This window comes from Paracidobacterium acidisoli (assembly GCF_003428625.2).
GTDB lineage: Bacteria > Acidobacteriota > Terriglobia > Terriglobales > Acidobacteriaceae > Paracidobacterium > Paracidobacterium acidisoli.
Genome location: NZ_QVQT02000003.1, coordinates 746688 through 804358, shown reverse-complemented (window position 1 = coordinate 804358; position 57671 = coordinate 746688). Strand labels below are relative to the sequence as shown.

General features: G+C 59.1%; 31 protein-coding genes (2 of these 31 cut by a window edge). 15 read left to right on the top strand and 16 right to left on the bottom strand.

The features are described from left to right. Nucleotides 1–527, top strand: partial view of a DUF4139 domain-containing protein gene (locus D0Y96_RS10930; RefSeq protein ID WP_350449037.1) — the final stretch only. Its footprint begins 970 nt before the window's first position; the window shows 527 of its 1497 coding nt (coding positions 971–1497); its start codon lies off the left edge, out of view; its stop codon occupies nucleotides 525–527. Nucleotides 528–705: 178 nt separating this feature from the next. Here D0Y96_RS10930 and D0Y96_RS10925 read toward each other — a convergent pair whose 3' ends face one another. Next, nucleotides 706–936 (bottom strand): hypothetical protein, encoded by a 231-nt coding sequence (locus D0Y96_RS10925; RefSeq protein WP_147325020.1) that lies wholly within the window; start codon nucleotides 934–936, stop codon nucleotides 706–708. Nucleotides 937–1675: 739 nt separating this feature from the next. Between D0Y96_RS10925 and D0Y96_RS10920 the strand changes: the two genes are divergently transcribed. Next, complete coding sequence (locus D0Y96_RS10920) at nucleotides 1676–5092, top strand: vitamin B12-dependent ribonucleotide reductase (protein WP_117299603.1); 3417 nt, start codon at nucleotides 1676–1678, stop codon at nucleotides 5090–5092. 227 nt (nucleotides 5093–5319) lie between these two features. On the opposite strand, the gene D0Y96_RS10915 is transcribed toward D0Y96_RS10920, so the two are convergent. The 3 genes from D0Y96_RS10915 to D0Y96_RS10905 all read right to left on the bottom strand — a co-directional run bounded on the left by D0Y96_RS10915 (nucleotide 5320) and on the right by D0Y96_RS10905 (nucleotide 11529). Beyond that, nucleotides 5320–5982, bottom strand: coding sequence for a DUF6629 family protein (locus D0Y96_RS10915; protein WP_117299601.1), 663 nt, complete (start codon nucleotides 5980–5982; stop codon nucleotides 5320–5322). A 267-nt stretch (nucleotides 5983–6249) separates the two neighbouring features. After that, entirely contained in the window at nucleotides 6250–9930 is a 3681-nt protein-coding gene (locus D0Y96_RS10910) for a TonB-dependent receptor (RefSeq protein WP_147325019.1), read from the bottom strand. A gap of 96 nt (nucleotides 9931–10026) precedes the next feature. Next, entirely contained in the window at nucleotides 10027–11529 is a 1503-nt protein-coding gene (locus D0Y96_RS10905; protein ID WP_117299596.1) for a hypothetical protein, read from the bottom strand. A 344-nt stretch (nucleotides 11530–11873) separates the two neighbouring features. Between D0Y96_RS10905 and D0Y96_RS10900 the strand changes: the two genes are divergently transcribed. Then, a complete protein-coding gene (locus tag D0Y96_RS10900; RefSeq protein ID WP_147325018.1) occupies nucleotides 11874–13166 on the top strand; it encodes a hypothetical protein in 1293 nt (430 codons plus the stop codon). Here the strand turns inward: D0Y96_RS10900 and D0Y96_RS10895 are convergent. The 3 genes from D0Y96_RS10895 to D0Y96_RS10885 all read right to left on the bottom strand — a co-directional run bounded on the left by D0Y96_RS10895 (nucleotide 13144) and on the right by D0Y96_RS10885 (nucleotide 17512). Next, nucleotides 13144–15588: a bifunctional YncE family protein/alkaline phosphatase family protein gene (locus tag D0Y96_RS10895; protein WP_158562350.1), complete on the bottom strand. Its 2445-nt coding sequence runs from the start codon at nucleotides 15586–15588 to the stop codon at nucleotides 13144–13146. The two genes, D0Y96_RS10900 and D0Y96_RS10895, sit on opposite strands and share 23 nt — an antisense overlap. 418 nt (nucleotides 15589–16006) lie before the next feature. Next, the gene (locus D0Y96_RS10890) at nucleotides 16007–16630 is read right to left on the bottom strand and encodes a hypothetical protein (RefSeq protein ID WP_252263652.1); all 624 of its coding nucleotides are present in this window, start codon (nucleotides 16628–16630) and stop codon (nucleotides 16007–16009) included. 96 nt (nucleotides 16631–16726) lie between these two features. Continuing rightward, nucleotides 16727–17512, bottom strand: a complete 786-nt coding sequence (locus D0Y96_RS10885; protein ID WP_117299587.1) for an SDR family NAD(P)-dependent oxidoreductase — start codon at nucleotides 17510–17512, stop codon at nucleotides 16727–16729. Nucleotides 17513–17714: 202 nt separating this feature from the next. On the opposite strand from D0Y96_RS10885, the gene D0Y96_RS10880 reads away from it, so the two are divergent. Next, nucleotides 17715–19202: a M28 family metallopeptidase gene (locus D0Y96_RS10880; RefSeq protein ID WP_117299585.1), complete on the top strand. Its 1488-nt coding sequence runs from the start codon at nucleotides 17715–17717 to the stop codon at nucleotides 19200–19202. Between the two features lie 23 nt (nucleotides 19203–19225). Here D0Y96_RS10880 and D0Y96_RS10875 read toward each other — a convergent pair whose 3' ends face one another. After that, nucleotides 19226–20041: a FadR/GntR family transcriptional regulator gene (locus tag D0Y96_RS10875; protein ID WP_117299582.1), complete on the bottom strand. Its 816-nt coding sequence runs from the start codon at nucleotides 20039–20041 to the stop codon at nucleotides 19226–19228. A 236-nt stretch (nucleotides 20042–20277) separates the two neighbouring features. On the opposite strand from D0Y96_RS10875, the gene D0Y96_RS10870 reads away from it, so the two are divergent. The 8 genes from D0Y96_RS10870 (at nucleotide 20278) to metH (ending at nucleotide 33873) form a co-directional block, all read left to right on the top strand. Then, nucleotides 20278–23556, top strand: coding sequence for an outer membrane beta-barrel protein (locus D0Y96_RS10870; RefSeq protein ID WP_252263651.1), 3279 nt, complete (start codon nucleotides 20278–20280; stop codon nucleotides 23554–23556). A 14-nt stretch (nucleotides 23557–23570) separates the two neighbouring features. Further along, nucleotides 23571–25298 carry a GH39 family glycosyl hydrolase gene (locus tag D0Y96_RS10865; RefSeq protein WP_350449036.1) on the top strand — a complete coding sequence of 576 codons (1728 nt, stop codon included), beginning with the start codon at nucleotides 23571–23573 and terminating at the stop codon, nucleotides 25296–25298. A 92-nt stretch (nucleotides 25299–25390) separates the two neighbouring features. Continuing rightward, nucleotides 25391–26644, top strand: a complete 1254-nt coding sequence (locus D0Y96_RS10860; protein WP_252263650.1) for an MFS transporter — start codon at nucleotides 25391–25393, stop codon at nucleotides 26642–26644. After that, nucleotides 26641–27813, top strand: coding sequence for an L-rhamnonate dehydratase (locus tag D0Y96_RS10855; protein ID WP_117299575.1), 1173 nt, complete (start codon nucleotides 26641–26643; stop codon nucleotides 27811–27813). Before D0Y96_RS10860 ends, D0Y96_RS10855 begins: the two co-directional genes overlap by 4 nt. 36 nt (nucleotides 27814–27849) lie before the next feature. Beyond that, on the top strand, nucleotides 27850–28848 hold the full coding sequence (araD1, locus tag D0Y96_RS10850) for an AraD1 family protein (RefSeq protein ID WP_117299573.1): 999 nt from the start codon (nucleotides 27850–27852) through the stop codon (nucleotides 28846–28848). A gap of 14 nt (nucleotides 28849–28862) precedes the next feature. After that, nucleotides 28863–29735: an NAD(P)-dependent oxidoreductase gene (locus D0Y96_RS10845; protein ID WP_117299570.1), complete on the top strand. Its 873-nt coding sequence runs from the start codon at nucleotides 28863–28865 to the stop codon at nucleotides 29733–29735. A 311-nt stretch (nucleotides 29736–30046) separates the two neighbouring features. Then, complete coding sequence (locus D0Y96_RS10840) at nucleotides 30047–31162, top strand: homocysteine S-methyltransferase family protein (RefSeq protein WP_117299568.1); 1116 nt, start codon at nucleotides 30047–30049, stop codon at nucleotides 31160–31162. After that, on the top strand, nucleotides 31159–33873 hold the full coding sequence (metH, locus tag D0Y96_RS10835; RefSeq protein WP_117299566.1) for a methionine synthase: 2715 nt from the start codon (nucleotides 31159–31161) through the stop codon (nucleotides 33871–33873). The genes D0Y96_RS10840 and metH overlap by 4 nt, the downstream gene beginning before the upstream one ends. Nucleotides 33874–33973: 100 nt before the next feature. Here metH and D0Y96_RS10830 read toward each other — a convergent pair whose 3' ends face one another. The 4 genes from D0Y96_RS10830 to D0Y96_RS10820 form a co-directional block, all read right to left on the bottom strand. Beyond that, nucleotides 33974–37549, bottom strand: coding sequence for a beta-sandwich domain-containing protein (locus tag D0Y96_RS10830; RefSeq protein WP_117299563.1), 3576 nt, complete (start codon nucleotides 37547–37549; stop codon nucleotides 33974–33976). Between the two features lie 107 nt (nucleotides 37550–37656). Beyond that, on the bottom strand, nucleotides 37657–39111 hold the full coding sequence (locus D0Y96_RS10825) for a multicopper oxidase family protein (RefSeq protein WP_350449035.1): 1455 nt from the start codon (nucleotides 39109–39111) through the stop codon (nucleotides 37657–37659). Continuing rightward, the gene (locus D0Y96_RS20415; RefSeq protein ID WP_252263709.1) at nucleotides 39080–39889 is read right to left on the bottom strand and encodes a metallophosphoesterase; all 810 of its coding nucleotides are present in this window, start codon (nucleotides 39887–39889) and stop codon (nucleotides 39080–39082) included. The genes D0Y96_RS10825 and D0Y96_RS20415 overlap by 32 nt, the downstream gene beginning before the upstream one ends. 664 nt (nucleotides 39890–40553) lie before the next feature. Next, on the bottom strand, nucleotides 40554–43958 hold the full coding sequence (locus D0Y96_RS10820) for a carboxypeptidase-like regulatory domain-containing protein (protein ID WP_350449034.1): 3405 nt from the start codon (nucleotides 43956–43958) through the stop codon (nucleotides 40554–40556). Nucleotides 43959–44372: 414 nt separating this feature from the next. Between D0Y96_RS10820 and D0Y96_RS10815 the strand changes: the two genes are divergently transcribed. Next, nucleotides 44373–45539 carry a hypothetical protein gene (locus tag D0Y96_RS10815; protein WP_147325016.1) on the top strand — a complete coding sequence of 389 codons (1167 nt, stop codon included), beginning with the start codon at nucleotides 44373–44375 and terminating at the stop codon, nucleotides 45537–45539. A gap of 196 nt (nucleotides 45540–45735) precedes the next feature. Here the strand turns inward: D0Y96_RS10815 and D0Y96_RS10810 are convergent, their stop codons facing one another. The 3 genes from D0Y96_RS10810 to D0Y96_RS10800 form a co-directional block, all read right to left on the bottom strand. After that, entirely contained in the window at nucleotides 45736–47619 is a 1884-nt protein-coding gene (locus tag D0Y96_RS10810; RefSeq protein ID WP_158562349.1) for a tetratricopeptide repeat protein, read from the bottom strand. Nucleotides 47620–47778: 159 nt separating this feature from the next. Further along, the gene (locus tag D0Y96_RS10805; protein ID WP_117299550.1) at nucleotides 47779–50106 is read right to left on the bottom strand and encodes a glycoside hydrolase family 31 protein; all 2328 of its coding nucleotides are present in this window, start codon (nucleotides 50104–50106) and stop codon (nucleotides 47779–47781) included. A gap of 161 nt (nucleotides 50107–50267) precedes the next feature. Beyond that, nucleotides 50268–53816, bottom strand: coding sequence for a TonB-dependent receptor (locus D0Y96_RS10800; RefSeq protein WP_117299548.1), 3549 nt, complete (start codon nucleotides 53814–53816; stop codon nucleotides 50268–50270). Between the two features lie 261 nt (nucleotides 53817–54077). On the opposite strand from D0Y96_RS10800, the gene D0Y96_RS10795 reads away from it, so the two are divergent. After that, nucleotides 54078–55514, top strand: a complete 1437-nt coding sequence (locus D0Y96_RS10795; protein ID WP_147325015.1) for a hypothetical protein — start codon at nucleotides 54078–54080, stop codon at nucleotides 55512–55514. Nucleotides 55515–55685: 171 nt separating this feature from the next. On the opposite strand, the gene D0Y96_RS10790 is transcribed toward D0Y96_RS10795, so the two are convergent. Then, on the bottom strand, nucleotides 55686–57380 hold the full coding sequence (locus tag D0Y96_RS10790; protein ID WP_117299835.1) for a DUF5597 domain-containing protein: 1695 nt from the start codon (nucleotides 57378–57380) through the stop codon (nucleotides 55686–55688). 225 nt (nucleotides 57381–57605) lie between these two features. Here D0Y96_RS10790 and D0Y96_RS10785 point away from each other — a divergent pair, with 225 nt between their 5' ends. Beyond that, nucleotides 57606–57671, top strand: the 5' portion of a protein-coding gene (locus D0Y96_RS10785; RefSeq protein ID WP_350449033.1) for an acyl carrier protein. Its footprint extends 174 nt past the window's final position; 66 of the gene's 240 nt are visible here — the first part of the coding sequence; its start codon is at nucleotides 57606–57608; the stop codon falls past the right edge of the window.

Here is a 57671-nt window from a genome sequence, read left to right as displayed (position 1 = left end):
ACGACGGCAGCGGCACCTTCTACCCGGGCTTTCGCAACGAGCAGGCCGACTTCGGCGCGCAGGCCGGCAACACTCAGGTCCGCATCGTGCAGGCGATCAAAAACAGCAAAGCCAACCACCTGGGCATCCCGCTGCCCGCCGGACGGATCCGTGTCTACCGCCGCGACACCGACGGCCAGATGGAGTTCGTCGGCGAGAGCACCATCTCCCACACCCCCTCCGACGAAACCGTGCAGATCTCCACCGGCAACGCCTTCGATCTGAAGGGCGAGCGCAAACAGACCGACTTCCACATCGACGCCCGCGCCGGCACCATCGACGAGAGCTTCGAGATCACACTCAAAAACCAGAAGGAGCAGCCGGTCACCATCAACGTCGTCGAGCACCTCTACCGCTGGAACAACTGGCAGATCACGCAAAAGTCGGGTGACTTTACAAAGCGCGACAGCGATACCATCGTCTTCCCCGTCACCGTGCCGTCGAAAGGCCAGTCCACGCTCACCTACACCGTCCACTACACGTGGTAAGTTCCGTCTGCGTAAGCCCTGTCTGCGGCGTTATACCCGTTTTCAGGGCTTCGCCGGCTTCGACAGTCCGGACATAACGGATTCGGCCCATGTACCGGGCGAAAACCCGGCAAATGGGCCGAAAACAGGAAGCAGCTTCAGTTTTGAGATCTTTTCCGGTCGCCGGACGAATACAGCCCTACGCGGCGGGAATGGCCAGAACCGGCTCGATAGGCACCGGCCGCGCCACAGGCCCCATGGTTACATCCACATAGCGTCCCCGCGCCACTTCGGAAAACACGCTGTTTGCCGTGTCCTCGGTGCGGGTCGAATCGATGTGGAGCCTGCGCACCGCATGGATCACGATGGTGGATAACAGAAAGCGATTTTTTACCTGAAGACCGGCGGAATACACCAGTTCTGACCGCATAGTTGCCTCGTTTCATTCCGGTTAGGATAGATCGGTCCAAGCCAGGACTCATCTTCGAGGCGGCCGAGAGAGCGGAAGGGACGGATGACCGGTACGGCTATCCCTTCCTCACTTCAAGCATACGCGGTTTCTCCGGAATCTCCCAGGAATCCCGACAGGAGAACCCGGCTCGGGCAGACACGCTGCGCACGACCGGCCGCCGCCCGGCGGAAGGACCGGTTCTCCACCGTTTCCACACCTCTCCACAGCCGTTGCACCACCCCTGCGCCTTGCGGCTCCAAAGACCGCGGGCGTAAGCTCCGGCAAGTGATCTTTTCCGGCCCTTTTTCCACTCTCACACCCCACCCAGGCTGAAATCCGCTGCCCGCGCCGCTTCCCCGATTTCTCCACAGGTAAATGTTCGAGATCAGGTCACGAAGGTACCTGTTTGCATTTAAAATACTAGATGTTGTGGTTCCTGCTTGACACACACTATTAACAGAGCTACCTTCCCCTCTGCGGTCTTTGAAATCTGCCGAGGATTCCGGCCGGTCGACCTGCATTTTTTGGTCCACGGAAGGTCAGCACGGTAAGCCAGCGGTTTTCAGGAACTTAAAAGAACGCTCTCCAATTCGCTTTCACTTCCGGGGCGACTTTGCCCTGTTTCGGCCCTTTTGAGCGCCGGACCCAGAACACGATCTGCCTCACCGCCTCAGGACGGGGAGGCATCCAAAATTTATCTCTCCAGAGAGGAGTCATCATGGCCGAGGCCACCAGAAAAGCTGTTCGTACCGCCTCCCCGCTCGGCACCGTCGCCAACGACGCCGGCCATTCCCCCTCCGGTGCTGTCGCGCCGGAAGCCCTGAGCACGAAATCCCCCGCGCACTCTGCGTTGCGCTTTCCCCGGTATTTCTCCAAATCCACCATCTCGCCCTACGACGAAGTGCAGTGGGAGCATCGCATCGCCGCCATCACCGACGCCGGCGGCAAAACCATCTTCGAGCAGAAAGACGTCGAAATTCCCGTTGACTGGTCGATGACCGCGACCAACATCGTCGCCAGCAAGTACCTCCACGGCCCGCTCAACACCCCCGAGCGCGAGTCCGGTGTGCGCGCCCTCGTCGGCCGCGTCGCCGAGACCATCCGCGACTGGGGCCTCAACGGCGGCTACTTCGCCACGCCCGAAGACGCAGCCATCTTCCACGACGAGCTCGTCCACCTGCTCGTCACCCAGAAGGTCGCCTTCAACTCGCCCGTCTGGTTCAACGTCGGCTGCGACCGCCTCGAGCCAAAATCCGACGCGCAGAACTGGCACTGGAACCCGCACACCTGCGGCGTCGAGTTCTCAGTGACCGGCTACCGCACGCCGCAGTGCTCCGCCTGCTTCATCAACGCCGTCGATGACTCGCTCGACTCCATCCTGACCCTCGCCAAGACCGAAGGCATGCTCTTCAAGTGGGGCTCGGGCACGGGCACCAATCTGTCCTCGATCCGCGGTTCTATGGAGCAATTGTCCGGCGGCGGCACCGCCTCCGGCCCGCTCAGCTTCATGCGCGGCTTCGACGCCTTCGCCGGCGTCATCAAGTCCGGCGGCAAGACCCGTCGCGCAGCCAAGATGGTCATCCTCAACGTCGATCATCCCGACATCGTCGACTTCATCGAGTGCAAGGCGAAGGAAGAGGCCAAGGCCTGGGCGCTGATGCGCGAAGGCTACGACGGCTCCTCGGGCCCCGACAGCGAGGCCTACAGCTCCATCTTCTTCCAGAACGCCAACAACTCCGTCCGCGTGACCGACGAGTTCATGCGCGCCGTCGAAAAGGATGCCGAGTTCACCACCCACACCGTCAAGGACCACAACATCGTTAAGACGTACAGGGCCCGCGACATCATGAAGAAGATCGCCGAGGCCACCTGGCAGTGCGGCGATCCCGGCATGCAGTACGACACCACCATCAACCGGTGGCACACGTCGAAGAACACGGCCCGCATCAACGCGTCCAACCCATGCTCCGAGTACATGTTCCTCGACAACTCGGCCTGCAACCTGGCCAGCTTCAACCTGCTCAAATTCGTAACACCGGCAGGCACATTTGATATCCAGGCCTACCGCAACGCCATCGACATCATGATCACGGCGATGGATATCCTCGTCGACAACTCCGGTTACCCGACCGAAGCGATCGCGAAAAACTCGCATGACTACCGGCCGCTCGGCCTCGGCTACGCCAATCTCGGCGCGCTGCTGATGGCCTTCGGCCTGCCCTACGACTCCGACGCCGGCCGCGACTTCGCCGCTACCCTCACCGCCATCATGTGCGGCGAGGCGTATCTGCAGTCCTCGCGCGTCGCCGAAAAGTGCCCGCCGCTCGCCTCCGCCACTCCGCTCACCGCATCGGTCGAGCACGAAGGCGGCGCCTGCCCCGGCTTCTACGTCAACCGCGAGCCCTTCCTCGACGTCATCCGCATGCACCGCGCCGAGGTCAACCACATCGGCAAGTCGAAGAACAGCGCCGAGCCCTTCGTCGTGCCCCAGCTCGATGAATTGATCGCAGCCAGCCGCGACTGCTGGGACCAGGCCCTCGCCCACGGCGAGAAGCATGGTTACCGCAACTCGCAGGTGACGGTGCTTGCACCCACCGGCACCATCGGCTTCATGATGGACTGCGACACCACCGGCATCGAGCCCGATCTCGCCCTCGTCAAGTACAAGAAGCTGGTCGGCGGCGGCATGATCAAGATCGTCAACAACACCGTGCCCGGCGCGCTCTTCAAGCTCGGCTACAACAACGATCAGGTCGACGCCATCGTCAGCTACATCGACGCCACCGGCACCATCGAAGGCGCGCCCGGTATCAAAGCCGAGCACCTCGCCGTCTTCGACTGCTCCTTCAAGCCGTCGAAGGGCACGCGCTCCATCCACTACATGGGTCACGTCAAGATGATGGCCGCCACACAGCCCTTCCTGTCGGGCGCCATCTCGAAGACCGTCAACCTGCCGCACGACTGCTCTCTCGACGACATCGCCGAGGCCTATCTCGAAAGCTGGCGTCTCGGCCTCAAGGCCGTCGCCGTCTATCGCGATGGCAGCAAGGGCGCGCAGCCGCTCAACGTCTCCGACGGCAACAAGGCGAAGGAGATCACGCGCGAGAATCCGGTACTCGACCAGGCCGCCGACCGCGTCCTCGCCGCTTTGTCCAGCGGAAAGCCCGCGACCGAAGCCGACCTCAAAGCCCTCGAAGCCAAAATCTCCGAGAAGATCGAGGTCACCGCAAAGTCGGTCGTCGACGCCGCCGGCGCCTTCACCGCCGCTCTGGCCAGCCTGGTCACAGGCACGCGAAGCGGTTCGCCGTCCGCGCAGGACCAGGACCTCAACGCGCCTCCCCGCACAGTAAGACACCGTCTGCCCGAAGAGCGCGCCTCGCTGACGCACAAATTCGGCATCGCCGGACACGAAGGCTACATCACCGTCGGCCTCTACCCCAACGGACAGCCCGGCGAAATCTTCATCAAGATGGCCAAGGAGGGCTCGACCGTCTCCGGCCTCATGGACAGCTTCGCGACCGCCACCTCGCTGGCTCTCCAGCATGGAGTTCCGCTCAAGGTCCTGTGCGAGAAGTTCGCGCACAGCCGCTTCGAGCCCTCCGGCTGGACCGGCAACGAGCAGATCGGCTTCGCCAAGTCGATCATGGATTACATCTTCCGCTGGCTCCAGCTCCGCTTCCTCTCCGGCCACCAGCTCTCGCTCTTCGCCGGCCTGACCGGCGGCGCAGCGTCTGCTGCGTCCCCGTCTGCAACCCTGGGAGCTTCTTCCGCAGCCTCCTCTTCGTTTGCCCTCCCGAGCGAAGCGGAGCGCAGTGAAGCGCAGCGGCCAGCTCAGTGGAAAGACCTGCAGTTCTCTCCCGAGCAGCATTCGTCCACTCGCGGGATGGGCGCAACCTCAGCTCCGCAGTCCGGAATCCTCCCTGAAGTCGGCGCCGGAAGCAGTTCGCTGACGGCGAATTCCTCATCCCTCATGCCTTCCGTGGAAGACCGCGGCATCTACCACGCCGCCGACGCCATGCGCGACATGTACGACATGGGCGACGCCCCCAGCTGCCACACCTGCGGAGCCATCATGGTCCGCAACGGAAGCTGCTACCGCTGCATGTCCTGCGGCAGCACCTCCGGCTGCAGCTAGACAAACAAACCTGCCTCCGGCGGCGGACTCGCCGTCCGAGGCATAGCGAGCCGGGTCTGAGGAGAAAGACTTCCTCAGCCCGGCTCGATTCATTTGCAGAAAGGCAATGAGTCTCCGGGCGAGGTGATCTGTTCGGGCTCTGCATACATAAAGCCTCGCAACGCGAGGCCCGGTAGAAGCCCCGGGCTTTAGCCCGGGGAATAATACGGCTTGAAAAGCTTGCCCCCCTACATCACCTCCGCATACCGGAAGGGCCGATCCTCGATGCTCTTCCAGAAGTACACCAGCACAATCAGGCTCGCCGCTGCCGCGTAGGCGCACCATACCGACGTGAACGCGTACCGCTTGATCGCCATCACCGCCAGCAGAATCGCCAGATTCGCCGCGCCGAAGACGACCATCATTTTGATCTTTGAGAAGAACAACGGGCCGCAGGTGGCGATCACATACAGCACGCCCAGCGCCGTGTAGTTCGTCCCCGCATTGCCGTAGACGATGCTGTTCCCGCGCACATACACCTCGAGCGGATACGCAATCAGCGCCCACAGCGTATACAGCGCCGTCCCCGTGCCGATTGCGAGAAACGGCACCATCCGCCGCCGGCTCGCCGCATCCGGCTCGAAGAGCAGCACACTCAGCGGCAGCAGAAACGGCAGCAGCCCCTGCGCATACAGCATGAACGCCGCTCCCATATTGTGCGTGACCGCAGGAGACAGAACCCCGTCCAGCCCCAGCCATACAAACCCCTCGATGAACTGATGTACCGCGAAGAGCGTCGGCAGCGCCGCAAACAGCAGCTCGCGCCGGTGCCGCACCTTCGTCAGCGTAACGACGCCTATCGCTCCCAGAACCCCGCTGCCCACAAAGTTCGCCGCCGCTGAAAAGCACATCGCTCGCCGCCTCCTCGCGCTCCGGCCGCACCCTCCGGACGCTCTGCTCTTTGGTTTATCCAGCCAGTGAATCTGACAGGAACAGATGCAGTTTCAACCTGAGGAGACTATACGGGACAGCCGCCGTTCTTCCCGCCGCAAAGTGCCGCCACGCATACCCGCTGACATCTCCGCCCGCTGCCGCGGCCACAGCTGAAAAGCACAACCGGCGACCCCTTCGGATCGCCGGTCGCGGCAGACACCTGGCAGAGCGCCAGGACTAAATGCCTATTCCTGGTGACCGTTTCCGAAGAGATACTTGACCGCGAACTGAAATTCGCGAGCATCGCTCGGGCTGTCGCGCGTATTGGTGATGGACGCAAACGCCGACGACGACGGATTCAGTGTCCCCGGCTGCCCGAAATTCGGCGTGTTGGTCAGGTTGAATGCCTCGCCGCGCACCTCCAGCTCATGCGTGCCCGGCAGATGAAAGATCTTCTGGACTCCCAGGTCCCCGCGATGGAATGCCGGACCGAACGCCTGCGCAGGCGCGCCGCCCAGAGGAGAGAGATCGCTCTGCCCCACCATCGTGGCCGGCGCAGGATTCGAGAACGCAGCCGCATTGAACCAGTGCTGCAGCGTGTGCGCCCCCTGGAAGATGGCTCCCTTGTTGACCAGCGCATAGCATCCTGAAGCCGTATCGGTTGTGACGCTGCAGCTGATGGTGACGGGCTGCCCGCTCTGATAGGTAAAGATGCCCTGCAGGTTCCAGCCGCCCGCAACCGCATCGACCACCGCGCCATGGTTCAGCCACCGGCGTCCCTTTCCAAAGGGCAGCTGCCATCCTCCGCCCATATGGATCACGTTCGCCGATTCGAAGTCCATGTTTCCGTACTCGCCTTTCATCCCAAAGCCTGGAACGAACGGCGCGCGATAACCGAGCGAGCTGAACAGGTTCGAATCCGATCCGTAGCCGAGAAACTTGCTCCACGTGTAATCGGCAATCAGGTTCACACCCTGCCCCAGCAGCTTTTCATACTTCACCTGCAGAGAGTTGTAGTTATTCGATCCCTCATTCCACGTGTAATACCCTGCAGTCGGCAGTCCAGGGTAAGGAAGATAGGTCGCAAGCGTAGTGCCCGCCGGAAGCACCGGAGGCAGCAGCACGCTGGGCCGGTTGCTCTCGATGTTGCTCTCGACATGCCGCGACTGCGTGCCCACATAGCCGATTTCAAAGTACTGGCGATTGGTAAGCTGATACTGCAGCGTCAGGTTCATATCCTGCGCATCAGGAACCCGCGCATAATACTGCAGTCCGCGCGGAGAAATCTGCGAGCCCACCACCACGGAGGGATTGAGCGGTACGGCGGCCATGCCCTTGTCGATTCCACCGATCGAGCCGTCGTTGCTCAGGCCGGCAGCCGTTGTCGGAGTAACATTGACCGCGAAGGCGAAGGGATAGTTATTGCCGATGTTATATCCATCGCCGCGCGCATAAATACCCGCATAGAAGATCCCATAACCTGCGCGTAACACGGCGCGCTGCGTCAGCTGCAGAGAAAGTCCGATGCGCGGTCCAAAGTTCCACGGGCTCAGATGCCGCAGCCCATGGTTGCCTGTATAAGTCAGAGCGATATTCTGCGCAGCCAGCAGATTTACAAAGCTGGGCGAAAGAGGAATATTCTTCGCGCGGTCGTCGATCAGGAACTGCGACTGCCCGTTCTTCGATGCGAACGACGGCACAAAATTCGATCCGCGTCCGGCATGGTCTGAATATGCAGCGAAATACTCATAGCGAAGACCGAGGTCGAGGGTAAGGCGCGGCAGTATCTTCCACGTGTCGGTGAAGTATGTGCCGAAGTACGGCCAGCGGAAGTCTTCCTGCGAAAGCGGAGAAGCCTGTATCTGGTTCGCTCCACCGACAAAGTTATAGGTAAAGCATCCAGGTCCCGGAGGCCCCTGCGTATTGCTCAGCACTGCGCAGTTCGCAACCGTGGAGTTTTCCGGCTCGATCACAAACTGCGCCGGTCCGGTGCTGGCCGCATTGCCGTTCGGCTGATCAGTGAAGTTACCTCCGAAGACAAACTCGCCGTGCGGAAACTGCCCGCTGTTGATCGCGTCTTTGATGCGCTCGAACTCGCCGCCGAAACGCATCGAGTGCTTGCCTTTCACCAGAGAGACGCTGTCGTTGTACTGCGACTCGGAGCCGATCTCATCCAGCGGAACATTGTTATGCGAGCCAAGCTCGGCGTAGCCGGTGATTTTGATCTGCGCCAGCCCGCCGTTGGGCGCAGCATCCGGAATCCCCGGAATTCCATACTGCTGGTTTAAGCCGGCCTGCGTGCCGAAGGGCTGCACACGGTCCATGTGAATGCGGTTATAGCCCACACGAAACTCGTTCACCAGGTTCGGCGAAAAGATGTGCGTTTCCCCCACGGCAAAGTCTTCGATGTTGGTGTTCTGCGTGCCCACCGTTGCCGAGTTACCGCAGTTCGCCGGTGCAGCGCATGGCGGAGGAATCGTATAAGGCTGCAGCGCATAGCTGCCGCGGGCGAAGAGCTGATCTTTCGACGAGAAGTTCTGATCGACGCGTACGTCGAAGGCGTCCGAATTCTGCAGCAGCAGCGGAGCATCGGCGTAGTTGTTCGTAATGCCGGCTCCGGTGTTCGGCGCGGGAAAGAGCGAAAGCAGCTTCGTGGCCACCGGAGAGATCCGGCCCGCCGGAATGATGTTTCCCGCAAACGGGTCGCGCACATAACCGGTTGAGGTCGCGGCCTTGCCCGTCACCGGGTCCACCGTGCCCGAGCTCAGATAGCGCGTGCTCGCCGGATCGAAGATCGTTCCCACCGGCGTGGTGCGGCCCAGAATATCGGTTTGCGTTCCTTTCTGAAAGGAGATCAGCTCGCTGAAGTTCGTAAATCCCGAGGAGCGTTGCAGCGCGGTCGGCACCGTCGACGTGTACGCCTCTCCCTGCTTCAGGCGAATGCCCTCATAGTCCATGAAGAAAAATGTCTTGTCGTGAACAATAGGACCGCCGAGGCTGAAGCCATACTGGTTGCGGTTGTAGGCCGGGCGCGGCTGGCGTGCGGCATTCAGAAAGTAATCGTTCGAGTCGAAAAACGAGTTGCGGTTGTACTCCCACAGATCGCCGTAAAAACGGTTCTGGCCGGAGCGCGTCACCGCGTTTACCACCGCTCCGCCGGAGCGGCCATACTCGGCGCTGTAATTCGCGGTCTCTACCTTGAACTCCTCCAGCGCATCCGGTGGCGGCTTGATCGCGTAAGAGGTGCCGTTTCCCCAGTCGGCCGTATCGTTGTTATCCGATATGCCGTCGAGCATGTAGTTATTGAAGGTCGTGATCAGACCGTTTGCTGTAAACGTGCCGCTCTCGACCTCGCCGTGGCCGCTGTCATACACCGTCGTCGTGGTGCCCGGCGCAAGCTGGGCCAGCAGCGTGTAGTTACGGCCGTTCAAAGGCAGCGAGTTAATCTCCTCCGTGCCCACAATCTGGCTGACCGACGCATTTTCGGTCTGCAGAGTGCTCTGCCCCGTCGTCACTTCGACGGTGCTGCTGGTCGAGGCAAGCTGCATCTGAAAGCTCAGCACCACCTGCTGCTGAATCGCCACCGTCACGTGCTCGTGAATCTGCTTCCGGAAGCCGTTCGCCGTAACGGTCACGACGTAGTCGCCGATCCTTACCGTCGGAAAGTTATAGGTCCCGTTTTGTTTGCTCGGCTGCGCGTCCGTATAGCCCGTTGCCTCGTTTCGTATCTCGACCCGGGCGCCGGGAACGACCGCGCTCTGCTGATCGGTGACGGTGCCGGAGACAGATCCCGTATCGATCTGCGCCCGCAGCGCCGGCGGGTTGGCGAATAACAGCAGCAGCAGCACCGCTGCGGCCAGCATCGGCTTTCTGACAAGATCTTTGCGCCATATCCGGGTAAGCCATGCATCACGGAAGCAATTCATTCTTTTCTCCTGAAAGTCTTTCAGTTTCTCTTTCGCGGTGTTGAAGGCGCGTTGCAACGGTTGCTTCGCGCCCGTACCTGCCCCTGGGGAAGCTTTTTATTTGTGCTGTACGAAACCGGCTTGTGAAACGGGCAACAATGCGACGCCATCCAGTACGTTCTCCGGTGGAGCGTCGCCTGCAATGACAAAGCGCGCGTATACGGCCGTCGCCGGCGCTGTGATCTGCTCCGCATTCGCGGAACCCTGTGCTGCCGCAACGGGAACGGGCGCGTCATCGGTCCGCTTCCAGTGCTGCGCCATCCACTCCAGAGTCACGGTCTGCGCTGCAGAGCCCTTTGCCGTCACGTACACGTGATACATATTTCCGTGCGCGACCGGAATGTTGTCGGAGCGCCAGCAGTGGCAGCCATCGTCATGCCGCCAGTGGTCCGGCGCCGAAGGCGTGACCCATCGCAGCGAAAAGTCCGCATTGGGCACCACGTTGCCCGCAGGGGAGGCAGCCCGCAGATGCCACTCGAAGCTCGCGCGTTCGTTCGCGCGCAGAACGATGGCAGAAGGAAACAGCGTCTGCGAGCCCGGCCGTTCGATGGCCACGCGATACGTTCCCGGCGGCAGATTCCTGAGCAGCAGCGTGCCCGCATACTGGTCGGGCAGCGAATAGTTCAGCGAGCTGAGCGTGCTGAAGTCGGTGCCGAGAAGAACGATCTTCGCCGGAAGCAAAGGATGCTCCGCCAGCGCCGGAGCCGTAACCCTCGCCGTCAGGGAAGCGCCGCTCTGGCCATCGGCCTGCTCCGCCGACAGCACCAGCAGTGTATGCAGCACATCGGCCGCGACCCGCGCAGTCTCCTCGGCGCAGTCCAGGGCCAGCGGCTCCACATGCGGCCGGTCATCGGCCTGCGCATACGGAACCATATGCCTCGCGATCACCGCGTTGCGCGCAATCAGGCCATCCATACGCTTCCGCAGCCCTTCGACGGCTTCGGCGTCGGTCCTTCCCAGCAGTTGCGGATGATAGCCGCGCAGATCGATATGGCTCGCGTCGAGCCAGTTCTCCATCTTCGTGTGGTTGGGCCCGCTCAGGCCGATCGTGTGCGGCGGCGACCCGGAATCGGTAACGAAGTGCAGAAGGCTTCCCACCCAGCGAACTGCATTCGCCTGGTCTTCGGTCCGCAGCGCCTGCAGGTTGCGCAGAAAATACGGACCATAGGTTTCGTGAACCTGCGGCATCATGTGCTGAAAGAAGTGCGGCGCTCCCGGAAAGAGCAGGTAATCGTTGCCGAAATACTCCGAGCTGGTCTGCGGAAAATCTTCCGTGGTCACGTGCCAGTTTTCCTGGACCGTAATCAGGGAGTTCATCCAGTCGCCCATCTCCACCGTGTCGCGCAGGTGCCGTGCCTCGCCGCCGAGCCGCAGCGATATCTCATCGCTGGCCGGCAGAGCCGTAAGCGCGGCATCCGTAATGTACTGGTGCGGCAGTCCTCCCCACGCGAACAGACGCTGCACCGCGGCGAGACCCACCAGCGCTGTTCCCAGAAACAAACCGAGCGCGCGGAGCCGGTTCTCTGTGCGCTGCTTCCGTTTTTCTTTCTTTCCGTACATCGCAGTCCTTCGGTGATCGCAAATCCAGCATCCGGATAACGGCTTCGGCCGCTGGCTTCAGACACTGGCCTCAGCATGGTCCGAACCCTGAAACAACGGCAGGCTTGACGCGGTTCGTAACGGTTACGCGGGCTCTCATCTCTTTGCTTCTGAAGGGCTTGCTTTCAGCTCACGAAATGGGCTCTCCTCTTTGGTGATTCATCGCTCGTTCATGAATTCATCTGCCCTTTACAGAACCCGGCGATCCTGAAAGCAGCATCGGCCATCGGCCATCGGACGCGGCCGTCCGCGCCGCAGCTGAAGACAATGCAGCGGTGCATGAGTACATGGAGAGGACAGACAGCGTGACGGCTGCAACCGAGCAGCAGAGAACGAAAATCAAAGCGGAGATGGGCCGGATACTGGAAAGCTCAGCCTTCCGGTCAAGCCCGCGGTGCCGGCAGTTTCTTCAGTTTGTGGTTGAAAACGCGCTCGAAGGCCGCCACGAATCGCTGAAGGAAAGGATCATCGGCGTTGAGGTCTTCGGCCGCAAGCCGAGCTACCTGACCGAAGCCGATTCCGTGGTCCGTGTTCGCGCCACCGAGGTCCGCAAGCGTCTCTCCCAGTACTATGCGGTTGAGCCGCATACGGGCGAATGCCGCATCGAGATTCCCTCCGGCTCCTACGTGCCGCAGTTCCGCATGGTCGATACCACCGCTCCCGCCGAGCCCGCAGATCCGGCGCAGGCACTCGCGGATCAGCCCCCGCAGCCGTTGCTGCATCCCCCTCCGCGGGTTGCCGGATGGCTCGCTGCCGTGGTTTTGCTCACCGGCGTGGTAACCATTCTGCTCTTCGCGGCCTTCCGTTCTCCTGAAAAACGCCCCGTTGAGGCCGCCGCCGATCATGACGAGAAGCAGCTCGAGCGCTTCTGGGGCCCGGCCATCGCGGATTCAAAGTCGGTGCTGATCTGCATCGGCAGCCCCATGACATATACCTACACCCATGCCTGGCACAAAGAGGATGCGAAGCAGAGCGGCATCGATCCCGGCGTGGCGCTGGCATGGAAGATCGAGCCGCAGAAGGGCCAAACCCCTGGCGGCGCCATCGTTACCGTTAAAAACCAATACGTCGGCGCCGGAGACGCCAATCTCGCTGTCCTGCTCAGTGCTCTCTTCAGCCGCTTCGGCAAAGCCACCGAGTTCCGTCTCTCCGATGAAACCTCTTACGGAGAAATCTCCGACGCACCGACCGTCCTGATCGGAGGATTCTCCAATCGCTGGACCATCTCCAGCACCAATAAGCTTCCCTTCGTCTTTGCCGAGCACAACTCGATACGCGAAATCGACGAGCAGGAAGGACAGCATCGCAGATGGGCGCTGCCTCAGCTTCACTCCGACGGAAAAACGAATGAGGACTTCGCCATCGTCTCCCGGCTCCCTGACTCCGAGACCGGAAAATTCCTCATCATCGCAGCCGGCATCTCCGGCTTCGGAAGCCGCGCCGCCGGCTACTTTCTCACCCGTCCCGAGCTGCTCGCGAAGGCCCTCGATCAGGCGCCCGCCGACTGGCCGAAGAAGAATATGCAGTTCGTGCTGAAGACCAAAATCGTCGACGATGCGCCCACAGCGCCCGAGATCATTGCCTGGAAGGTGTGGTAGCGTGCTTCTGCCCGCTTTGCTGCCGCATCTGCTGCAGCGTCAGCGCGGCATTCAGACGCCGCGAGGGCGGCTCCGACCCGGCTCCGCGCACGCTCTTCCATAAGATCTCGTTCAGCTCGCCGTCATCGGCCTGATCGGCGGCATCCAGCGGCATACGCATCGACTCGGCCGCGCCATACGACTGAAGCGTATTCTTCTCTTCGATCGGGATGCGCGCAGGCACCGCCGAAAAAGGCGTCATATCCGGAGCCGCCTGGAAGCTCGCCCACATCGGCACCGCGGACGCATCGTACTGCGTCATCGGCGGCAGCCCCAGCAGCAGCTCCATCGTGCGCACCACGCTCGCCGACGAATACATCGTGTGATCCACAAAATGCCTCCGTATATAAGGACTGAGCACAAAAGCCGTCGTGCGATGACAATCGATGTGATCGGGACCATTCTGCGCATCGTCCTCGATCACGAACACGGCCGTGCTCTTCCAGTAGATGCTGTGCGAGATATCGTCCAGCATCTTCGCCAGCATCAGATCGTTCTCCGCCACCATCGCGCGCGGCGTCTGGGCTCCGGGGCGCGTCCCCACCGTGTGATCGCCGGGCAGCGAGATCACTTCGAAGGCCGGCAGCGAGCGCTCTTCGACAAACTGCATAAATTCGCGATGCCAGATGCCGTACCGCTCCGTGTCCGACACCGTCGCGATCACATCCGACCCGCGATAATCCGGATTGATATGCCCCTGCAATGACGGGGTAAAGGGACGCACCTTGCCCGGCGCCGCGCCCAGCACGCGGGCGAACTCGCCGTAGCTGCGGTAGCTGATGCCTTTTTTCGCGCACTGGTCCCACAGAAAGCCGCTCGCGGGGTAGTCGTCATCGTCATCGTGATATTCCATGCGATGGCCGCCGCGGCCGGAATAGGTGCTCGGCCACAGCTTTTCGACATACTCCGGCGCAATCGCGCTGTCCGTCCAGAAGTGCCCCGTCGCGCTCACCTCGGCGTTATGGTACAGGTTGTCGAACAGCGTGAACTGGCGCGCCATCGCGTGCTGATTCGGCGTCACCTGCTCGCCGAAAATCGCGTACGAGGCCTCGCCATTGCCCTCCTTCATATCGCCCAGTACCTGATCGTACGTGCGGTTCTCTTTAATGATGTAGATCACATGCTGAATCGGCCCTCTGCGCCCCAAAGCAAAGGGCGCCGCCGCCGATGCCTGCGGTGTCGTAAACGGACTGTTCCGCAGTACCTGCTGTGTATAGACCGGCAGGTGCTTCAGCTCTCGAAAGGGAATGACCGACACCGTGCCCTGCAGCACCAGCCCCACGTAGCCTTTGTTGATGTGATCCGAGCTGTTCAGCACAAACTTCGAACCGTTCTCGAACGAGTGGGCTCCCTTTGCATTGGCAACCACCAGCCTCTGCTCGCTGCCCGTGCCCAGCACCGTCAGCGACGAAGGAAACCAACCCACCGGAAGAAATCCCGGCACCGCCGCATGACGCCTCCGCGTCACGTCAACCACGGCGACGGAGTTATTGTTGGCGCAGGCCACAAACAGCGTGCGCCCATTCGCCGACAGCGCCACTCCATCCGGCGTGCTCCCCGCCAGCGGCGTGCGGTTCAGCGAGACATCGATCTCTTCCTCCGCCTGCTGCGTCTCCGTGTTGACCATCGAAACCAGATTGCGGTCTCCGTCCGTCACAAAGACCCGCATCCTGTCCGGAGAAATCACCATGTCTCCGGGCTTTTCCTGAACCTTCACCGTGGCGACCGGCTTTGCGCTCGACGCATCCAGCACCGAGAGCGTGTTCTCGCCCCAGTTCGAGACGTAGACGTGCCCGTGCAGCGAATCGACCACGCAGGTATAGGGCTTCTTTCCCGTCGGCCCTTCAGCAACGACCTTCCTCTGCGCCGTATCCACAATCAGTAATTTGTTCGCCAGATTGCCCGCCACATACAGCAGCCTGTCTCCCTCTCCCAGGACGATTCCAGCCGGAAACGTGCCGGCGGGCAAAGCGATCGCGCCCTCTTCCTTCAGCTGCCGGTTCGTGAGATCGAAGATCAGAATGCTGTCGCCCGCGCCGGAAGAAGCGTACAGGCGGCTTCCGGCCGCATTCACCGCAAGCCCCATCCATCCTTCGTGAATGGGCACACGCTGCACCACGCGGGCCGTCGCACTGTCGATCAGAGAGAGAAAGTGCTCGCCGTATCCATTGCTCATCATCACCACCAGATGCGTATGCGGAATGGCGATCACATGCAGAGGAAACCCTCCCGTGGCCACCTGCGCGCCGGCCGGAGAAAGACTCCACCCATTCGGCAGAAGCGTTTCGCTCCCCGAAACAGGCCCCGGCTGCCGCGGAGCGGTTGCGTGATTCTCCTGTGCGCCCGCCGCCGATGCAGTGGATGCGATAAGAAACAAAGCCACAACCATTCGGTAAGTACAGGCTCTCGCCATCATCCTGAGCATGAAGTGCGTCTCCGTCCTCGTCTTTCATCCCAGCATCTTCTACCTCCCACAAAGAAAGGCAGGTTTCGCGCCGCTCTTAACGGTTACGCAGCGAAAAAAAAGTTGGCATATCGTTTTGCCGCGATCGCTACAATAAAAGCAGAGAACAAAAAAGCCCGTCCGCCGCGGACGGGCTTTTCCCTTGAAAGGAGAGCGATGACCGCTGACCATGGAGCGAATAAGACGAGCGAATAAGACCATGCCGCAGAACGAAGCGGACGGCCTTCATGCCCTCCTGCTTTAAAATCAGCAGGATAGCCGGGAATAACCGAAGTAATCCTCGGCTAAAAAGCAGAAAATAAACGACTTGTGGAGCCCACCCCTCAATAAATAAACACTACTGTACTAATCCCGATGAGGAAGCCCCGGCCGAAGGCTGCGCCTGGCTCACCTGCCATCCGTTCTCCGACTTCACCAGCGTGGCCGACCCCGTCTGCTGCCCCGAGGTATCGGAGGCAATCTTCGGAAACGCCGTCTTCGTCTCCGCCGACGCCGCCCAGTCCGGCGCGCTCGTCACCGCATAGTGGAAGCTCACCGTGAACTGGGTCGCATCCGGATTGTCCATCGGCGAGTAGCTGTCGATCGAAGTCACCGACCGCGTGCCGAAGCAGAAGTTGCCGTAACCCGGCTGCGACGGATCGGCCGTCCACGTCGAGCGGCCCTTGTCCGTCAGGTCGTAATCGTTCACCTGCTTCGAGCCGATCAGAAAGCGCTTCTTCTCCTGCGGCGTGCGCTGCAGCAAACCCGCATCGGTCAGCGCATCGAAGCCTTTGGTCTGCTCGTCGTTCGACTTGTCCGCCTGTACCGGAAACTTCACCGCGTCCGGCCACACGCAGTCCTGTTTTCCGCTGTAGTAGCTGTTCATCGTTGTTTTGAAAGCGCCCGTGTCCACCTGGTTCTTATGGCATCCAGCCATCGCCAGCATGGCGCCGCACACCGCAAAGCCCACTGCATATCGCATCTGCATCCCTTCCCTCCTCAGGGAAAGTAGGATGCCGATTCGCTGGACTTCATCGTGACCTTTTTCGCCGTCACGCCTTAACGTCTTTTGACGCAGTCAATTGCGCTTCCGCAGCCGCAGTGTCTCCCAGCTACCGTCCGCAGTCCATCCGCCGTCCACCGCAAGACACTGCCCGTTCACAAAGCCGCTCTCTGCTCCATCGGCAAGAAAGGCGATGGCCCGCGCAATATCGTCGGTTGAAGCAAAGCGCGCCATCGGCACACGTCCCACAATATCGGCATCGCTGTAGCTTCCGCCCGCCTGGTCCGCCACGTCCATCTCCGTCTTCACCCAGCCCGGACAGACCGCATTCACGCGCACCCCGCGGCCTCCCCACTCTGCCGCCAGCGTGCGCGTCAGCCCGATCAGTCCATGCTTCGACGCGTTATAGGCTGCCCGGTCCGAGATCCCCAGCAGCCCCGCGACCGACGCCACATTCACAATCGATCCGCTGCCCGCCGCCAGCATCTTTCCACCAAAGGCCTTCGCCAGCAGAAACGGCGCCACCAGATTCACCTCCAGCACGCGGCGGTAATCGACCGCCTCCGTCTGCTCCGCCGGAGTAATCAGGCTCACCCCGGCATTGTTTACCAGCACATCGGCGCGCCCGTACCGCTCAAAGACCCGCTCCACAAACCGCTCCACCGCAGCCTCATCGGTAATATCGCCGGCATACGCAAACGCCTCGCCTCCCGCGGCGGCGATGGCCTGTATCGTCTCCGCCGGCTCACGCAGATCCATAATGGCAACGCGGCAGCCTCGCTCCGCCAGCAGCTCCGCCGTCCTGCGGCCAATCCCCTGCGCTCCGCCCGTCACCACCGCCACGCCTGTATCTCTGCTCATCTTCGCTCGACGCTCCCTTCTCGTATCGTCGCAAACTCCGGCACATCCGCCAAACCTTCGTGCACGCGGCATGGGCGTAAGAAACCGCCCGGCGTGCCACCCGCGTGTGCTATACCACCATGCAGACGCATCCTTCTCCATTGCAGCCGGAGATATCGCACATGCGGCAACACCTTCCTCGCCGCACCGATCAGGAGAGACCATGCTGAAGCCCTTCCTCGGAGCCGTTGTCACCGGACTCATACTTGCCACCGGCACATGCCCCGCTCCCTCGCAGTCCGTCGATTTCCGCGCAACGGGAGCGCCGCTTCCTGCCGCGCCCGCCGACCCGCAGATCGTCTCGGCGCTGCGATCCATCTCGCAGGAGAGAATTCACCAGAACATCGAGAAGCTCGTCAGCTTCCGAACACGCAACACGCTCTCCAGCATGGTCTCCGATCTGCCTCCCGGTACCGGCATCAACACCGCTGCCGAATGGATACGCTCTCAGTTCGAGGAGTACTCGAAAGAATGCGGCGGATGCCTCGAAGTCAAAGAAGACGTCTTTATGCAGCCGCCGCCAAAGGTCGGCTTCGAGGGCACCACTCCGCGCATCAGCACGCCCACCCGGCTGACAAACGTCTACGCCATCCTCAAGGGCACCGATCCCGCGCAGGCCGCGCGCATGTACCTGATCACCGGCCACTACGACACCCGCGCCAGTGACGTGATGGACCCGCGGCTCTTTGCTCCCGGCGCTAATGACGATTCCAGCGGCACCGCCGTCAGCCTGGAATCCGCGCGCGTCCTCAGCCGGCACAAATTTCCCGCCACCCTGGTCTTCGTCGCCGTTGCCGGCGAGGAACAGGGCCTGTATGGCAGCGCGCATCTCGCTGCTCTGGCGAAGCAGAACGGATGGCAGCTCGAAGGCGTTCTGAACAACGACATTGTCGGAGGCAACACCACTCCCGGCGATACGCTGCAGAGCAAAACCCGCGTTCGCATCTTCTCCGAAGGCATCTCCTCCGTTGTCTCCGATCAGGAGCTGCACCGCCTTCTCTCGCTCGGCGCCGACAGCGACTCGCCATCGCGTGAGCTTGCCCGCGAAGTCCTCGATGCCGGCCGCACATATCTGCCTGCCTCCGCCTCATCCGCCACGCTGAAGCCGATCATGATCCTGCGGCTCGACCGCTACCTGCGCGGCGGCGATCATCGCTCCTTCAACGAAGCGGGCTTTCCCGCCGTGCGTGTGACCGAATGGCGCGAGGACTTCCACCACCAGCACCAGACCGTGCGCACGGAAAATGGCGTCCAGTACGGCGATCTCATCCAGTACGACGATTTCAGCTACATCGCCAAAGTCGCGCGGCTGAATACCGCCACGCTGGCAACCCTGGCCAGCGCACCCGGCACGCCCCAGGATGTGCGTATGTCGACGCACAACCTCGACAACGATTCCGTCATTCTCTGGCAGCCACCCGACGGCGCGCCCGCGGATACGTGGTACCAGATCGTATGGCGCGAAACCGATGCATCGGACTGGCAATATGCCGGCAAAGCCTCGCCTTATCACGAGGCCGTCACCGGCAGTGATCACACCGTGACCGTTCCCGTCTCCAAAGACAATGTCATCTTCGGCGTCCGCTCCTGCGACACCAAAGGCCACTGCAGCCCGGCGGTTATGCCGGTGCCCGATTCGCAGCGCCGCTGATTCCAGACGGCACAGATCTCTTATCAGGATTTTCCGGTACGCCCGGCGCGGCCTGTGCCTGTGGCGGCTCGCTTCTTCGTCCCCGTCGTGCGCGTCACCGAGCTGATCCGCCTGCGCAGCCGCTCGTCCGCGTGCGCCTGACTGGCCTGCATCAGCAACGCCCGCGCATCGATAAGATGATCCCGCATGTGCCGCGCCGCTTCCGCCCCGTTGCCGCGCGCAATGGCTTCGTAGATCGCCTGGTGAAAGGCCAGAGTGTGATCGCGGTCCACCATCTGCGAGGTCAGCATCATCATGTTCATCATCGAGCGATGAATCACCTGAAAAAGCCGGCTGAACAGGCGATTGCCGGCGCACTGATGAATCGTGCGATGAAAGAGAAGATCGGCCTCGATGATCCGGAACTGATCGGTTCCTGCCGCTTCAATCTCGGCAATGGTCTGCCGCATGATCAGCAGAAGCTCCGGCGTAGCCTGCTCCGCGGCCTTCGCCGCCAGCGCCGGCTCCACCATGAATCGCGCTTCGATCAGCTCTTTGGATGAAGTCTCATCCAGCAAAAAGAGAAACTCCATCGGCTCGGCGAGCACCGAGGATGCGTCGCTGCTCAGATACGTGCCGTCGCCCACCCGCTGCGTGACCACGCCCATCATGCTGAGTACCTTCATCACCGGACGCAGCGATGTGCGGCTCACGCCGAAGTGCAGCGACAATTCCCGTTCAGACGGCAGCTTGTATCCGGGCGTCAGTGTTCCTTCGCTGATGAGCTGCTTGAATCGCAGAATCAGCCAGTCGGTTAAATCGCTCTTGTCCGCATCAGCTTTCGGAGCTTTCGGCGCCATGGTAAACAGTCCTGATAATTTTCACTGTAGCTGATTTTTTATTCCTGTTTCACAAAATCGATAAAGGAAAGGCGCAAACGACGGCTTGACAGTAATTCTTTATTGGTACTACCATTCGCACCGCCTGGGATGATGCACTTTATGGCTCACCAGTGAGGCGGAAATGGAGTTATATGTCTGAGACTCTTCGAATACGGGCATGCAGGACCCTTATCGCGTGTGCGTTACTTCTCCCGATGACGGCCGCAGTCGCCCAGGTCCAGTCAGGACGCGTCGTCGGCACCATCTACGATCCAAACAAAGCGGTGATCCCCGCCGCGGCCATCACCGTTACCAACACCTCGACCAACGTTACGCAAAAAGCCGTCTCCGGCAGCCAGGGCGATTATGTCGTGACCCCTGTAAATCCCGGCACCTATAACATTTCGGTCAAAGCCAACGGCTTTGAAACCATGGTAAGGACCGGCATCGAGATTCAGGTAGGACAGATCGCGCGCGAGGACTTCAACATGCAGATCGGCGCATCCAGCTCCACCGTCGAAGTCACCGGAGCGCCGCCGCTGCTGAATACCGATACCGCAACCGTCGGCCAGGTCGTCACCAATACGCAGATCGTGAATCTGCCCCTCAACGGGCGCGGCTTCTTCCAGCTCGCCCAGCTCACTCCCGGAGCGGCGCTTCTCCCGGCAACCGGAAATTCCGTTCCCATTCGACCGGAGTCCATTGATGGTAATACCATTAGCGGTATACGAGGGTCGGCATTGTCCTTCCTTCTGGATGGAGTGGATATCAGCGAGCAGCACCAGGGCGGCACATTTATCCAGACATCGATCGACGCGCTGCAGGAGTTCAGCGTGCAGCAGAACCCCTATTCGGCGGAATTCAATCGCGGAGGCGGCTTCTTCAACGCAACCACCAAATCCGGCACGAACCACATCCACGGCGATCTCTTCGAGTTCCTCCGCAACGACGCGCTCGACGCGAGAAATTTCTTCGCTCTGAATCGCGAGCCTCTGAAGCGCAATCAGTTCGGCGGCACTCTGGGAGGACCGCTGTCCATTCCGCATCTTTACAGCGGCAAAAACCGGACCTTCTTTTTTGGCAGCTACGAGGGACAACGTTTACGCCAGGGCCTTGTCGAAAACTCCGTCGTTCCCACCGCCGCCCAGCGGAATGGTGATTTCAGCGCTCCCGGCCTGAATAAAATCTTCGATCCAACGACCACCACCTCCGGCACGAACCCCACACGTGCGCAGTTCGAGTACAACGGAACCCCTAATATCATTCCGCCCGATGAACTCTCCACACAGGCGCAGTTCCTCAACAAATACATCCCTCTGCCCAACACAAACTCCGGAACGTTTTCCTATAACCCCACGCAGTCCATCGATCTCGATCAGTTCACATTGCGCTTCGACGATCAGATCAACGCCTCGAACCGCCTCTTCCTGCGCTGGAGCTTCGACAACAATCGCGAGTCCGATCCGAACTCCTCGCCTCTGCTCGGCACCGCGCCACTGCATTCGCAGGGAGAAGACATCGCCGTCGGCCTGACGACCAATATCGGCACCAACATGGTTTCGGAGGTCCGCGCCCACTACCTCTTCAGCAGAATTCGCCTAAACGCATTTCTGCAGGGGCAGGACATCAACAACGAAGCCGGTGTGGCTGGCTTTGAAGATACTCTGCGCCCGGGCACCGGAGGCAGCTTCCCCGACTACTCCTGGAGCGGCTACGGCGGCATCAGCGGCTCGGCCTTCGATCAGCGCCCCAAGGGACAAAACCGCAAAGTATGGGAACCGACCTGGAACCTGACCATCATCCGCGGAAAGAACACCATAAAGTTCGGCGCCCTGGTTCGCTATTACCAGTGGCTGGGCTACGACAGCGAGCAGTATGTCGGCGTATGGACGATGAGCGGCATCAACACGCAAAATCCCGCTTCGCCAACCGGAACCGGCGATGCCTTTGCCGACTGGATGCTTGGCTATCCCGCCAACGTGCAGCGCGCCTATCCGGCAAACTTCTTCGGCGGCCAGAATGCGTATTACCAGTTCTTCGGGCAGGACGATTTCCGGCTCTCCAGCCGTCTGACTCTCAACCTTGGACTGCGTTATGAATACACGCCGTGGCTCTCGCCCTACAAAAATCAGATGGGAACCTTTGATCCTTCGCAGGCGAAGCCCATCATCGTCAGCGGCCACGGAGACACCGTCGATCTCACCTCGCAGTATGCCGCGCCCGTTGCCTATCAGCATTTCGGGCAATACATTCAGACGTCTCACCAGGCGGGCATTCCCTATAACATCACCGCGACCGACAGAACGCAGTTCGCGCCCCGTATCGGATTCTCCTGGCAGCCCCTCGGAGACAACACCGTCTTTCGCGGAGGCTATGGAATCTTCTACGAGCCGGAAAACGGAAATCGCGATAACTACAACATCCTTCCCTACAAACTGGCTGAGACAGCTTTCAACACGGCGAACGCCGTTCCCAACCGCACCCTGGCGGACTTTTTCCTCGGCGCGCCGCTGGGCACATCCACCACGCAGCCGACGATTGCTTCGAGTCCGGTTCATTTAAAGATGGGCTACGACCAGCACTGGAGCTTCGACGTACAGCAACAGCTGACGAAGACCATGGTGGCGGACATCGGCTATGTCGGCAATCACGGAGTACATCTTCAGGGCTCGCAGGATCTGAACGATCCTCCTGCAGGCCCCGGCGCCGTTGCATCGCGCCGTCCGTATCCCATCTTCGGCGGCATTACGCTCTTCAGCTCCGAGATCGGCACCACCTACAACTCGCTCCAGGCAAAAATCGACGAGCGCCTGCACAACGGCCTGACCTTCCTGGCTGCATACACCTGGTCGAAGTTCATGCAGAGCAATCCGTCGCCGGCTCTGGGCGGTAATAACGGATATGAGAAGTCGATCGCTCAGTTCAATATCCCGCAGAACTTCGCATTCAGCATGAGCTATGAGCTCCCCTTCGGTAAAAACAAGCAGTTCATGAACCATCCAGGCCGACTGATGGACGCTGCCCTGGGCGGCTGGCAGGTGCAGAACATTACGGTTCTGCGCAGCGGGCTTCCGTTTACGCCCATCATCTCCCGCGACGTAGCAAATACCGGTGTCGGCAGCCAGCGCCCCATTCAGATCGGAAGCGGCAAAGCCCAGCACCCCACCCTTTCCAAATGGTTTAATCAGAGCGCCTTCGAAGTGCCTGCTCAATACACCTATGGCACATCAAAGGCATTCATCCTCGAAGGCGATATGTACCGCCAGTATGATGTCTCCGTCTTCAAGTCCTTCCAGATAACCGAAGGCACGAACATGCAGTTTCGCGCTGAGTTCTTCAACCTTCCCAACGTGACCAGCTTCAATCCTCCGTCGTTCTCGGCAAACTCCACAGCGGCTCCTTCCGCAACCATCGATACAGCCTCCGGAGCCAAAATATTAAGCACCTCCACCAACCCGCGGCAGATTCAGTTTGCCCTGAAATACTACTTCTGAATGACGGAGAGATTGTGAACACTCTATCCAGAATCATCGCGCTCGTTTGCTCCCTGTTCGCGGCGGCCGGCTGCCTCGCTCAGGCTCCCGTCACGGTCAACGTAAACCTGAATCAGAAATCAGGACCATATACGTCCCTCTACAGCTGGTTCGGTTACGACGAGTCGGACTACACCATGGCTCCGCACGGAGAGGCGTTGCTGCATCAGCTGCACGATCTCAGCCCCGTCCCGGTCTACATCCGCGCGCACTTCCTGCTGGCCAGCGGCGACGGAAAGCCGGTACTCAAATTCAGCTCGTCCAATGTGTATACCGAAGATGCCGGCGGCAATCCGGTCTACAGCTGGACCATCCTCGATAAAATCTTCGACACCTATGCCGCCGCTCACGTGCGCCCTTTGGTAGAGCTGGGATTCATGCCCGAAGCGCTCTCCAGCCATCCGGAGCCGTACCACATCGGCTGGCCGCTGAAGCCGGGTGAAACAGAGGGCTGGTCGTATCCGCCGAAAGACTATAAGAAGTGGGAAGAGCTCACCCGCCAGGTGGCAGCCCATATGGTCAAGCGGTACGGCGCCGAAACCGTCTCCACCTGGTACTGGGAAATATGGAACGAGCCGAATGGTAAGTATTACTGGAAAGGCACAGAGGCCGAATACAACAAGCTCTACGACTATGCCGTCGCCGGTGTACAGGCGGCTCTTCCCGGAGCTCATGTGGGCGGTCCCGCCACAACCGGCCCCGGCCCCGAAGGCAACGCGTCGGAATATCTTCGTTCTTTTCTCGAACACTGCGCCAAAGACAAAAGCGCAGCCACCGGCGGAACCATTCCGCTTGATTTCATCTCGTTTCACATCAAGGGCCGTCCCAGCGTAATCAGCAATCACGTGCAGATGGGCCTCGACCGCGAAATGATGAACGCCGCCGATGGATTCGCCATCGTCAATTCCTTCCCGCGGCTCGCCAAATTGCCCATCATTCTCACCGAAGCCGATCCGGAAGGCTGCGCGGCATGCTCGGCAAAACTGTATCCGCCGAATAACTATCGCAACGGCCCGCTCTATCCCTGCTACACCGCAGCGGCAATGAAAGGTCTCTTCGAGCTGAAGGACCGCTACCACGTCAACCTCATCGGCATGCTGACCTGGGCCTTTGAGTTTGAGGACAAGCCCTACTTCGAAGGCTATCGAACGCTGGCGACCAACGGGGTCGACAAGCCGGTGCTGAACTTCTTCCGCATGGCCGGGCTCATGAGCGGCTCAAGGGTCGAGGCCACCAGCAGCGGAGCCTTACCGCTCGACACCATTCTGAAATCGGGCGTGAAGCAGCAGCCGGACATCGATACCCTTGCCACAACCGATTCGAGCCATGCAGCCGTGATGTTATGGAACTATCAGGATGAGGATATTCCCGCGCCCGGCGCCACCGTCGCAGTCTCCATCAGGGGACTGCCCGCCACCGCGCATCGCGTGCTTCTCCAGCACTATCGCATCGACAACGATCACAGCAATGCCTACACCGTCTGGAAGGCGATGGGCTCACCGCAGAATCCCACCGACGAGCAATACGCAAAGCTGCAGGCAGCGGGCCAGCTTGAGCTGCTCAGCTCTCCGCAGTGGATCACTCCGGACCACGGAGAGATCAAACTCAGCGTAGAGCTTCCGCGTCAGGCCGTCTCTCTGTTACGCATAACATGGCCCGACAACCATGACACGCACCATACGGAAAGCAGCGCCGCCGAATAGACAGAACGATGCGCCTCCCGCGGCATTTCCCAAAGTGTCGCGGGCAAAGCATCGTTGTGAATGCTGAAAAACCCTTCCAGGAGAGAGACACTTTGCGCAGGATATCCAGGCCGTGGTTCTTCGTTGCGCTGGTCACGGCTGCGATCGGTATCAGCTACTTCGACCGTCAGGCGCTTCCTGTCGCAATCGCCGCCATTCAGCGGAATATTCCGGTCTCCAACGCTCAGTTCGCCCTGCTGCAGTCGGCCTTCCTGGCGACCTATGCTCTTCTCTACGCCGGCGGCGGAAAGCTCCTGGACGCGATCGGCACCAGGAAGGGATTCGCTCTCAGCATGGCCTGGTGGTCGCTGGCCTGCGCGCTGCATGGCTTCGCGCAGGGGCTGACCATGCTCATCGCCGCGCGTCTGCTGCTCGGCATGGGAGAAGGCGCGGGCTTTCCCGCGGCAACACGCGTCATCGCCGAATGGCTTCCTGCAACCCAGCGAGCCACGGCCATGGGACTCATCAACGCCGGCACCGCATTCGGCTCCGTGCTGGCGCCGCCTTTGATCGGTCTCATTCTGCTCACCGGAAACTGGCGCTATGTCTTCTTCTTCGCCGGCACCATAGGTATGGCATGGGCCATAAGCTGGTGGACGCTCTACAGAGGACCGCAGGAGGCAGGCGTCGAAAGCCAGTCTTCTGTTATGAGTCAGGTATCCATCCCCTGGCTGCGCCTGCTTTCTTCGCGCAAAGTACTCGGCATGGTCACGGCCAAATTCCTCAGCGACTCCGCCTGGTACTTCTGCCTCTTCTGGCTGCCCAAATATCTCTATGACGCCCGCGGCTTCGATATCAAAAGTGTCAGCTATTATGCCTGGATTCCCTACGCGGCATCCGGTATCGGAAGCTTCCTGGGCGGCTGGTTTTCGAGCCGGCTCCTCCGCTCCGGCCGCTCTCTCAATTTTTCGAGAAAGCTGGCGCTTGGTCTCAGCGCCGGGCTGATGCCCGCAGTCATTTTCGTGCCCCATGTGCCTGTAAGCTTCGCGCTTCTGCTCTTCAGCATTGCATTCTTCGGTCAGCAATCCTGGTCGGGCCTCATCATGACCCTGCCTACAGATATCTTCCCTGTCAGCTCCGTCGGCTCGGTGGCCGGGCTGATCGGCTTCGGAGGAGCGCTGGGCGGGGCGATCTTCAATCTCTGCGCGGGGCAGTTGCTCACCTACGGCGCCGGTTACGGAACCATCTTCGCCATCGTGGGCAGTCTTCACGCTGTAGCATTCATCATTCTTCTTCTTACCTCCGGCGTTTTGCGCGCGCCGGAAACGAATACATCTCAAGGACAAGGAAACCTGGTTTCATTATGAAGATACGAGAGGTTCGCACACGCGTCGTTCAATGGTCGGGGGAAACCACGCCGCTGCCGCCGCATTTCTGCACCAATCCCATGGATCTGCTGTCGCTGACGAAGACCACCATGAAGACCTTTACCTTTCATGGCTGGCTGGTCGTCGAAGTCGTCTCCGACGACGGCCTGGTCGGGATCGGCAATGCGGCACTCGCTCCCGTGGTGACCAAACAGCTCATCGACCATTATCTGAAGCCGCTGCTCATCGGGCAAAATCCATGGGACGTCGAATTTCTCTGGCAGCACATGTACCGTCACACCATGGCCTTTGGCCGCAAAGGCATCGGCATGACCGCTATCAGCGCCGTGGACATCGCGCTGTGGGATCTTCTCGGCAAAGCCGCGAAGCAGCCGGTCTATCGTCTTCTCGGCGGCAGAACCAAACCGCGCATTCCAGTCTATGCGAGCCGTCTCTACTCGGTCGGTCTCGAACAGCTCGCCTCCGAAGCCAAAGCCTATAAAGATCAGGGCTACCGCGCCATGAAGCTGCGCTTCGGATGGGGCCCCGTCGATGGCGCAGAGGGCATGCAGCGCAATGTCGATCTGGTGCGCACGGTCCGCAACACCGTGGGGAATGAGATCGACGTGATGGCCGATGCCTACATGGGCTGGACGCTCGACTATGCGAAGCGCATGCTTCCGCTGCTCGAGCCCTTCCATCTGCGCTGGCTCGAAGAACCGGTCATTCCCGACGATACCTGCGGATATGCCGAGCTGAAGGCCGCCGGCCGCATCCCGATCGCCGGAGGAGAGCACGAGTTCACCATCTACGGCTTCCGGAACCTGCTCGAAACCCACGCTCTCGACTACATTCAGTTCGACACCAATCGCGTCGGCGGCATCAGCCAGGCAAGAAAAATCTCCGCCATGGCTGAGGCCTTTTCCGTTCCGGTGATCCCGCACGCCGGCCAGATGCACAACTACCACATTGTGATGGCGAGCATTAACTCGCCGATGGCCGAGTTCTTCCCGCCCGTGGATGTGGAAGTGGGCAACGAGCTTTTCTGGTACATCTTCGACGGCGAGCCCCGACCGAAAGACGGCTTCATCGATCTCCCCGAAGACGTGCCCGGCCTCGGCCTGACGATCAATGAAGAACGCCTCAAAGAATTTCAGGTCATCGAGTAATCGAATGCCACCCAGACGAACACAGGAGAACGCACGATGCGACTCGTACAACTGAAAACCGGTGGAATCCGCCGCGTCGCGCTGGTGGAGGAGCCGAAGCTGCGCCTCATTCACGGCTTCGATTCGGTCTTTGCTCTTGCCCAGGCTGCAATCGCAGACGGCGGCAGGCTTACCGATCTGGTGAAGGAGCATCTCACCGGAGAACATCTCGACTATGACCCCATCTACAACGGCGAGAGCGAATGGAAGCTGCTTCCGCCCGTCGATCATCCGGAAGAGCCTTCACGATGCCTGGTCTCCGGCACAGGGTTGACGCATCTCGGCAGCGCGCGAGACCGGCAGTCGATGCACCTCGCCCAAAAAGAACAGGAAACCGACAGCATGAAGATGTTCCGCTGGGGAGTCGAGGCCGGCCGCCCCGTCCAAGGTTCCATCGGCATCGCCCCGGAGTGGTTCTACAAGGGCAACGGCCTCATCGTGCAGGCCTCGAACGATCCTCTGCTCGTGCCGCCGTATGCCGAGGATGGCGGCGAAGAGGCCGAAGTTGCAATCGTCTGCCTGATTGGCGCCGACGGTCAGCCGTACCGCATCGGTATGGTCACCGGCAATGAGTTCTCCGATCATCTCTTCGAAAAGAGAAACTACCTCAATCTGGCCGGCTCCAAGCTCCGCACCTGCTCCATCGGTCCGGAGCTCACCATCGACCCGTCATTCGACACCGTTCCCGGTACGGTGACGATCCGGCGCGGCAGCCACGTTTTGTGGTCGCAGCCCATCGCCACCGGCGAGCAGGAGATGTGTCACAGCCTGCGCAACCTCGAGCATCACCACTTCAAATTCGCGCAGCATCGCAACCCCGGCGACGTGCACATTCACTTCCTCGGCGCTCACTCGCTCAGCTTCGGTCATGGAGTCGCCCTGCAGGACGGAGACATCATGGAAGTCGTGTTTGAACACTTCGGACGCCCGCTTCGCAATCCTGTAAAGACAATGAAGGATGCAAACACATCCATCGAAGTGCGGCCTCTGATTTAATCTGCGGAGAAGATATGGAACAGACACATGTGGCAATTCTGGGACTGGGGCTGATGGGCGGCGGCATGGCTGGAAACCTGCTCGCGGCCGGATACCCCCTCACCGTGTACAACCGGACGCCGGAGAAGGCTCAGCCGCTGGCTGCAAAGGGAGCGCGCGTGGCAAAGACTCCCGCCGAAGCCGCGGCCGGCGCGCAGGTCATCATCAGTATGGTCTCCGACGACAACGTCTCGCGGGAGATCTGGCTGGGCAGGGACGGCGCGCTCGCGGCCGCTGCTGCAGGAACAATACTTATTGAGTGCAGCACGCTGACTCCCGCCTGGATCGACGAGCTCGATGCCTCCGCGCGCCGGCGCTCACTCGATCTCATCGACGCGCCCGTGACCGGAAGTAAGCCGCAGGCCGCCTCCGGTCAGCTTCTCTTTCTGGCCGGCGGGTCGGCCTCCGCGATCCATCGCGTCACGCCGCTGCTTCAGACAATGGGCCGCGGTGTCCTGCATCTCGGCCCCATCGGAAGCGGCGCCCGCATGAAGCTGATCAACAACTTTCTCTGCGGCGTCCAGGCGGCCTCGCTGGCCGAAGCCATTGGCCTGATCGAGCGCAGCGGTCTGAATGCGGACCAGGCCCTCCAGGTGCTTACCGAAGGCGCTCCAGGCAGCCCGCTCGTTAAAACCCTCAGCGCCCGCATGATGGCCCGCGATTATCAGCCGAACTTTGCCGCCCGGCTCATGGCAAAAGACCTTACTTATGCCATTAGCCTCGGAAAGGCCTGTTCGCTCGAGCTGTCCACAGCCGGCAGCGCGCTCCGCGATTACAGCGCTGCCATCGATGCAGGGCACGGCGACGAGGATATCTCCGCCGTCGTCGAAACCTTTCGCAAATCCTGACCACCCCTCCCCGTTCCCACCTCTCCGCAATCGCAGGAAGCCGTTTCGGCGGCTTCCTGTGGCGTGGCGCGCTCGATCCGCCGGGCTCTCTTCTGCCGACCCTCCCGGCCTCTCTCGAAAGCCCCCAAATCCGGATGAGATAATCAGATAAGGATGGTCAGCGGCCCGAATGACGCAGAAAGTCTCTGCGCCCATCCTGGTCCCATCCGAAACTTTCTCCACATCCCCTGCATCTGTGTGGAGTTGCACATCACGATCCATAAAATACCTGCTCTTGCCAACTTTGCCGCATGCACGGCCATCGGGGAGATATGACGACACCTCACCAGCACCCTCTTCAGAAAATCCTTGAGCAGCGAATCGCCATCATCGATGGCGCGATGGGGACGACGATCCGCACCTACGGCATGAAAGAGGCCGACATCCGCGGAGACCGCTTCAGGAACTCGAAGAAAGACCTGCTGAACAACGGCGACCTCTTCTCTCTCACGCAGCCTGAGATGATCGGCGACATTCATCGCCGCTTTCTCGAAGCCGGAGCCGACATCATCGAAACCAACACCTTCGGCGCAACCAGCATTTCGCAGAGCGAGTTCTTCGTCGACGATCCACGCGAGCACGGCGGACGCAAAGACCCGGCGTTCTATCAGAAGATCATCGATGATCCGTCTCTCGCAGATCTGGCCTGGGAGATCAATGAGCAGTCGTCGCGTCAGTGCCGCGAATGGGCCGACCGCGTAGCAAACGACACAGGACGCCAGCGCTTCGTGGCGGGAGCCATCGGACCGCTGACCGTCTCTCTCTCGAACTCGCCCGATGCCGACGATCCAGGCTTCCGCGTGGTCACCTTCGATCAGGTCAGGATCGCCTACGCGCAGCAGGTGCGCGCTCTCATCGCCGGCGGCTCCGATCTGCTTCTGGTCGAGACCATCTTCGATTCACTGAATGCGAAGGCCGCGCTCGTCGCCATCCGCGAGGTATTTGACGAGGATGGAAAGGAGCTCCCGGTCATGATCTCCGCAGCCGTCGGACGCGGCGGTGAGACCATGATCTCGGCACAAACCGTGGAAGCCTTCTGGACCGCCGTCGAGCATGCGAAGCCTCTGTCGGTCGGACTCAACTGCTCTCTCGGTCCCGATCTGATGTATCCCTTCCTCGAAGAGCTCGCGGAAAAGGCCGACGTCGCGATCTCCGCATACCCCAATGCCGGCCTGCCAAACCCGCTCTCTCCAACGGGATTCGATCTCGAGCCGGCCGACATGGCGCGGTATCTGGATGACTTTGCGCGCGGCGGACTTATCAATATCGCCGGCGGCTGCTGCGGCAATACGCCCGAGCACATCGCGGCGATCGCCAAAGCGCTCGAAGGCCGTCACCCGCGGGAGTTCGGCGCAGCACTGGCCCACCACAGCGAGAGCCACGCATGAGCACAGTGACCGAGACAAAGCCTCTTCGTCTGTCGGGTTCGCAGCCATTCACTCAGCAGCCCGGTGTCTTCATCATGATCGGCGAGCGCACCAATGTCGCCGGCTCGCCGAAGTTCGCAAAGCTGATCCGCGACGGTAAATACGAAGAAGCCGTCAGCATCGCCCGGCAGCAGGTCGAGAACGGCGCAAACGTCATCGATATCTGCATGGACGAAGGCATGATCGACGGCGTCGCCGCCATGTCGCGCTTCCTGCAACTGCTGGCCAGTGAGCCCGAAGTCGCCAAAGTCCCCTTCATGGTGGACTCCTCTAAATGGGAGGTCATCCAGGCCGGGCTCAAGTGCCTGCAGGGCAAAGGCATCGTCAACTCCATTTCGCTCAAGGAAGGCGAAGAGAAATTCCGCAGCAGCGCCGCCACCGTCCTTAAATATGGTGCGGCCGTTGTCGTGATGGCCTTCGATGAGCAGGGACAGGCCGCTACCTATGAAGATCGAACCCGTATCTGTGAGCGCGCCTACCGGATTCTGGTCGATGAGGTGGGCTTCCCCGCCGAAGACATCATCTTCGATCCCAACATCCTCACCGTTGCCACCGGCATGGAGGAGCACAACAACTACGCCGTCGACTTCATTCACGCCACCCGCTGGATCAAGGCGAATCTGCCGCATGCAAAGGTAAGCGGCGGCGTCTCGAATATCTCGTTCAGCTTTCGCGGCAACAACAAAGTGCGCGAGGCCATGCACTCCGCCTTTCTCTATCACGCCATCTCCGCCGGGCTGGACATGGGCATCGTCAATGCCGGCCAGCTTGAGATCTATGAGGAGATTGAGCCCGAGCTGAAAGTGATGGTCGAGGATGTGCTGCTCAATCGCCGTCCCGACGCAACCGAGCGCCTGGTTGATTTCGGCGAAGCCCTGAAGGCCGCTGGCGCAGGCACAACGGCAAGCGAGAAGAAAGCCGAAGAATGGCGCAACGGCACCGTTGAAGAGCGTATCTCGCACGCTCTGGTCAGGGGCATTGACGCCTGGATTGATATCGACACGGAAGAAGCCCGCGTTAAACTCGGCCGCCCGCTCGCCGTCATTGAAGGCCCGCTGATGGATGGCATGGGCGTCGTCGGCGATCTCTTCGGCGCCGGCAAGATGTTTCTTCCCCAGGTCGTGAAATCCGCCCGCGTGATGAAAAAAGCAGTGGCCTGGCTCACGCCCTTTATGGAAGCCGAAAAAGCGGCGATGGCCGCCGCCGGACTGGAGATCAGGACGCAGGGCAAAATCGTGCTCGCCACCGTGAAGGGTGATGTTCACGACATCGGGAAAAATATCGTCGGCGTCGTCCTGGCCTGCAATAACTACGAGGTCATCGACATGGGTGTCATGGTCCCCGCCGAAAAAATCCTCGAGCGCGCCCGCGAAGTCCGGGCCGACATCATCGGCCTCAGCGGGCTGATTACGCCCTCCCTCGACGAGATGGTGCACGTCGCCCGCGAGATGGAGCGCCAGAAGTTCAATCTGCCTCTGCTCATCGGCGGAGCCACCACCAGCCGCGCACACACGGCCATCAAAATTGCGCCGCATTACAGCGAGCCGGTCGTGCATGTTCTCGATGCCAGCCGCGCCGTGCCGGTCACCACCAGCCTGCTGAGCGAAGAAGGCAAGGCGGACTTCGTGGCGCAGCACCGCGCCGAATATGAGGCTGTGCGCAAGGCACATTCCGCTCCGCGCCAGCAGACCGTCTCACTCGAAGAGGCGCGCTCCCGGCGAACCCCGATCGAGTGGCGCGCGGAAGATATCCCGCAGCCCGCATTCACCGGCGTGCGCGTGCTCGACGGCTTCCCTCTCGCCACACTGCGCGAGTTCATCGACTGGACGCCGTTCTTCCACACCTGGGAGCTGAAGGGCGTCTATCCCCGCATTCTTGATGACGAAAAACAGGGCGCGCAGGCGCGTCAGATCTTCGCTGAGGCCAATGCCCTGCTCGACAGAATCATCGAAGAAAAGCTGCTCACCGCGCGCGGAGTCTATGGCCTCTTTCCCGCCGGCGCAATCGGCGACGACGTCGAGCTGTACACGGACAACACACGCAGCGGCATACTGGATCAGCTCCACTTCCTGCGCCAGCAGGCCAATCGGGAAGGCAGTGAACCGTGCCGATCACTCGTCGACTTCATCGCTCCAAAGGAGACGGGTCTCCCCGATCACATCGGCGCCTTCGCCGTCACCAGCGGAGTCGGTCTGAAGGATCTCTGCGAAAGCTTCCGCGCCGCGCATGACGACTACAACGCAATCATGGCGGAGGCCATTGCCGATCGCCTCGCTGAAGCCTTCGCCGAATGCCTGCACAAGCGGGTTCGCGGCGAATGGGGCTACGGCTGCCAGGAACACCTGAGCAACAATGAACTTATCGAGGAGAAGTATCGCGGAATCCGCCCGGCTCCCGGTTATCCGGCATGCCCCGACCACACCGAAAAGGGCGCGATCTGGCGCCTGCTCGACGTGCAGGCAAATACCGGAATCCAGCTTACCGAGTCCTTTGCCATGTGGCCTGGCTCGAGCGTAAGCGGGCTCTACTTCGCTCACCCGCAGTCGCGCTATTTCAGCCTCGGAAAAATCGACCGCGACCAGGTCGCCGACTATCACCAGCGCAAAGGCATGAGTCTCGGCGAAATCGAGCGCTGGCTCGGCCCGAACCTCAACTACGACCCCGCGGAATAGCGAATCCTCGGCCCTGATTCAAGCAGCCTCCAAAGGACTTGAGTGCGCGCTGGATTCTTTTGGGCATGCGGTTATTAAACTCGACCGGACGGAGCTCGTCTCAGGGCTCCGCTCGTCCCAGCGTGTCAAACAGCGGTGCCGCCGGGATCAATGACGGATTGTCGTTGACAACGGAGGCTGACAAAATGCGGATCTTGTCGTTGTTCGGCAGAGTAAGCGTACAAACACCACTGGGCAGGTCCAGTGAGTATACGAAGAGATAGGAATACTGGTACGGCTCGTTGAGTCCCTCCGCCGTATGGTGGTGAGACGCATACCAACCCAGTGCAGCCTGCTTGACATATCCGGGCTTCAATCCGACGTAGTCGTCCGGATAGCGCCATGCTGGTCCGGACTCGTTCGATGTGTTGAGCGGAGGCCACACGGAGTGATTGGCGGAAACAGCCCAGTCACGGTCCGAAGCATTTTTCCAGATGCGCGTGTCCCACTGGCCGATCCAGCCTGTCCACGATTGAATGTTCAGCTCTGTGGCTCGATCTCCAACGCGAAAGAGCGCCTTCTGATCCTCCGCAGACGACGCTGCGGCCAGCAGATAAATGCGATTGAACCGGCCGGCAGGCAGGGCAAGCGTTTGGCCTCTGGCCGTGACAGCATTCGGGACATCGGTTTTGGACGTGGCAAGCTCGAATTTTATTGCACCAAAATGGATCTGAGTCGGAAGCATCTCTGCGGGAATCGCATTTCCTTTGCCGTCGATGCCGCCGCCGCCGGTCTTCGTATCGTCGTTGCTGGCTACGGCAAGGTCGTAGTGCAATGCGACGCCCTGCGCATGAGGGCGAGCGAGCAGAGCCTGCTGCGGTGCGAGGCGCAGAGCAAAGGTGCGTGGCTGATATTGTGTGAAGGACGCAATCAGGTCGCCGTGATTCATTTTCGCCGGCCCAATCGGTTCCTCCTGCGCGTTGACCTCACGCGCCGATGTAATCGGCGCGGCAAATGATACACGCGTGTTCTGCGCGGATTTGCCGTTCAGCTCCACCATGCGGAGAATGATCTCGTCGCTCTCCTCAGCCTTCTTGAGCGCAAGCACGCGGATAGCAGGATTGCTGACGTGCACGAGTGAGAAGCTCCTGCCGAGCCTGCCCGTATGCTTTTCCGTGGTAAACGAGATCAGCGGATCATTCACACGGTATGCCTGCCACACTGTTTGCTCCTGACGCCAGTCGCCCGAATGACCGGCAAGGCCGAGTTCGATCTCGTGATGACCCCAGTCCTGCGTTGTCTGATCGCTGAAGCTGCCCGGGTGTCCATCCGCCGTCGGCTTCGCTCCGGGAGAACGCAACAGCGTCACGCGAATCATCTGATCGCTGCGTTTATCGGAGCCGTTCTTCACATCGGTCAGCAACGTTACGCCATAGCTGCCACTCTTGTCGGTCAGATCGATCCAGCGATGCGAGCCCACCTCATACTGCCGCGGCTGCGCATTCCCCCGCTCGACGGTGCCAATGTCCCAGCTGTAAGTCGCTTTCGGATTCGAAGCGCTCAGCGAAAAGGCCGCTTTGAGATTGGAGCCTCCGGTCTTCCAGTCGATTGCATAATGGAGATCGACGCGGTTGCCGGCATCGCCCGCAGCAAGGCTAACGGTTTGCACAAACCGGGAACCTTCGGTTTGCCGTGTCACTTCGAGCGAGACACGCGCCGGACCATTCTCGCTGATACGAATTTTTGCGGGTCCGCTGACAAAAGCACGCGGGGCGGCCTGCTCCTGCGCGAAATCCATGTTCCAGGCCGGGTAATTACGAGGCACATCGGTGGAGATTGCCAGCCTGAGAGGCGCGGAGAGCAGCTCCCTGCCGAGCCTCTTGTCATAAATACTCGATACGTCGCCGTCCCCATTAAGCAATACTCGATAACGCTGATTTTCGAGTGAACGGCCGGAGACCTGCAGCATGTCGTTCGCCATTGGTCGTGCAGCCGGACGTACGTCGAAGACAGCATAGCCGACAGATGGCATGCGCGCCAGAAAGACTACCTTGCCGTCTTCCCACTGCGCCGGCGTCTCCTGCCCGTCGGGGCCATAGACCCGTACAGCCCTGGAAGCGCCGCCGGGAAAGACAACGGCAGCTTCGACCATATCCTGTCGAGCGATATTGAGCGGATTGTAGACAACCACCGGCACACCATGCGTGCGCGTATCGAGGCCCGAAGCAATAACGGCACTTGCATTGGTAAGCACGGCAGCAAACTGATTGGCCGCGATCACATCGTCATTCCATGCGTATTGATAGGCGCGCGGCGTCGATGTTCCCGCGCCCGTGTCATGAAAATGTCCGGCGAGCGCGAGCATCCATGCGTCATTCAGTCGCTGCTGCGGATAGGCGCGCGCGCCAAGCCATTGCGCGGCGATCGAAGCCTTCTCCGCAGCATCGGCAAGATTCTCATCCCTGATAATCCAGCGTTTGTGATAGGCCTGCGACGTGAGCGAACCGGCGGAGTGGTCGGTCAGTTCCAGGTCGCCTTCGTAGCGCGGCATATGCGCGGCCATCTCCGGCGTGATGGAGTTGAACATTTGATCGGCAGAGGATTCAATCACGTGCACCGGGCCTTCTCCTGCGCGCACGGTTACCGACTGCGCAGGAAATGACGGCTCGCCTTTCAGCTTTGGCAGCGATGGGAGTATGGTGTCGCTCTTCGTCACGATGGCTTCGAGCAGTTTGACAGTGGACTCGCGCGCCGCTCCTCCCGTATCTCCCGTGCCCACATAGCGGTAATCGGCAAATACGCCCGATGCTTTGCCATCGAGATCGATGCGCTTCACCCAATCTGTATCGAGAGCAACAAGGCCGCGAAGTGCGCTGGCCTGTTCCGGCGTGAGCGGTGGTTTTTGCGCGCTGCTCAGGAGCGTCTGCTCCATAGACGTACCAGGCGCTTCGCTCAGATCGGTATAGACGCTGCTGCCATACGCTCCAGGATGCAGCGCTGCTATCACACTTTCGCCGTCCGGCCCCGTCCACACCCCGACATTGAAAGGTACGCCATCCGGTGTCTGCTCGGGCGAGCCGGGCCCTCCCGCTTCCGGTCCCGCAGGCCAGCGCCCACCAAGCTTCTGTGTCGAGAATCCTTTGAGCCCGGCATGAGCAAGAATCGTGGGCAACGAAGCAGGAAATCCAAAACTGTCGGGCAGCATGAATTCGTTACTTGCCTTGCCGAACTCATGGCGGAAATACATATTCCCGTACAGTATCTGGCGAAAAATTCCTTCAGCGCCGGGCAGATTCACGTCTCCCTCTTCCACGGAAGAGCCTGCGGGAAACCATTGTCCACGCGCGACGTATCCCTTGATTCGCGCGTAATCGGCAGGAAAGTACTCCTTCATCAGACGATAGCGGTTTGCACCGGTCCAGTTAAAGACATAGTGCGGGTACTTATCCATATACTCGAAGTTCACCCGCATCGTCTTGAGCAGAAATTCATTGATGGTCTGCGGAAACTCCCATCTCCATTGCGTGTCCAGATGCGCGTAAGGAACGACGAAGAGCGTGGGAGTCTTTGTGATGTCCGGTGTGGCCATTGTCTGGCCGTCCACGGCAGTTACCAGGGCGAGCATCGCCGCTATGGTTGTAACGAATCGCAGACTGCGCCGGATAACAGCGCGAACGGCACGGAAAGCAACTATCATTCTGAATCTCTCCCTGGACAACCTGCTTAAGAAGAATCTGTAATGCGAAATCGGCGCGACGCGCCGGTCGATTTGCGCATAAAAGCTGCGCAGATCCGGCTTTCGCCTTACCTCACGTCAAACAGCATCTGAAATCCACGTTCCATGTGGAATTGATTGTGGCAATGAAAGAGCATCAGGCCATCCTGCCTGGGCGTAAAATCGACTTCCATTCGCTGCCCGGCGCCGATGAGCACAACATCCTTCAACAGGCCGCTCGTGGCTCTGCCGTCAATGCGCGTCAGTTCAAATGAACTGCGATGCAGATGCAGCGGATGCGCATCGGAGCTGGTGTTGTGGAATGCGAAGCGATAGCGCATGTCTTTGCGCAACACCACGGGAGGGTCCTGCGCGCGATAGCTCCTGCCGTTGATCTCCCATCGCTCAAAACCATTCTCCCCCGCTGGGATGCGCGTAATGACCATCGGCAGCGTTACATCGGCGGGCTGCTGTGGCTGCGGTAAACCGAACTGTGCATAATCCCACGGCGCAATGGCAGAGCGCGCGTTTATCTCGACGCCGCTGTGACCCGCATACTCTACCAGTATCCCCAGACCTGCACCGCGTGTGTCGTTGTCGGTAGAGCCGAGAACCCACACACCCGGATGGCTCATCTCAACGATTGCATCGATGCGTTCGGCAGCTCCCAAATCGAGCGAAGGAACCCTGCAAGGCCGCGGAACGGGATTTCCATCCAGCGCGGTGACAAGAAATTCGTGGCCGGGAAGAGCAAGCTGAATATTTTCCGTCGCGCTCGCATTCAGGATGTGGAACAAAACGCGCTGGCCTTCTTTGACGCGAATAGGTTCGCCGTGACCAAGGGCTTTGCCGTTGATCGAGGCGATGCGATAGCCGATCTCGACCATCCCGGGGCCCCAGTCGGTTTCTCCAAACTCTTCCACGGCAGATGGGTTGTCATCGTCGTCCATATCGATGAAGAAGGGCTCCCACTCATGGGTCGCAAGAAAAATCTCCTGGTCGTAACGGCCGGGATCGGCTTCAGGTTCGACATACGCGAATCCAAACTGTCCGCTGTACATACCAACGGTGAGATCGTCCATCGTCATTACATGTGAATGCACCCAGCGCGAGCCGGCGGGACGCGGCGTCATGCGATAGCGGAGATGCCCATGCGGCGGCACAGACAAACTCTTCTCGTCCTGCGTGCCATCGATGGCTGCGGCGAAAGGAAAGCCATGCCAATGCACATACTCCGGAATGTCGGTGTCATTGAAGAGATCCACGGTGACAGGAATACCTTCGCGCAGACGAATCGGCGGTCCTGGCGCGCCGCCGTTGTAGCCCGTAGTGTGGACCGTCTTTCCGGGAGCAACATCGACAGCCACCGGACCGATCCGCAGAGTTACATCTGCCGGCATGCTGTGTCCTGGCAGCGCTGCCCATGCCGGGTTCGCAGCAAGTTCCGTGAGCGCTGCCGCGGCTCCCGAGAGAAAGCCGCGGCGCGTCAGCGATCCGCCATGCAGGAGCCCGCTATTTTGTGAGGGTTCGACGATAGATTTCACTTCCATCCGTGCCTACAAAGCTGATCGCAAGGGTCTTGTCGTCGGCCTCAAGAACTGTGAAGCCGTTGATCTTTTGCCGGAAAACGGAGCGGTCGTATGGATTCATCTCGTAGAGACCGGCTCCGCCTCCGCCGCTGACAAAGAAATGGACGCCTCCCTCGGGCTTCAGTTCCTGGAGGTTATGGTCGTGGCCGTCCAGATATACATCGACATGATCCTTTTTAAGAATGGGCAGAAGCCGCGCGATAAGCTCTTTATTGTCGCCGCGCGTCGCCGAATAAATATGGTAGTGGCCAAAGACCACCTTCCACCGCGCAGTGCTTCTGATCAGTTCCTCATCGAGCCATTTCAACTCCGCTTCGTCCATCGCCGGCGTATCGAAGGCAAAAAACTGTACGGAACCGGCAGTGAACGTGTAATACGGAGAAGGCATGTGCCAGCTCTGGCTCCTGGCCGAGTAGAGAATCTCTGCCGCCGGACTGTCGGCGCCGCTCCAGTCGTGATTGCCCAGTACGGCATAGAACGGGATGTGCATCACGCCATAAAGCTGTTCCCACTGCGTCTGCCAGCGGGGGTCGTCGGGGCTTTTCATACCTCGCGGGTAAAAGTTGTCGCCAAGAGTTAAACCGAAATCGAAGGGATGGATCTTTTGATACGCCACCATCGCTGCTGCGGTCTGTTTCTGCGCGGCCGAACCGGTTCCAAAATCACCAAACGCCAGCACGCGAATTGCCCTGCCCGCCGGGACCACGGAAAACTGTGGCGGCGGAATACGCATGAATGATGGAAGAGTGATGCCATAGTGTGCCTGCAGCAGCAGCTTCTGCTCGTCCAGCACCAGGCCGGCACTGTGCACATCGCCGGCGGCAAGCGCAACTCCGAGCCTGCTCTTCAGCAGTGAGTTCAGGGAGTTAATCCCAACCTCTTTAAGCATTTTGACGGCGGCAACAGAGACAGTTACATCAGGGTCCGACGACGCATGCTTCTCGAGGGCCGGCAGGTCCTGGCTGCTGCCAAGCCAATGCTTCTCCAGCGCCTGGATGAGGTCAATGCGAAGCGCCGCAGAGGGTTCTTTTTCCAGCCGGTCGAGCAGGAAAGTCGATTCCGAGGGAATGTCGCCAAGAAGATGAAGCACAGTTGCGACGAGATCCCCGTCCGGCATGTTCTCGGCCTGTAGCTGATTCTCTTCCGTCTGCCTGATCTGCGCCTTTGCCTCGGCACGGTAATCAGCCGGAATACGCGCCAGAATTGATTCGGACAAAGGCAACAACGGAGGCTTCGGCGGCGCCTGGGCGGCAGCTGACTGCAGAGGGCTCAGGGGAACCGCAAAGAACAGCAGGAGGACAGCATAGCGCAACAACGATCGAAACAAGTTTATATTCCTCCGGATCGGACGTGAAGAAGGAACAGGAAGACGGAAGGAACGCCGTCTCCCTGTTTCCTTAGAACGAGTAACGCAGCGATAACTGGAGCTGTCGCGAAAGATCAGTTTTGCCGGTAACTTTGCCGAAGGTAGAAGTCCCGGGAGTGAAGTTAGGGCTGGACCAGTTGGGATGGTTGAAAACGTCGTAAGCTTCGGCTCGGAATTCAAAGACATTCCGCTCGTCGATGGCAAACTTCTTAAATAGTCCCGCATTCCAGTCCTGGAAGCCGGGACCGTAGATCGAATCTCGAATCCCGTGCTGCAGGTTGAATGTCCCCTGCGGGGGTGCGGTAAACAGCGGATCGCCGTTTGATGTAGTCGTATTGAAGTAAGTGGTCGAGCTCGAGGCGCCGCGGGAAAATTGACGCGGATACGTTGCCCGCCCGTGCATCACCCAGAATTGAGGCAGGCCCGGTTCCCCCGTCCCCGCATAATCGGTGTTCGTGCTGTAGACGCTTCCAGGTGCACCGCTCAAATATTGAGCCGTGCCGCTGAGCTGCCAGCCTCCGAATATCTTTCCGGCAAGATGCTGCTGCTCTCTCAAGAACGGCAGGTCATACGTAGACGTAGCAACAAACGCATGACGAACATCAAAAGTGGAGGGACCCCAAAGATTACTTGTGTTGTAAGTATCCGGGACAATGTCGCTGTAACTGGAGCTGTTGTCCATGCTTTTGGCCAGTGTATAAGCGGCCGAAAAGTCCAGACCATTGGTAAAGCGGCGGCTCCAGAAGACCTGCAGCGAATTGTATTTGGAACTGGCGCGGCTCAATTCCGTCAGTATCTGAGAAAACCCTTTATAGGGAACCAGAGCCGCTATGTTGACATGAGGATTTGCATACGTGGTTCCGGCAGGTACCTGATTGGCATCCTCTGAATACCAAAGATGCAGTCCGCGGCGGCCAACGTAAGCGACGGACAGCACTGAATGCCCGGGAAGCTGTTTCTCCACCGTAACATTCCAGTTCCATGCCTCCGGCTGTTTCATATGGCGGTCTAACGTTGTCACAGTCAGCGTGGGTGTCGTGACAGAAGTCAAACCGGCTCCCGGATTGTCCACCGAAATATTCGTCACAGTGACAAAAGGCTGGAATGGAGAGTTCCCTCCTGGGAAGATATTGTCCAGTAATCCCATTCGGGTAAGGAACCGGCCGCCACCGGCGCGAATCACCGTCTTATCTTTGAACTGATATGCAATGCCAAGCCGCGGCTGAAAGGCGTTCTGGGCATCCATCAGGCCGCGGGGCAAACTTTTGTCGAACAGTGCGGCATAGGTACTGGGAAAGTTGGCCTGATAGACTCCATGCTTCGCAGCGCCGCTGGGGAAGCCGGAGAGCCCGGGAATGACCATGCCGTTATATTGATTGCCAGTGCCCAGGGCAACCAGACCTGTGGCCGGATTGACGCTGATTGCCTGCGCCGGATCATACAGCTCGGGATCGAAATAGACGGAGTTACCCCAAAGCGCATGAAATGGGAAAACAAGCGTATCGCGCAATCCATAATCGAGGTGCAATCTTGAGGTGATCTGCCACGAATCCTGAGCGAACCATTCATACATGGCTCCGCGCCAGATCGTGTAAGCCCGCGGTCCTATTTCGGTATAACTGTCAGCCAATCCCAGGGCCAGGTTGGCGATACCCAAACCACTACCATTGGCATAGGAGTCAGTAAGGGTAAATGTTCCGTTCTGATTATTGCTGCCTCCAGGAACAGTTGTGATGTTGATCTGATCATCATCATTCTCGCCCCGGTAATCAAACTGGAAGCCGAACTTCAGCATATGATTCCCGGCTGCTTTCGACAGGCTGTCGCTGAATGTATAAATCGGACCACCGGAGTGGGATGGATATGGCCCGCCACTCAGGCTGTAGAAAGGTTTTGACAGACTGAGACTGGGGATCTTATCGACGTCCTTACCACCGGGAACTATATAGTTATAGTTAATTCCAAGCTGTGTTCGATGAAACCCCGGCAGTGCATCATTGACTGGATTCGCCACCCTGTCGATGCTGAGTGTTCCGTTCATTTCATTAACGATTGTTGGGGTGATCGTCCAGCTCCAGGCAAGCGTGTTCGTCTGGTTCGGCCACGTCTTGTACTTCCCTGTCAGTCCCGATCCCTGGTCAAGTGCCGAGTACTCGTTGTAGGAAAGGTCTGTTCGCCGGAATGAGATGCGGTGCCTGTCGTTCAAAACAAAATCGAAATTGTAAGAGCCCTTTCGCTGGTTGATCGGATGAGGAGCAACGGCTTCCCAGTTCTGATTTCCGTTGACCAGCAGACCGGGAATTGGCGCAGGATAAGCGTTCAGGAGAGCCGTTCCATTGGAGCTCAGCAGATTTTGCGGGATTGTATTTCCCGGAAGCGGAGCGCAGGTCTTTTTCCCATTGGTGGTTGTGCAGTCAAATGGATTGCGAAGGATCACCGGGGAGCTGTAAAACGGGTTGGGACCCAGCAATTCGCTGAAATTGCCTGCGCGCATAAGGGCTGTGGGTACGGTTTGAAATACGGTATCGGTATACCGGTACCGTATCCAGTCCTGGGCAACGAACCAGAAGAGCTTTCTCCGCAGGACCGGCGGCAGACCGGGAATCCACACCGGCCCCCCTGCGGCAAAACCGAAGTCGTTGTAACGGAAGGGCGAGGCAAACCGTGTTGACGGACTTTCGTTGCGCGACCAGGTATTCGCATTCAGTGCCGAATTTCGTAAATATTCATATGCCGTTCCATGGAAGTCGGTCGTTCCACTTTTGCTGACCATGCGGACCTGGCCGCCTCCAGCCCCGCCGTATTCGGCTGCGTATGCCGCCGTGAGCACCTGCATTTCTTCGGTTGAGTCCACGTTCGGCACGCCAATCACATATGTGTTTGCGCGAGTGCGCACCGCTGGCGCACCGTCAATCGTTACAGTCGTATCTGTCGATCGCGCGCCATTGATCGAGAAGCCCGGCTTGCTTACGCTGAAATTGAAATCGCCAAGCGTGGCTCCCGTGATCACACCAGGCAACAGCTCAGCCATGTACACAGGATTTCTGCCATTGAGCTCCTGGTGCTGAATCTGCTCTTCGGTGATCTGGTGCTGAACCGCTCCGGAATCGGTCTGAATTAAATCGGCGCTCGAGATCACCTTTACAGATTCATTTGACACTCCAATTGTTAACGTTGCATTGATGGATAACGTTGACACCGCGTCCAGTTTGTCGTGGACGCTCTCAAAGAGTTTGAACCCCTGCATCCGAACAGCGACCGTATAGAAGCCGGCCGGCAGACTCGAAAGCGAGTAGTATCCCTTGTTATCTGTCGTGACCGTGTGGCTCTCCTGGGTCGCCTCAGATGTCACCGTGACCTGCGCGTGAGGAATGACTGCACCTGACTGGTCTTTGACGAAACCCGCAATCGAACTGGTGTCCGATTGCGCATACACGTGCAAACACGTGCCTATTAAGCAAATCAGTACCCAACTGATGTTCCGAAACCTCTGCCCGCTTCGCTTCACTGTACTCTCCCGATATCGCCAGGAACGTCTGCACTCCTCCTTTATCTACACACGTAGTCCGGTCGGTCCGGTAGTTAGGACGGGATTCCTAACGGTTTAGTATGTTATTGCAAATACGTCGTTTATTCCCTAACGGCGTTTTTTAACAGTCCCGAATGACGGGTTTGGTATGTTCAACATGTGAAATCGATGCAATCGGGTCAGTTGGATGAGGAGCCATTTGCCCTCAGGACCGAATCGCTCGTTTCTCGCGAGAATGAGGTTCGGCATCACGTCTATCAGATCTTCGCAAGCCGGGCGTTTAACAGAAGCCGCAGGAGTTGTGAGTTTCTGCAACATCTCGTGGACAAGACACTGGCAGGTGAGCTTGATGAATTGAAAGAACGGATGATCGGTATGCAGTTGTTCGGTCGTGATCCCTCCTACGATACGGGCGAGGATGCGATCGTACGCGTTACGGCAACCGATGTCCGAAGACGGCTGAAGCGCTTCTATGACGGAGTCGAAACAGGCATCCGTCTTGAACTGCAGCCCGGGTCATACATCATTGAGCTGATCGAGCAGGCTGCCGAATCAAGGGCTCCGGAGGTGATCGATCCGCCTTCACCATCCCAGCCTGCAGAAGCCCTGAGTCAGCCGGCTCCGAAGCGCTCCGTCTGGCGCCGCTTTTTGCTGATTGCGGCGGCTTTGACAGTGCTGGGGCTTTTGCCCGTTGTTTATCACTACCGGATGCAGTCAGCCAAAACGGACCGTCTGCCGTGGTCGGTCATGCTGCCGCGTCGAGGAGAACTAAAGATCGTATTGAGTGATCCCGATATTGTTGCTCTTGAAGGAGTAGTCGGGAATGAAATTTCGCTCTCGGACTATGCAGGTCATCATTATGTACCGGAGCAACAACTGCTTGATCATCCCTCCAGAGTCATCGAACGTCTTTTTAAAGGCAACAACGTTCCTGTTATTGATGCCAGATTCGCCCTCGGAGTCAGGGGTTTACTCCCTTCGAGCCCAATCGAAATGTATCGCGCCAGAGTTCTTCAATCCCAGGACTTTAAGACCGAGGACAACTTTATACTGCTCGGCAGCCCTTTATCGAATCCCTGGGTGTCCCTCTTCCAGGACCAGCTCGATTTCTACTTCCAGTACGATCCGGCGCGGCATGGAGAGATTATTTACAACCGGCATGCCGAGCATGGAGAAGCACCAGTCTATGTTCCCACCACGCCCGGGTGGGGAACCGGCGAGGCGTTTGCGATTATCGCGTTACTGGCGAATGAGAACCAGACAGGACACATTCTGATTCTGGCGGGCTCCAACTCTGTCGCTACCGAAGCGGCCTACAGGCTGGCCACCGACGTGGATTCCATTGTTCAGGTGCTTCATGAGCATGGCCTGAATGTTTACGATCGCAATGCCCAGTTTGAAATATTACTGCGCGTAAATACCATGGCTTCGTCTCTTAATACCTTCGATGTGGTGGCCTGTCATCGTCTTTCCCGGGTCGCACTTTAATCGTGCCCTGCCCTCTTCCGCAGGAAGATGTCCCATGGTGACGACCTCGCACCTGGTAAATTGCCGGCCTGACCGCCGCAGTCGTTGGGCGTGACAATACAATCGTCCAGCCCTCCGTTCCCTGATGCGAGAAGTGTCTGCATCCTGGTTTGGCTACGGCCTCGAAATGGGAAAGCGAATTTCCCCCGGCCGCGGTTCACCGCTCCGGATCATGAACCGTTGTACCTTTCTGAAAGGCGACCACGGCATGCGCCCGGCTCTCCGCCTCAAGCTGAAGAGTACGTGCCAGCATCTTGTCGGCCTCTGCCTTATTACCCCGCTTCCGGTAAAGCCGAGCCAGCTGATAGTGGATGCTGCCATCTTCATCGGAGCTCAATGCGAGCTTGAGATGTGTGATGGCTTCTTCATCCCTGCTTTGGGCCTCGCAGACTCTTCCCAGAAGCGCATGGACATGTGGCAGTGTTTGAGGCTTGCCGTTAAGCGCCTGGAGCAGGGGCGATTCAGCTGCATCATAGTTATGCTGGCTCAGCAGGGCCTCTCCCAAAACAAGACTTACTTCCGGGTTGTTCGGCCATATCGTCAGCGCGGTCTTTGCCGTTTCAATGGCTTCACTCAGGTTGGAATTCATAAAATATGCGGCCGCAAGTCCCTCGAGTGCCGCGGAGTCTTTGGGGCTTTTCGCCAACGCCACTTTGTATTCGGATATGGCGATGTCATACCGTTGCTGCTGACGTTCCACATCTCCGAGCAGGATGTGTGTTTCCGGGGAGTCAGGCGCGAGCTGCTGAAAGTGATTGAGCGCTTCCCTCGACAAATATTGATTGACCTTGATCGTCCAGTACAGGACGACTGCGTCCGATCGTGATGAAATCCTGTTGAGCTCAGCAGAAGCTTCAGAGTAATTGCCGCTGAGATAGTTGCACTCCGCTGATAAAAGCTGCAAAGAAGGAGCCGGTGGTCTCTCTGCCAGGGTTGCAAGCTCAGCACAGCGTGAGAAGTGTCCCCGCAGAAAGGCTCTGCGAACGTCGCTCTCCCGGAATGGGCCGGGCTCCAGAGTTCGGGAGGCCGGCTGATGTTCCTGCTGCATTGCATTACCCTGCAAAACCGCGAGCAGTTTCTTCGCAGAGACGCTGCCGTTTTGTGCTCCCTGACTTAATTCAGCGGTAAGGCGATCGCGGTTGGCTGAAGGAAGAGCGCTGAGCGCCCTGACCAGATTGGCCTCTGTGTATCCGTCGTCGGTGCTCCATGCCTGATTAAGCATAGCCACCGCATCAGGGTAATTTTCTTCGTGCGCTTTAGCTGCTGCCTGCGCCAGATCTGTAAGCGGGCACTCAGACTGACGGTCCTCGTCAGACGCCAGTGTGTTCGCAGCGTCCTGCAGCTTGCCCAGCTGGATATATACCAGGCTGAGAGCCGGGGGAAGACATGGAGGATGATCGGCATGGTTGATGGCAGAGCGATATTCTGAGACAGCCTGCAGCAGACGCCCCTGACGAACGAGCATTTCGGCAAAGAGAGCATACGTATATCCGGAAGAGGGCGCAGTGTCCGTGAGGACTCTTGAATCGCTCTCAACATGGGCCAGATACGTCATTCCAAGCCCCAGCCAGGCAGAGCTGTTGGCTGGATCGATTTGCAGGGCCTGACGATAAGAAGAGGTTGCCTTCCAGTAGTCATGCAACGCTTTGTAGGCTCGCGCTGTGGCAATCCATACCTGGGGGTCCGACGCATTCAGACGCTCGGCTGAGGACAAATATCGGAGGGCGCTCCGGGGAGCATCCAGCCGCAGCTGTTCCAGCCCCAGAAAGAGATTGGCTGAGAACAGGGACGGCTTTAACGCCAGCGCTTTGGCGAGGTCGCGGGCGGCCGGCTGATCCTGTCCAGCCTGATACTCCATGATGCCGAGATTGGCCCACAGCTCGGCGACTTGCGGTTCAAGGCGCACCGCTTTCCGGTAAGCAGATGCGGCCGCGGAGTAGTCCTGCGCCTGTTGCGCAGTGCGCGCCGCATCCATCCATGTGCTGATATCTTCCGATCCCGTGCTTTGAGGACGGCTCTGTTGCCATCCGAATAGAAGCATGCCCGCAAGAAGGCTACACCGGAAGAGTCTGTGGCAAACGCTGCGATACGTATTCCAGCCAGATTCCTGAGAGCTTTTCGCACACGCCATCTTCCACTCCATGAGAAATGAGCTTTCGGCGATGCGTTCCTGCACAAGCAGCATTTCAGTAATGTTGAGTTAATTGCGTCGTCTTATGTGAACCTCGACAGGTGCACCCGAGTAGGAAACCTCCTGCTCTGCGGTTGTGGTCACTTCTTCTCCCGTGCCATGGCCGGGGCGGACAAGAATGATGCGAAACTGCCGCGACTTCGCCATCCCCGGATAGGCTCCTTCGCGCGCGCCAATCGTCAAAGTAAAGTGCGCGTCGTCCCAGCGAAGCGGGATGATCGCACGCTCTCCATGCTCATATCCGTAACCGTCTCCGGCATCCTCGTACAACCTGAAATCCCCGTTGGCGCCGGGATAGATACGCAGCTCAAGCGGCGCGTCTTGATCCTGCGCGGCGTATTGAACTTCCGGACCGAGCGGTAAAATTGTACCGGCTGGCACGTACAGCGGAATACGGTCCAGCGGAGCATCCGCAACATGATGGCCGGCGGCCACCTCTGCTCCGGTCCAGAAGTCGTACCAGCGTGGCGACGAAGGCAGATAGAGAGAACGGCTGGTTGCGTGAGATTTTGTTACCGGCGCCACCAGCAGTGAAGGGCCAAACATATATTCGTCCCCAATCTCCCATGTAGCCCGATCGGAACGCCAGTCCATCACGAGCGGGCGCATGAGAGTGTAGTCTTCACTCGTGACCTTCCAGGCCAATGAATAGATATAAGGAAGCATGCGATAGCGCAGGCGATCGTAGACAGCGAGAATCCTGGAGTCATCGCCGAAACTCCACAGCTCATTCTGGTTATTCTCCCGATGGCCATGCATGCGGAACAACGGGCAGAATGTGGCGAACTCAAACCACCGCGTCACCAGCTCGCGAAAGGCTGGATCTTCGGTTGATTTAAAGCTCGGATATCCGTATCCACCAATGTCTGTCGTCCAGTACGGTATGCCGGAGATGGAGAAGTTAAGCCCGGCTGGAATCTGCCGCTCGAGCGACCAGAAGGTGCTGTAAACGTCGCCCGACCAGGTAGCAGCAGCGTTGTGCTGCTGGCCTGAAAAGCCGGAACGGGTGAGGATGAAGGCGCGCTTTTCCTGGGTCGTCGCCCGCCAGTTCCGGTAGATGCCGGCCGAATCCGAATAGGGATAGATATTCGAGAAGAGAGCGCTCCGTCCGAGGTAAAGATCACCTCCTGGCGGAATGCCATGCTCCGTTGCCGATAGTTCCGGCTCGGTGGCATCGAGCCAGAAGGCGTCCACGCCCTCACGTAGCAACGGCCCTGCAAGCCGCTTCCAGTAGAGATTCTGCGCTTCAGGATTGGTCGCGTCGTAGGCATCGGTATTACCGAGCATCCAGGTCTTCGCTCGCATCTCGGCGTCGATCGGAGCTGCAGAATCAAATGTGGGCCATATAGAAAGCATGACGTGCAGATGCAGCGCATGCAGGGCTGCGAACATCCCTTTCGGGTCGGGATACTCCGCATTGAACTCGGCGGAGCCCTGGGTGGTCCACCAATGCCAGTCCTGAACCAATGTATCCAGCGGCAGGCCTTTGCTGCGATACTCCTGCGCCACATGGAGTAACTCGTCCTGGGATTTATACCGGTCTTTCGACTGAAAAAGTCCATAGGCCCATTTGCCGAACATGGGCGCAGATCCGGTGAGGGTACGGTATCCGTGGATGATCTGATCAGGCTCAGGTCCCGCGATGAAGTAATAATCAATCGAGCGCTCTGCGGTCGTGTCCATAATGAGCATATGTGGCGTGCGATTGTCGAAAAGGGTGGAAGAGGCCGTATTCCAAAGCACGCCATAGCCCTTTGTGGAGAGAAAGAGCGGAACCGCTACATCTGTATTTGTCTGCGATAAGTAGACGGATGATCCTCTGTAATTGAACATTCCGGACTGATGCTGGCCCAGACCGTATATGGCCTCATCGTCTGACGGCTGAAAGAAGGACCGCGTGTGATAGATACCCGCGCTTTCTGAGGGAACCTGGTCATAGGTGCGTCCACCCAGCTCTTTTAAGAGAGTATTTCCGCGACTGTCGCTGAATGTCATCGAGCCATCAGGAAATATCTCGAGACGGATATTTGCGGTGGTGAGAATCCTGGACGTGCCGGTTTCGCTCAGATGGTACGGAGCAGGATCACATCCACCTGTGATCCAGGGAGTCGGGGAGAGAGCTTCTGATTTGCCGGGATGCGGCGACGCGATGATGTGAAGTATCGATGCGCCACACACCTCGATACGTAACGTGTCGGTTTTGGTTGCGATGACGATTCCGGTTTTGCCGGCAGTGGAAGTCAGCTCACTTTGTGCCAGGCACGGAGCCGCAAGCATGGGCAGCAGAAGGAACCACATCATCGATTCGGCGAGCGCGCGGCGAAGCCTCGCAGACACATGAAAGAATTGCAATCTTCACTCCGGAGTTTATAGATCTGAGAGGGTGAGAGGCTGTTATTCCAGCCGCCCGGCACTTCCAGGCCGGAATGCGGCCCGGTGAAGTGCAAAGCGGCTGGCGGGATATAGTTCTCGCCCGTATCAGGCGGCGAGAGTGTCCGTTACCAATAGAACTTCATCGCCAGCTGGATATCGCGAGCAGGGAAGGTATTGGTGATCACTCCGAACGAGCCGGACCCCAGACCGGTATTCGGCGTATAGAAGTTTGCATGGTTAAAGGCGTTGTACATTTCCGCCCGGAACTGGAGCCTGGTATCTTCGGTGAAATTCCAGTTCTTCATGATGGATAAATCCCAGTTCTGGTAGCCGGGGCCGCGCAGGTCCGAGAAGTTTCTCGGTGCCGTGCCGAATGTTCCATAGGGCGCCAATGCAAACGCGTTTGTGTTGAACCATTCCTGAATGGTCTTGTGCTGCAGGTGTACGTTACCAGTGACATCAGGACGCGGGTTGCCGCCATAGGAGTTGATATTGCTGCCCGTGATGCCGAGCGGAATTCCGGACTTGGCCGTTGTGATGCCGGAGACCTGCCAACCGCCCAGCACGGCATTCGTGGTGCGATTGAAATGCGAGCCCACCTTCTTACCACGCCCCACCGGCAGCTCGTAGATATAGTTCACAACCAGCGAATGAGGAATGTCTCCCGAATCCACGCTGCGTTCCGCGGCGAGATTGTAATTGTTGGCGGGGCCGGCATTGCTCGTATAGGCCCAGCTGTTCGTGCCCTCAACGTTGTCGATAAACTTCGAGAACGTGTAAGAGACGAGCAGATTCAGTCCCTGAGAGAAACGGCGGTTGTAGTTCACCTGCAGCGCGTTGTAGTTGGAAAACCCTGCCGGCGCGTCGTTCTGCGTAACGCCGCAGAACTGCGGGAATGGCTGCAGAAGCTGCGATTGCGATACTGTCGGCTGGCCCAGGTTGCAGCCGCTGCTGGTGATCTGTCCGTAGAACGGGTTAGAGACTGGATTATTCAGCGCTGTTGTTCCCATCGGGAGATACTTAGGGTCAAGCTGGCTTGCGTCCAGACCTCCGGTCAGCATGTGCAGACCGTGGTTGCCGACATAGGTGACATCCAGCACATCGTTTTTGGTGAAGCCGTACTGGATACCGAACATCCACTGCTCGACATAGCTGGACTTCCTGCTGCGCCAGTAAGAGGCAGTGCTGAAGCCGACGTCCTGAAGCTGTCCGAGGGTATTGCCGGTCACGCTGCGAAGTCCCTGCGGCCATGGGTTTGAAATGGTGACAGATGGATCGGGTACGCGGCTGCCGGGAGCGGCAGGAATGACGTTGGTGCTGGTGGAAAAGCCGCTGGTGCTTGCGCCGCCAAGATATGCCGACGGCGGATAGAAGAGACCAAAGCCGCCGCGCACGGCTAATTTCGGCAACAGACTATAAGACAGTCCCAGGCGGGGTGCAATGTTGGTCCAGTTGGTATCGTATGTTCCGCGATGGTTCGAGCCGGTAAAGACCACGGCGCCGGGAAGGGTTTGGTGGATCGCGGTGCCGATTGGGTTCGGAAGAGCCGGATCGAAGAACGAGGCGGTGTTGTGACGATAGGTAGGCGCCAGCTGCGTTTCGTATCGAACGCCGATATTCAGGGTCAGCTTCGATGTGGCGGCCCAGTCATCCTGGAGATAGAGACCGCTGTATTTCTTTGAAATTGCGGGATTGAAGGCGACTCCCGTATTGCCGCCATCGATCACGCCAAAGAGTGCCTGCGCCACACCGTTCCCGGTGTTTGAAGAGGGTGCATCCGGATCGGGACCATCCGTGAAGGTTCCTCCGAAGTTGAGCTGAGTCTGGTAGAGCGAGCTGAAGTTGTTCTGCGATTCCACGCCCATAAATCCGAAGGAAAGCGTGTGGTGACCAACAATTTTGTTAAAGTCGGCCCCTATGCTTCCCGTGGGGCGATAAGCCGTATTCTCTGCTCCGCCGGTGGGTCCAAGGGCCGTTTCGGCTGGAATGCTGGCATTTCCGCCGCCGACGGCGATGATGGGAAACTCCGCGCTGTTCTGATCAAGGTAGCCGGGCAGCCCAAGCGTCGAGGGATGAAAGCCTTTGGACTGATTGTTGCTGCCCTCGCCCCAGTGTTCGAAACCACCGGTCAGATTCATCATGAAGGTAGGCGTGAAAACGTGGTTGAAGCCCAGGACGAGCTGATAACGATTGTTGGGGCGCAGGTTTCCTGGACCAGCCGGGTCGCTCGCTCCCCAATACTCCGGGGCGCCGGTTTTGTATTCGCTTTTATACGAATAGCGGCCGTAGATACGCGAGGCCTGAGTGAAGTTGTGGTCGATGCGTATCGTGTACTCGTTTGAATCCGAGGGCGCCGTGCCGGAGGCGGCGAAGTTGTTCACGAGCCCATTCGAGGTTGGATGGGGATAATACGAGAGAATCCTGACGGCCTGCGGATTCAAAGTGGTGTACGCGGCAAGATTATTGCCGGGCACAGGATTGCGGATATACCCCGTCGATCTGGCTACAAGTCCGGTCTTCGGATCGACCTGCCCCGCTGTCAAAAGCCTGGCGCTGGAGGGATCGTAGATCTGACCGGTAAGGATTGGACGGCCGAGAGCATCGACGCCCTGCTGGCTCCCAAGCGCCGCGGAGAAATCACCTGCCAGAAACCCGGCTGTGGGCACCGTATTCGTGGCGACAGATGGAGTGCTGCTGTAGAGGTGCTCATACAGTCCGAAGACGAAAGTCTTTTCGCGCTGTTTGTAGAACCGGGGAATATAGAGCGGGCCACCGGCTGAAAATCCGAATTGGTTGCGATGGAAATCGGGCCGCTCCAGTCCCTGCGCATTGGCGAAGTAGAGATTGGAATCCAGCGCCGAGTTGCGGTAGAACTCAAATGCGCTTCCATGAAATTTGCTTGTGCCGGACTTCGTGACGACGTTGATTACGTTGCCCGTGCTCCATCCATACTGCGCGGTAAAGGAATTGTTCTGAACCTTGAACTCCTCTACGGAATCTACGGAAGGCACGTATACCACCCCTCCCCAGTCGCCTGCCGTGTCCCAGATACCATCCAGCAGGAATGCAGAGGTTCCAAAGAAGCCGCCGCCGAAGCTGAGGAAAGAGATGTCCTGGTCGGCGTTGCCATTGGTGGATGCGCCGCCGCCATTCAGCACCTGGCTTTGCGTCGTGTTATTGACGGACGAGTTCAGAGTAGCCAGGCCAAAAATGTTGCGCAGGTTGAGCGGCAGCTCCACGACCTGCCGGGCGCTGACATCGGCTGAAATATTTGCATTGTCGGTCTGCAGCAAAGGAGCCTGCGAAGTAACGACAATCTGCTCAGAGGAAGAACCCACCTCCAGAACCACATCCTGTGTTGCGGATTGCCCCGGGTCGAGGGAGATTCCCTGCTGCCGGTAGGATTTGAATCCGGTCAGAGTAGCACTGAGCGTGTATTGGGCGGGCGGGAGCAGCTGAAAGGCGTAATGCCCCGTACCATCCGTCTGGGCGGTTCGCACAATTCCGTTGTCACTGCTCTGGAGAGTGACCGACGCTCGCGGTACGAGGGCGCCAGTCGTATCCGTAATCACTCCGTGAAGACTGGCCGTGGTGGGATCTCCCTGTGCGATCGCCAGCTGCGCCAGGATGAGGAACGACGCTGAAATCAGAAACAGCCTGTACATCCGGCTCATAAGCTCTGTTCTTTTTGTTTTTTGCTTCAAGTGACACCTCCAAAAGTCCCGGGCCGGCGGCTATCCGATCTTCCTTCGTCCAGGGGGTAATTCATTCAGGCGAATATGCCGGTCATCAGCCCGGAGCAAGAAGAATTGCTTCGGCAGGCCGCTGACAACGTATGAATCGGTGTCATGGAGCGTACATTTCGGTGTCGTCTGCGGCGTTACGTCGGCCGTAACGGTTACGAGATGCCTGCAGGTGTGTGAATCGCCGGTTTCGTGAGCAGACTGCAGCTTGCCAGCTATTTTCACGGCGGCGTAAAGTGGTTGGACATCCCATCCCTGAGGAAATGCGAGCGCCAAAGAAAATCACCTGCCATGAACACCCAGCACTCCGGATCTTTGACCGCCCCTGAACTGACTCCCGAGCAAATGCGGAGCGTCCTGCAGGCGGTGCTGGAGAGCGCAGCCTTCCGCGCCAGTAAACAGTCTCAGCGGCTCCTGCAGTATCTGGTTGAGCAGATCATCGAAGGACAGGACGAGGGTCTGAAGGAGCGGATTGTCGGGAATGCCGTCTTCGGCCGCACGGCTGATTACGACACAGGCGATGACCCGATCGTTCGGGTGCGTGCCGCAGATGTGCGTCGCAGGCTGACCCAGTATTACGCCTCCGAAGGGGGAAGCGACGCGCTTCGCATAGAGATCCACACAGGAGCTTACCGGCCCATCTTCGTTGAAAATCGCGCTCACGCGGATGCTTCGATGACACGTGAGACGCTGCAGAACGGTTTCGCTTCGGTTTCCGAAACGGCCGTCGGCGAAAGAGCAGCGGCTGCAGCGGCTGAAAATCCTTCAGACAGCAGAAGCCGGTCTGGTTCGCGTTCCGGCTGGCTGACGCGTTTCCGCTTTCGCTTCGCGATGGTTGCTGTGATGGCCGGCACGCTGGCGGCAGCTGCGTTTTTCGCAATCCAGCATATGCATCGTTCGGCGCTGGATCAGTTCTGGGCTCCCGCGCTGAAGAATGAACGCCCTGTCCTGATCTATATGGGAGCCAATGCCGTATATCGGCTGAGCGAGCCGGTGCTCGATCGCTATCGTGCTACCCATGACATCCAGACCCAGGGGAGCGAGTTCTTTGTCAATTTTCCTCCCGGTACGACCGTGCCCTCCGAAGATATTGTTCCTGCAAGAGACTTCGTCATGGGCAACGATGTGAATGCCGTTGTCAATCTGACCTCGGTCTTCATACGGAAAAATAAGCCGTATGAATTGCGATGGGGGCGGGATATTTCTCCGGGAGACCTGCGCTACGGCCCGGTTGTACTCGTCGGTGCCTTCAATAACAACGTCACACTGGAGGCGACCAGCCATCTTCGCTTCATGTACGAACACGGTGACCGGATTCAGGACCAGTTCAATCCCAAACAGGTTTGGTCCGTTTCCTCCAATCCCGACGGCAGCGTGAAGGAGGACTACGCTGTCATTACCCGCCTTGTCGATGCGCAGACGCATTCAGTTTTCCTGGTTGTAGGCGGAATAGGTGATCTCGGGACCGAGGCAGCCAGCGAGTTCCTGAGCGATGAATCGCAGATGAACGCAGCGCTCCATAATATGCCACCCGACTGGAGCAGCAAAAATATACAAATTTTGCTCAATGTCAGGATGCTGGATACCTCTCGACGTGTATCCCATGTGGTCTCAGTCTACGTTTGGTAAAGTTTCCAATGGATCAAGAACCGCCGGGCAAAGGGTCATTCCGGCACCTGATACAGATGTGGCAATGAATCTCAGCGCTCGCACTCAGCGCGGAAACTCTCGGCCGATCCCGTGGAAATATTCCGGGCCGGGCCGCCACATCCGCAGTAACGTTGTCTCTGCGGCATGCCGCTAGTAGGTTGAGAGCGATACGTGCAGCACCTCGGGCGCCGAAGTGAACGGGAGCCCATAGTCGGTTTGATCGCCGTTCAGAATGCGATCAAATTTGAATGCCCCATTCACATAGTTGCCCTCTTCGACGCGCAGGAACTGGCGATGTATCCATTTGCCGTCAATCCTGGCTGAGGTCGCCTGCCCCGTTCCAAAGACGATGCCGCCGGCCTTCTGCTGCTCGGGGGTTCCGGCCGGACGAAAGTCGACAGTGCAATCGATTCCGGTGACCAGAAACTCATTGGCGCCGAGTTGCGCGACCAGGGCTCGACCAGACGTATTATGCGTTTGACCGGCATTCTCCACAGGCCTGCGGCGGAATTGATAGCTGACCACCGCGTCCCAGTCTCCGAAATGCAGAACCTGAGAAGATTCATCGTCCGGTACCGCCGTCGCCTGCAGCTTACCTTCAAAGTTCAGCAGGGCGACCTCCCGCATCATAGGGCCAATCAGGCGGTAGTTCTGTGCGGTAGGGTCAAGAAAGGCGTTCTTCGAATCCGGCTCGCCGGGTATGGCGGGACGAGTCCGCGTGTAATCCAGCCCGAATGGTGAGTAGCCGATGGCCTGAAGACCGAGGGCGGCAAAGAAGAACCGCGCAGCGCGAGGGGCTCCGAAGGTCTCCGGAACGAACAACGCATTGTCGGGGCGATGGTAGACTTCGAGGGTTTTCAGGTACTGGCTTGTTCCGGGAAGGTAGATATCGGGAGCCTCGATATCTATAGCGGGGGCCTCAGCCTTCCAGATCGGAATCACATTGTCGGTGGGGCCGCCGCTCTCGTATTTGACAGGCACCTCCGGCGTGAGCGGATCGTGCAGCGAGGCATTGACATACATCGGCAGCGGATACACCGCCTTCCCCGCGGCGGCAACCTGCCCAACGTATCTGGCAATGGCCCAGGCGTGGAAGTACACCTCAGCCTCGGGGCCAAAGACCGCCTCCCAATTGGCGCCGGGTGTGACCGAAGTCCTGCCCATGGCCTTCAGAACTTCCGGCGGGACCGCTCCCTCAAAGAGTTTATTTGCTTCAGGCGAGTAATCGCGGGGGCTTCCCCACGTCCCGGTTTCGTTCTCCACCTGCACCATCAGTACGGTTCTTTCGGAGTCGACCTGATTCAAATGCTTCATCAGAGCCGCAAATGCTTTCCTGTCCTCGTCGAGCGAGGCCGCGGCAAAGGGCGAGGGTGAGTCGATAGACTCGCCTTCTTTATTCATCACATGGAAGTAGCGCGTGGGATCGAGCTTCATCCACTCAGGCATGTAATGCTGGCTGCCGTTCTTCCATGTTCCGAACCACAGCAGCACCAGGTGCATGTGGCGTTGCCGAGCCTGGGCCAGCAGCAGGTCCACCTCCGAGTCGTCAAACTGGCCGGGCTTCGGCTCGAATTGCTCCCAGTAGATGGGTATTTCAAGAGTATTGGCATGCAGGTATTCGATGGCGGACCAAACCTCAGGCAGGGTCGCCGGCCAGTCACTGGAGTTGTTCGACTGCGCGCCCAGCATCAGGTAAGGCGCCTCGTCCACCATGAGGGCGTAGCGCCCATCCTGCTGGACGAGGCGTGGAATCGGGTGCGCGGTCATCGACGCCCGCGATGGCGCCTGCGGGGGCGCCTGCAATGCAAACCCTGACGCCGATATCGCCAAAACGGCCGCTGTCATAAAGGCTTTCATTCGAATAGTTCCCTCATTTCCACCCTGGTCCGCGCGCGGGCGTCCGCGCCCTCTTCGCGCCGATCCTGCATCTTATGTTTTGTTTAGCATTGAATGCGGAAATCGAAATAGAATAGAATTCGCTGATTTGTTACATGAATTTACATCTACCGCTCTATTGATCGCGTTTGAGGACAATTCCAGACATTGCCAAACCAAACTATCCAGGATCGAGTGTTGAAAGTCATCGCAACCTCGAAGCGCATTCCCATCGAGAGTATCGGGCCCGAAAGCAGTTTC

Bases quoted from the DNA above. Each gene is read 5' to 3' on its own strand.
- D0Y96_RS10925 (WP_147325020.1), bottom strand. From the start codon at position 936: ATGCGGTCAGAACTGGTGTATTCCGCCGGTCTTCAGGTAAAAAATCGC.
- D0Y96_RS10920 (WP_117299603.1), top strand. From the start codon at position 1,676: ATGGCCGAGGCCACCAGAAAAGCTGTTCGTACCGCCTCCCCGCTCGGC.
- D0Y96_RS10915 (WP_117299601.1), bottom strand. From the start codon at position 5,982: ATGTGCTTTTCAGCGGCGGCGAACTTTGTGGGCAGCGGGGTTCTGGGA.
- D0Y96_RS10910 (WP_147325019.1), bottom strand. From the start codon at position 9,930: ATGAATTGCTTCCGTGATGCATGGCTTACCCGGATATGGCGCAAAGAT.
- D0Y96_RS10905 (WP_117299596.1), bottom strand. From the start codon at position 11,529: ATGTACGGAAAGAAAGAAAAACGGAAGCAGCGCACAGAGAACCGGCTC.
- D0Y96_RS10890 (WP_252263652.1), bottom strand. From the start codon at position 16,630: ATGCGATATGCAGTGGGCTTTGCGGTGTGCGGCGCCATGCTGGCGATG.
- D0Y96_RS10885 (WP_117299587.1), bottom strand. From the start codon at position 17,512: ATGAGCAGAGATACAGGCGTGGCGGTGGTGACGGGCGGAGCGCAGGGG.
- D0Y96_RS10880 (WP_117299585.1), top strand. From the start codon at position 17,715: ATGCTGAAGCCCTTCCTCGGAGCCGTTGTCACCGGACTCATACTTGCC.
- D0Y96_RS10875 (WP_117299582.1), bottom strand. From the start codon at position 20,041: ATGGCGCCGAAAGCTCCGAAAGCTGATGCGGACAAGAGCGATTTAACC.
- D0Y96_RS10870 (WP_252263651.1), top strand. From the start codon at position 20,278: ATGACGGCCGCAGTCGCCCAGGTCCAGTCAGGACGCGTCGTCGGCACC.
- D0Y96_RS10855 (WP_117299575.1), top strand. From the start codon at position 26,641: ATGAAGATACGAGAGGTTCGCACACGCGTCGTTCAATGGTCGGGGGAA.
- araD1 (WP_117299573.1), top strand. From the start codon at position 27,850: ATGCGACTCGTACAACTGAAAACCGGTGGAATCCGCCGCGTCGCGCTG.
- D0Y96_RS10845 (WP_117299570.1), top strand. From the start codon at position 28,863: ATGGAACAGACACATGTGGCAATTCTGGGACTGGGGCTGATGGGCGGC.
- D0Y96_RS10840 (WP_117299568.1), top strand. From the start codon at position 30,047: ATGACGACACCTCACCAGCACCCTCTTCAGAAAATCCTTGAGCAGCGA.
- metH (WP_117299566.1), top strand. From the start codon at position 31,159: ATGAGCACAGTGACCGAGACAAAGCCTCTTCGTCTGTCGGGTTCGCAG.
- D0Y96_RS10830 (WP_117299563.1), bottom strand. From the start codon at position 37,549: ATGATAGTTGCTTTCCGTGCCGTTCGCGCTGTTATCCGGCGCAGTCTG.
- D0Y96_RS20415 (WP_252263709.1), bottom strand. From the start codon at position 39,889: ATGCGTATTCCGCCGCCACAGTTTTCCGTGGTCCCGGCGGGCAGGGCA.
- D0Y96_RS10810 (WP_158562349.1), bottom strand. From the start codon at position 47,619: ATGCTTCTATTCGGATGGCAACAGAGCCGTCCTCAAAGCACGGGATCG.
- D0Y96_RS10800 (WP_117299548.1), bottom strand. From the start codon at position 53,816: ATGAGCCGGATGTACAGGCTGTTTCTGATTTCAGCGTCGTTCCTCATC.
- D0Y96_RS10790 (WP_117299835.1), bottom strand. From the start codon at position 57,380: ATGACAGCGGCCGTTTTGGCGATATCGGCGTCAGGGTTTGCATTGCAG.